The organism is Holdemania massiliensis (assembly GCF_022440805.1).
GTDB classification, from domain to species: Bacteria; Bacillota_I; Bacilli_A; order Erysipelotrichales; family Erysipelotrichaceae; genus Holdemania; species Holdemania massiliensis_A.
In genome coordinates, this window is sequence record NZ_JAKNTK010000001.1 from 1,383,223 (window position 1) to 1,440,893 (window position 57,671).

General features: G+C 47.7%; 44 protein-coding genes and 1 pseudogene (2 of these 45 only partly in view). 30 read left to right on the top strand and 15 right to left on the bottom strand.

Annotated elements, in window-relative coordinates; genetic code table 11:
- The 7 genes in view from MCG46_RS06165 to MCG46_RS06195 are tightly spaced (at most 34 nt apart) and all read left to right on the top strand, a layout consistent with a single transcriptional unit that may run on beyond the window.
- Positions 1–1,210: the 3' portion of a polysaccharide biosynthesis C-terminal domain-containing protein gene (locus MCG46_RS06165; protein WP_240278637.1), read on the top strand. The gene continues 245 nt to the left of window position 1, outside the view; the window shows 1,210 of its 1,455 coding nt (coding positions 246–1,455); the start codon falls outside the window, past its left edge; the stop codon is at positions 1,208–1,210.
- Entirely contained in the window at positions 1,203–2,180 is a 978-nt protein-coding gene (locus MCG46_RS06170) for a glycosyltransferase family 2 protein (RefSeq protein ID WP_020226294.1), read from the top strand. Before MCG46_RS06165 ends, MCG46_RS06170 begins: the two co-directional genes overlap by 8 nt.
- Positions 2,181–2,214: 34 nt before the next feature.
- Positions 2,215–3,237, top strand: coding sequence for a glycosyltransferase family 2 protein (locus MCG46_RS06175; protein WP_240278639.1), 1,023 nt, complete (start codon positions 2,215–2,217; stop codon positions 3,235–3,237).
- A gap of 4 nt (positions 3,238–3,241) precedes the next feature.
- The gene (locus tag MCG46_RS06180; protein ID WP_240278641.1) at positions 3,242–5,812 is read left to right on the top strand and encodes a YfhO family protein; all 2,571 of its coding nucleotides are present in this window, start codon (positions 3,242–3,244) and stop codon (positions 5,810–5,812) included.
- Positions 5,797–6,756 (top strand): glycosyltransferase family 2 protein, encoded by a 960-nt coding sequence (locus tag MCG46_RS06185; protein WP_240278643.1) that lies wholly within the window; start codon positions 5,797–5,799, stop codon positions 6,754–6,756. The genes MCG46_RS06180 and MCG46_RS06185 overlap by 16 nt, the downstream gene beginning before the upstream one ends.
- A gap of 14 nt (positions 6,757–6,770) precedes the next feature.
- Complete coding sequence (locus MCG46_RS06190) at positions 6,771–8,315, top strand: polysaccharide biosynthesis C-terminal domain-containing protein (RefSeq protein WP_240278645.1); 1,545 nt, start codon at positions 6,771–6,773, stop codon at positions 8,313–8,315.
- Entirely contained in the window at positions 8,312–10,408 is a 2,097-nt protein-coding gene (locus MCG46_RS06195; protein WP_240278646.1) for a LamG-like jellyroll fold domain-containing protein, read from the top strand. The genes MCG46_RS06190 and MCG46_RS06195 overlap by 4 nt, the downstream gene beginning before the upstream one ends.
- Before the next feature lie 91 nt (positions 10,409–10,499).
- Here MCG46_RS06195 and MCG46_RS06200 read toward each other — a convergent pair whose 3' ends face one another.
- Positions 10,500–12,020 (bottom strand): arylsulfotransferase family protein, encoded by a 1,521-nt coding sequence (locus tag MCG46_RS06200; protein ID WP_240278649.1) that lies wholly within the window; start codon positions 12,018–12,020, stop codon positions 10,500–10,502.
- Positions 12,021–12,178: 158 nt separating this feature from the next.
- Complete coding sequence (locus tag MCG46_RS06205) at positions 12,179–12,940, bottom strand: alpha/beta hydrolase (protein ID WP_240278652.1); 762 nt, start codon at positions 12,938–12,940, stop codon at positions 12,179–12,181.
- Between the two features lie 111 nt (positions 12,941–13,051).
- Between MCG46_RS06205 and MCG46_RS06210 the strand changes: the two genes are divergently transcribed.
- Together MCG46_RS06210 and MCG46_RS06215 are read left to right on the top strand one after the other, a co-directional pair.
- The gene (locus MCG46_RS06210; protein WP_240278654.1) at positions 13,052–14,434 is read left to right on the top strand and encodes an NAD(P)/FAD-dependent oxidoreductase; all 1,383 of its coding nucleotides are present in this window, start codon (positions 13,052–13,054) and stop codon (positions 14,432–14,434) included.
- Between the two features lie 66 nt (positions 14,435–14,500).
- A complete protein-coding gene (locus MCG46_RS06215; protein ID WP_020226285.1) occupies positions 14,501–15,076 on the top strand; it encodes a PduL/EutD family phosphate acyltransferase in 576 nt (191 codons plus the stop codon).
- A 109-nt stretch (positions 15,077–15,185) separates the two neighbouring features.
- On the opposite strand, the gene MCG46_RS06220 is transcribed toward MCG46_RS06215, so the two are convergent.
- From MCG46_RS06220 to MCG46_RS06230, 3 genes are all read right to left on the bottom strand, one after another.
- Positions 15,186–16,526, bottom strand: a complete 1,341-nt coding sequence (locus MCG46_RS06220) for a hypothetical protein (protein WP_240278656.1) — start codon at positions 16,524–16,526, stop codon at positions 15,186–15,188.
- A 13-nt stretch (positions 16,527–16,539) separates the two neighbouring features.
- Positions 16,540–17,544: a phosphodiester glycosidase family protein gene (locus MCG46_RS06225; RefSeq protein WP_020226283.1), complete on the bottom strand. Its 1,005-nt coding sequence runs from the start codon at positions 17,542–17,544 to the stop codon at positions 16,540–16,542.
- Between the two features lie 170 nt (positions 17,545–17,714).
- A complete protein-coding gene (locus MCG46_RS06230; protein ID WP_020226282.1) occupies positions 17,715–18,722 on the bottom strand; it encodes an acyltransferase family protein in 1,008 nt (335 codons plus the stop codon).
- Positions 18,723–18,916: 194 nt separating this feature from the next.
- On the opposite strand from MCG46_RS06230, the gene MCG46_RS06235 reads away from it, so the two are divergent.
- Together MCG46_RS06235 and MCG46_RS06240 are read left to right on the top strand one after the other, a co-directional pair.
- The gene (locus tag MCG46_RS06235; RefSeq protein ID WP_240278658.1) at positions 18,917–19,705 is read left to right on the top strand and encodes a ZIP family metal transporter; all 789 of its coding nucleotides are present in this window, start codon (positions 18,917–18,919) and stop codon (positions 19,703–19,705) included.
- A gap of 135 nt (positions 19,706–19,840) precedes the next feature.
- Positions 19,841–21,712 (top strand): serine hydrolase domain-containing protein, encoded by a 1,872-nt coding sequence (locus tag MCG46_RS06240; RefSeq protein WP_240278660.1) that lies wholly within the window; start codon positions 19,841–19,843, stop codon positions 21,710–21,712.
- Positions 21,713–22,005: 293 nt separating this feature from the next.
- Here MCG46_RS06240 and MCG46_RS06245 read toward each other — a convergent pair whose 3' ends face one another.
- Positions 22,006–23,607: a sensor domain-containing diguanylate cyclase gene (locus MCG46_RS06245; RefSeq protein WP_240278661.1), complete on the bottom strand. Its 1,602-nt coding sequence runs from the start codon at positions 23,605–23,607 to the stop codon at positions 22,006–22,008.
- A 329-nt stretch (positions 23,608–23,936) separates the two neighbouring features.
- On the opposite strand from MCG46_RS06245, the gene MCG46_RS06250 reads away from it, so the two are divergent.
- The 4 genes from MCG46_RS06250 to MCG46_RS06265 all read left to right on the top strand — a co-directional run bounded on the left by MCG46_RS06250 (position 23,937) and on the right by MCG46_RS06265 (position 28,432).
- Positions 23,937–25,616, top strand: coding sequence for an FMN-binding protein (locus MCG46_RS06250; protein ID WP_240278663.1), 1,680 nt, complete (start codon positions 23,937–23,939; stop codon positions 25,614–25,616).
- A 267-nt stretch (positions 25,617–25,883) separates the two neighbouring features.
- Entirely contained in the window at positions 25,884–26,756 is an 873-nt protein-coding gene (locus tag MCG46_RS06255) for a LytTR family transcriptional regulator DNA-binding domain-containing protein (protein ID WP_240278665.1), read from the top strand.
- A 111-nt stretch (positions 26,757–26,867) separates the two neighbouring features.
- Positions 26,868–27,707, top strand: a complete 840-nt coding sequence (locus MCG46_RS06260) for an ABC transporter ATP-binding protein (protein WP_240278667.1) — start codon at positions 26,868–26,870, stop codon at positions 27,705–27,707.
- Positions 27,704–28,432 (top strand): ABC transporter permease, encoded by a 729-nt coding sequence (locus tag MCG46_RS06265; protein ID WP_240278669.1) that lies wholly within the window; start codon positions 27,704–27,706, stop codon positions 28,430–28,432. The genes MCG46_RS06260 and MCG46_RS06265 overlap by 4 nt, the downstream gene beginning before the upstream one ends.
- 336 nt (positions 28,433–28,768) lie before the next feature.
- Here the strand turns inward: MCG46_RS06265 and MCG46_RS06270 are convergent.
- From MCG46_RS06270 to MCG46_RS06275, 3 genes and pseudogenes are all read right to left on the bottom strand, one after another.
- A pseudogene (locus MCG46_RS06270) lies at positions 28,769–29,737 on the bottom strand (IS91 family transposase); the annotation flags it as partial.
- A gap of 12 nt (positions 29,738–29,749) precedes the next feature.
- Complete coding sequence (locus MCG46_RS19620) at positions 29,750–29,872, bottom strand: transposase zinc-binding domain-containing protein (protein WP_430622671.1); 123 nt, start codon at positions 29,870–29,872, stop codon at positions 29,750–29,752.
- A 6-nt stretch (positions 29,873–29,878) separates the two neighbouring features.
- Positions 29,879–30,022, bottom strand: a complete 144-nt coding sequence (locus MCG46_RS06275) for a hypothetical protein (RefSeq protein WP_240278678.1) — start codon at positions 30,020–30,022, stop codon at positions 29,879–29,881.
- Positions 30,023–30,404: 382 nt separating this feature from the next.
- Between MCG46_RS06275 and MCG46_RS06280 the strand changes: the two genes are divergently transcribed.
- The gene (locus MCG46_RS06280) at positions 30,405–31,781 is read left to right on the top strand and encodes an IS200/IS605 family accessory protein TnpB-related protein (RefSeq protein WP_240278680.1); all 1,377 of its coding nucleotides are present in this window, start codon (positions 30,405–30,407) and stop codon (positions 31,779–31,781) included.
- Between the two features lie 259 nt (positions 31,782–32,040).
- On the opposite strand, the gene MCG46_RS06285 is transcribed toward MCG46_RS06280, so the two are convergent.
- Both MCG46_RS06285 and MCG46_RS06290 read right to left on the bottom strand, forming a co-directional pair.
- Positions 32,041–33,399, bottom strand: a complete 1,359-nt coding sequence (locus MCG46_RS06285; RefSeq protein ID WP_240278685.1) for a M14 family zinc carboxypeptidase — start codon at positions 33,397–33,399, stop codon at positions 32,041–32,043.
- 121 nt (positions 33,400–33,520) lie between these two features.
- On the bottom strand, positions 33,521–34,357 hold the full coding sequence (locus MCG46_RS06290) for a hypothetical protein (RefSeq protein WP_240278686.1): 837 nt from the start codon (positions 34,355–34,357) through the stop codon (positions 33,521–33,523).
- Positions 34,358–34,578: 221 nt separating this feature from the next.
- On the opposite strand from MCG46_RS06290, the gene MCG46_RS06295 reads away from it, so the two are divergent.
- From MCG46_RS06295 to MCG46_RS06355, 13 genes are all read left to right on the top strand, one after another.
- Positions 34,579–35,121: a hypothetical protein gene (locus MCG46_RS06295; protein WP_240278687.1), complete on the top strand. Its 543-nt coding sequence runs from the start codon at positions 34,579–34,581 to the stop codon at positions 35,119–35,121.
- Positions 35,099–37,039, top strand: a complete 1,941-nt coding sequence (locus tag MCG46_RS06300) for an InlB B-repeat-containing protein (protein WP_240278688.1) — start codon at positions 35,099–35,101, stop codon at positions 37,037–37,039. The genes MCG46_RS06295 and MCG46_RS06300 overlap by 23 nt, the downstream gene beginning before the upstream one ends.
- A 58-nt stretch (positions 37,040–37,097) precedes the next feature.
- Positions 37,098–40,922 carry an InlB B-repeat-containing protein gene (locus MCG46_RS06305; protein ID WP_345893096.1) on the top strand — a complete coding sequence of 1,275 codons (3,825 nt, stop codon included), beginning with the start codon at positions 37,098–37,100 and terminating at the stop codon, positions 40,920–40,922.
- Positions 40,923–41,220: 298 nt separating this feature from the next.
- Positions 41,221–42,366, top strand: coding sequence for an anaerobic ribonucleoside-triphosphate reductase activating protein (locus tag MCG46_RS06310; RefSeq protein ID WP_240278691.1), 1,146 nt, complete (start codon positions 41,221–41,223; stop codon positions 42,364–42,366).
- A 22-nt stretch (positions 42,367–42,388) separates the two neighbouring features.
- Positions 42,389–44,776, top strand: a complete 2,388-nt coding sequence (locus MCG46_RS06315; RefSeq protein WP_240278699.1) for a ribonucleoside triphosphate reductase — start codon at positions 42,389–42,391, stop codon at positions 44,774–44,776.
- Between the two features lie 148 nt (positions 44,777–44,924).
- Positions 44,925–45,632: a deoxyribose-phosphate aldolase gene (deoC, locus tag MCG46_RS06320; protein WP_240278700.1), complete on the top strand. Its 708-nt coding sequence runs from the start codon at positions 44,925–44,927 to the stop codon at positions 45,630–45,632.
- The gene (nagA, locus tag MCG46_RS06325; protein WP_240278701.1) at positions 45,629–46,795 is read left to right on the top strand and encodes an N-acetylglucosamine-6-phosphate deacetylase; all 1,167 of its coding nucleotides are present in this window, start codon (positions 45,629–45,631) and stop codon (positions 46,793–46,795) included. The genes deoC and nagA overlap by 4 nt, the downstream gene beginning before the upstream one ends.
- A 136-nt stretch (positions 46,796–46,931) precedes the next feature.
- Positions 46,932–47,474 (top strand): DUF3783 domain-containing protein, encoded by a 543-nt coding sequence (locus MCG46_RS06330; RefSeq protein WP_240278702.1) that lies wholly within the window; start codon positions 46,932–46,934, stop codon positions 47,472–47,474.
- A 117-nt stretch (positions 47,475–47,591) separates the two neighbouring features.
- Positions 47,592–48,767, top strand: a complete 1,176-nt coding sequence (locus MCG46_RS06335) for a MalY/PatB family protein (protein ID WP_154239130.1) — start codon at positions 47,592–47,594, stop codon at positions 48,765–48,767.
- 475 nt (positions 48,768–49,242) lie between these two features.
- On the top strand, positions 49,243–49,827 hold the full coding sequence (locus MCG46_RS06340) for an HD-GYP domain-containing protein (protein ID WP_240278703.1): 585 nt from the start codon (positions 49,243–49,245) through the stop codon (positions 49,825–49,827).
- A 90-nt stretch (positions 49,828–49,917) separates the two neighbouring features.
- The gene (locus MCG46_RS06345) at positions 49,918–51,873 is read left to right on the top strand and encodes a S9 family peptidase (protein WP_240278705.1); all 1,956 of its coding nucleotides are present in this window, start codon (positions 49,918–49,920) and stop codon (positions 51,871–51,873) included.
- A 526-nt stretch (positions 51,874–52,399) separates the two neighbouring features.
- The gene (locus MCG46_RS06350) at positions 52,400–52,663 is read left to right on the top strand and encodes a hypothetical protein (protein WP_020226261.1); all 264 of its coding nucleotides are present in this window, start codon (positions 52,400–52,402) and stop codon (positions 52,661–52,663) included.
- A 236-nt stretch (positions 52,664–52,899) separates the two neighbouring features.
- A complete protein-coding gene (locus MCG46_RS06355; protein ID WP_020226260.1) occupies positions 52,900–53,607 on the top strand; it encodes a hypothetical protein in 708 nt (235 codons plus the stop codon).
- A gap of 60 nt (positions 53,608–53,667) precedes the next feature.
- Here MCG46_RS06355 and MCG46_RS06360 read toward each other — a convergent pair whose 3' ends face one another.
- A complete protein-coding gene (locus MCG46_RS06360; RefSeq protein WP_240278707.1) occupies positions 53,668–54,354 on the bottom strand; it encodes a phosphatase PAP2 family protein in 687 nt (228 codons plus the stop codon).
- Between the two features lie 99 nt (positions 54,355–54,453).
- The gene (locus MCG46_RS06365) at positions 54,454–55,059 is read right to left on the bottom strand and encodes a helix-turn-helix domain-containing protein (protein WP_240278709.1); all 606 of its coding nucleotides are present in this window, start codon (positions 55,057–55,059) and stop codon (positions 54,454–54,456) included.
- 392 nt (positions 55,060–55,451) lie between these two features.
- On the opposite strand from MCG46_RS06365, the gene aroF reads away from it, so the two are divergent.
- Complete coding sequence (aroF, locus tag MCG46_RS06370; protein WP_240278710.1) at positions 55,452–56,468, top strand: 3-deoxy-7-phosphoheptulonate synthase; 1,017 nt, start codon at positions 55,452–55,454, stop codon at positions 56,466–56,468.
- Between the two features lie 67 nt (positions 56,469–56,535).
- Here aroF and MCG46_RS06375 read toward each other — a convergent pair whose 3' ends face one another.
- Positions 56,536–56,799, bottom strand: a complete 264-nt coding sequence (locus MCG46_RS06375) for a helix-turn-helix domain-containing protein (RefSeq protein WP_020226256.1) — start codon at positions 56,797–56,799, stop codon at positions 56,536–56,538.
- Positions 56,800–56,891: 92 nt separating this feature from the next.
- On the bottom strand, positions 56,892–57,671 hold the 3' portion of the coding sequence (locus MCG46_RS06380) for a carbohydrate kinase family protein (RefSeq protein WP_240278711.1). It continues 141 nt past the right edge of the window; only the last 780 of its 921 coding nucleotides appear in the window; its start codon lies off the right edge, out of view; it ends in the stop codon at positions 56,892–56,894.

Genomic DNA, 57,671 nt, shown 5'->3' on the forward strand with positions numbered 1-57,671 from the left:
CTTTGAAATCTTTACGATGCAGTTTTTAAGCATGTGCGCTTCGACGCTCGTCTATTTCCTCTACTTGTTTACCGTTGGCGATAACGTGCGGCTGTACGCCACAATTCAAACGATTTCACTGTTGTCAGTAGCGCTCGATATCACGTGGTTTTTCTATGGCGTGGAGGATTTTAAAACCGCTTCGATCCGCAACATGATCGTGAAGATCTTGGGTATCATTTTGATTTTTGCGTTTGTCAAAAAGCCTTCTGATCTCGGCTTGTTCATCATTATCAACGCCGGTTCCGGGGTCTTAGGCCAGCTGATCATGTGGACGCAGCTGAAACAATATGTCCGGTGGACGCCGATTCACTTCAAAGATGTCCTAAAGCATTTTAAACCCAATCTGATGCTGTTCATTCCGCAGATTGCGACCAGTGTATATACGATGCTGGACGTCTCCATGCTGGGATATCTGTATGCCGATGTCAGCCATGTCAGTTTTTACAACCAGGCCCAGCGGTTCATTAAAATGTTTCTGTTCTTTATCACGTCGATTGGCAGTGTGATGCTGCCGCGCATCGCCAACATTCATGCCAAAGGACAGGATGAGGAAGTGCTGCGGTTTCTGCGCACGACGCTACGCATGGCGCTGTATCTGGCGATTCCGATGATTGCTGGCATTATTTCGCTGATCCCGTATTTTATTGGATGGTTTTTGGATGAAACCTATCAGATCGTAACACCGTTGATCATCTTCACGACACCGATCATCCTGTTTATTTCCTTAAGCAATGTGTTTGGCACGCAGTATCTCTTGCCGGTGGGAAGAACGAAGGAATATACCCGTTCAGTCATCATCGGGGCCGTGACGAATTTCTGTCTGAACGCTCTGCTGATGCCAAAGCTCGGGGCGTTTGGCGCGATTACCGGTTCCGTCATCGCTGAGTTTATGGTGACGTTTACGCAATGGCTCTCGATTCGGGGACAGCTGAATCTCGGCTTCCGGATCCAGGAAGTGACAAAATATGTCATTGCGTCACTGGTCATGATGCTTCCTGTTCATTTTATCGGTGAGGCGATGGGGCCGCGATTTACGACCAACCTCATTCAGATCGCTGCCGGCGTAATCGTCTATTTTGGCCTGCTGACATTGATGAAGGACGATTTCCATATGAACTTGATCCGCAAAGTGCTAAATCATCGTAAAGGAGAAGCCGCTCATGAGTAAAGTCAGCGTTGTTGTACCCGTCTATAACGTCGAGGATTATCTTGAAAAATGTCTGGATTCCTTAATCCATCAGACCCTGCAGGATATTGAGATTCTATGCGTGGACGATGGCTCAACGGATCATTCCAACGAACTGCTTTACATTTATAAAAACCGGGATTCCCGCATTCAAGTGCTGGAAAAGACCAACGGCGGACTGTCAGATGCCCGCAACTACGGCATGAAGTTTGCCACGTCGCCTTATATCGTGTTTGTCGACTCAGACGATTTTCTTGAGCCGCAGGCACTGGAAAAAGCGTCCGCCAAGCTCGATGAAACGGGGGCGGATCTGGTCATTTTTGACGTCTATCAATACTTTATGAAAACCAAGACGAAAGAAGTCATCGCCAACCGCTACAGCGATGAGAAAACCTATACCCTAAAGGAAAATCCGGAGATGATCACCCGCATTCTCAATGCGGCCTGGAACAAGATGTACCGGCTTTCCCTGTTTCAGGAAAATAACATCACCTATCCAGTCGGTTATCTGTATGAGGATCTGGGAACGACGTACAAGCTGTTGCTGAAAGCCAAATCCATTGCCTTCGTCAATGAGCCGCTGTATGATTACTTGGCTGACCGGCCAGGCAATATCACTCAGTCGTTTAACAAGAAGGCCTATCATATTCTGAACATGGCTGAGGAAACGATGAACTATTATCGTGAAGAAGGGGTTTTTGATCAATATTATGAAGAACTCAAATACCTAGCCTGCGTCAACATTATTGAAAATCTAAAGAAAACCCGAACTGTGAAAGACCGAAAGCTGGTCGATGAATACATTGACGCCTGTTTTGCCTTCATTCATACCCAGTTCCCGGATTATCCGGAATGCCGGTATCCGATCAACCGCCAGAAAAATGACTGGATCTACATGCGTCCGCAGGCACTGAAAGCCTATCTGCGCACCCGCAGCCTGCTTCGTCGCTAAGCCCTTGAACCATGAAATAAAGGAGAAGCTGACTATGAGTAAAGTTACCATCATCGTACCCATTTATAATGTGGAGGAATATGTTGCCAAGTGTCTGGATTCCCTGCTGCGCCAGACCTATTCCGACTATGTCATCTACGCTGTTAACGACGGTTCGCCGAAAAACGAACAGCCGATCATTGATCGTTATGCCGCAGCCTATCCAGAGAAAGTCGTGGCGATCCGCAAGGAAAACGGTGGATACGGTTCAGTTCTGGAAATGGCGATTGCCCGATTGGATTCGGAGTATTTTCTGGTCTGTGATCCGGATGATTATCTTGCCGACAACGCGTTGGAAACGTTGGTTGGTCTGGCCGATGCCCATCAGGCCGATCTGGTGATCGGCAGTAAGAATTTTATTTATTCTGACAGTGATGAACAGACCTATGATCCAGCCTACAACACCAAGTTTACAACCCTGCAGTCCGGTCACAGTTATCGTAAGGGAACCGATGAATTTGAGAATCTCTTCTTTATTGATCCCTCGCCGCATGCCAAACTGTACCGCCGCAGCTTAGCTGAGAAGATTCAGTTTCCGCATAAAATCGGCTACACCGACAATCTGTTGTTTTATATCAGTCTGTTGAATGCTGAAAAAGTGGTGTATACAGATAAAGCGTTGGCATATTATCTGATCGACCGGGCCGGCAACACGATGACCGATCTGAAACCGCAGGTGATCGACGCGCACGCTCAGGTCTTTTCCACGATACTGGATCAGGCAAAAAACTGTTCGGAGGTGCCGAGTCTGTTTTATTATCGGATTTTCGAGGCTTATAAATTCTCCTTCTATCAGCTGCGCCGAATCAAGGGCACGACGGAAGAAAAACAGGCGCATGCGGAAGTTCTGTATGGCTTAGTGGAAAAACTGATGCCGCATCGCTCGGCTATTCTGCAGGGGATGGATCGCTTTGGCTACACCGGAGATCGGGAACGGCTGAAGGATAAACTTGTCTTGACCTCCTTCCTTTCGCATCCGGTTTATCGCAGCTGGGTGAAGTCCTTCGTCAAGGAGTAGCGGAATGCGCGGACTGAAAATAAGCCGCCGGCCGCTTCTCGCTTTTCTGGGTACGTTCGTCCTTCTGTGCGGGATTTTCGCCGTTCTGGGCTTTGTTCCTTTTGGCGGACGTTCCCTGCTGATCAATGATCTGAACATTCAGTATGTGGAATACTTCAAGTATCTGCATACCATTGTCACCGGACAAAACAGCCTGACTTATGCATCGGCTGCGGGGATGGGCAGCAGCTTCATTCCGATTTTTTCCTATTACTGTTCCAGTCCTCTGCAGCTGCTTTTTGCCCTGCTGCCTCAAGAGGCTATTCTGCTGTCCATCAGCGGGGTAACACTGATCAAACTGAGTTTGTGCTGCATGACTATGCTGATCTATCTCGATCAACGCTTTGGTCAGCGCCGCATTCACGGTCTGCTTGCGCTGGGTTATGCCTTCAGCGGGACGGCGATCGCCTATTCTCAATGCGTGATGTGGCTGGATGGTTTAGTTTGGCTGCCGGTCTTGCTATGGGGAGCTGAGCGGATTCTGCAGGGGAAATCGGCGAAGCTGTTTACCTTGGCGGTGGCGGTCAGCGTCTTTTCCAATTATTACACCGCGCTGATGGGACTGATGTTTGCCTGCCTGTTTGTTTTGGCGCGCTATTTCAGCGAGAAACCGACGATTCCCTTTTTAACCGTGCTGAAAAAAGGCATTTTGGGGATGGGAATCGGTTTAGCCTGCAATGGCTGGCTGTTAATTCCAAGCTTTCTCTCTGTGATCAATAACCGCCTTGTTCAGCCAGCGCAGGTTTTGCCTTCATTCAGTGTGGAGCGCTTGATTGGGCTGAACAATGCCTTTCCGTTTGTCCCGGCAGTTACGTTGGGGCAGGAAATCACGTTTGATTATGCCGGACTGCTTTGTCTGATTCTAGTGCTCTCTTCGTTTTTTCAACGATCCCGATCAAAGCGGAAAAAAGTTGTGGATGCCCTGATGCTGCTGTTGTTTGCCGCCTCAGTGCTGATTACACCGTTATATAAACTGTGGCATTTTCTTTCCATGCCCTATGGTTTTCCATCTCGATTCAGCTTTGTGATCGTCTTTTGGCTGATTGCAACAGCGGCACAGGTTTGGGAAAGCCGGGATCAGTGGTCGCTGCTTTGGGGCAGCGCGCTCAGTCTGATTCTGTTAGCCTGCAATACGACGATAACGCTGCCGGTGAAACTGGCCGTGGCAGGACTTCTTATGGTGATCACAGCACTGCTTGTTTATGGATTCCAGAAAGTTTTGGCGGTAGTTGTAGTCGGGGAATTGGCACTGTCCTGTACGGCGGCCTTCCGTTCTTTGGATCACGATAACGTCTATGATGGATATGCTTCAGCTCAGGAAGTTCTGGATTATCAGAGCGAGGTGCAGGAAGCTTTAGCTAGTTTTGAGCCTGTGTCCGGCTATCGCATCGAAAATCTGTCGATGCGCAACCAGAATGAAGGTTTGGGCTATAACTATCCGGGTATTTCTCACTATTCGTCGACCTATGATAAAAAAGTCAGCGATTTCCTTGAACACTACGGCGTCAGCCATCGGATGTTTGGCAGCACTTACCAGGGCACGACGCTGTTTCTCGACGCGTTTCTCGGCCTTCGTTATCTCTTGCGGGAAAAAGGCGAAATTCATGTTCAGACGCAGGCCGATCACTACTCGAAAATCGCTGAAACATCCACCTTTGAAATTCTCGAAAATCCGTATGCGCTGCCGCTGGGGTTTGTGATTGAAGATCATGGTGATGCCCTGATTCCGCAGACGACGACAATTTTAGCACAGAATGAACTGGCGCGGCTGTGCGGCGCAGAGCCGATCTTCACTCCGCTGAAGGATCCTGATTTGTTTGTCTGGGATGGCGATGAATTGAGCAGTTCGCCGTTAGTCGTGGCTCGGCGTCCTGATGCGGAAACTTCAATTGCGATTTACACACAGTCCCTGAACGGGGAAGATCCGCTCTACCTGCAGCTGCCCTATGAAACGGATGAAACGTGGTATCAGCTGTGGATCAATCAGAACTACGGGCGAGATGATCATACCGGCTACAATGCCGGTGCTCAGTACCTTGGCGCGTATGCTCCCGGTGAGGATATTCTCGTTCAGCTGGTCGTCCGCGATGAATTACTGCGGTTGAGCAAGGCTGAGGTATTCTCGCTCGATCTGTCGGCGCTGGCGAACTGGACGGCGCAGGTTCAGAAACAAGGCGCGAAAGCCATCGAGATCCGCGGTTCAACGATCACGATGCAGGTTGAGGCTGAAGCAGGGCAGAAGCTGCTGACAACGATCCCGTTTGTCAAAGGCTGGAAGGCTGAAATCGACGGCAAGTCAGTGCCGATCACAGTCTTTCAAAACACGTTTATTGCATTGCCGCTGACGGCGGGGACCCATGAAATCACCCTGCATTTCTGGCCGCGGGGGTTGACGCTGGGATTGGCAGTGAGCGCGGCAGGCGGTCTGATGGCTTTCGTCAGCTTGCTTCACATACGAAAAAAAACGAACTGCCGGGAGTGGTTTATGATATACTTATTGCATGAAACAGGAGGATCGCTGTGGAACCGAAAATAACTGTCATTGTTCCCGTTTACAACGTGGAAAAATATTTGCCGGAATGTCTGGATTCGCTGGCAGCCCAAACCTATCCGAATTTACAGGTTCTGGTGGTGAATGACGGCTCGACCGATACCTCACCCCAGATCATCGCCGACTATGTCCGGCGTTTTCCTGGCCTGTTTGCGCAGCTGAATAAGCCTAACGGCGGCCTGTCCGATGCCCGCAACTTTGCGATGGACAAAGCGGAAGGCGAGTGGATTGCTTTCTTAGACAGCGACGACTGGGCGGATCCGGATTATTATGCCCAAATGGCAGACGTGATGAAACAGGGCGCGGATGTAGTGGTCAGCGACATCGAATACTTTTATGAAAACGGACAGCCGTCCTGGATCATGCCAGGCCTGAATCCGCATGCCTTTGACAGTCCGATCAAACAAGCCTTTCTGTCGCCGATGTTTGCCTGGAACAAACTCTATCGCGCTGATTTCTTCACGAAGCAGCAGTTTCGCTATCCAATCGGGACCTGGTATGAGGATATCCCGGTGACGATGCCGATTTTCGCCCAATGTCAGAAGATTGGGATCCAACATGCCGCGCGGATTCATTACCGCCAGCGCGAAGGCTCAATTATGTCGGTGACCCAAAGTGAGCGGCTGAAGGAAATCTTTCCGGTGATGAAGCAGGTCCGTGATCAGTTCGCAGCGATGGGATGCAGCGAACAATATCACGATGAACTGGAATATTTACATATTGAGCATCTGCGGCTGTACGGCATGTTTCGCTTTCTGCGCTCGCCGTTAACCAAAGAACTGAAAACGATGAGCGACGCCGTCATGCATCAGTTTTATCCTGACTGGAAAAAGAATCCGTACATCCAAAATCTGGGATGGAAGGATCAGCTGTTTTTAAAAACCTTCGGCAGTCTGACGCTGCCGTTCTATAAGCGAGTGATTCATTAAGAAAGGAGGAGCTTATGCGCACAAAATATTCATTTTACAATTTCTTGGTGAGTCTGATCACCAGCGTGGCTCTTCCGATTTTCGGATTTATCAAGGTACGGATGTTCATCGATCTGTACGGCAGCGACCTCAACGGCCTGCAGCTGACGATCATGAATGTGATCACCTTTCTGAACGTCTTTGAGCTGAGCTATTCGCTGGCTTTCCGCCAGCTGTTGTTTAAGCCGCTGGCCGAAGATGACCGCGGCAAAGTGCTGTCGATTTATAACGGTGCGGTCAAGGTATTCCGCTTTACCGGCATGGCGGTGCTGATCGTCGGTGCGCTTACAGCGCTGTTATTCCCGATGTTTGCCCAGTCCCCGTTGGGCTATGGTGAAACGGTCACGATGTTTTTGATCCTTTGTGTTCCTTTTGGTCTGTCTTACTTTCTGATGGGACCAAATTTTGTCATCATCGCCGATCAAAAGGAGTACAAAATCAATATCTGGATTCAGACGATTGCGATTTTGCGGATGGTCTTGATGGTCGGGGTCATCCTGCTGAAGCTGCCGTATGTTTATATCTTCCTCATCGAAGGTCTGCAGGTGTTCATCGCCAATTTCATCGCCCGCCGGATCGCCTTGAAAAACTATCCGTGGCTGAAGGAAAACAAGCAGCTGGCCTATGATGATGCCTTTCAGAAGAACGCAAAATATACGATTATTCAGCGTTTATCGACGTTGGCTACCAACAATACCGATAATCTGGTCATCACCTTTTTCATGGGTTATACGATGACCAGCGTTTATGGTTCGTACAGTTATCTGACGGAATCGGTATCGAAGATTATCAATTCCGCGATCACTTCGCCGATCAACAGCTTCGGCAATCTGTTCAACGACTCCGGTGCAGATTCCTACAGCGTGTTTACTGAGTTTTTCAACTTTGCGGTTTACATCGCTTCGATCATCGGCGTCTGTATCTTTGTGGTGATCGGCCGATTCGTACTGATCTGGATGAAGATGCGGCCGGAATATTCGGTGACTCTCCTGATCGCCTTCTTATTTGCGATCAATATTTTCTACATGACGATGCGCGAGCCGATCATCATCTGCCGTGATGCCAACGGCCTGTTTAAGGATGCCAAAAACAACGCTTACCTGCTGGCAATTTCCAAGGTTGTGCTGTCGATCGCCTTGATTCAGCCTTTGGGGATTGCGGGGGTTTTGGCCGCGACGATGCTGACCAACTGGACCGTGGATTTCTTGTATAATCCGGTTTTGGTTTATAAAAAAGTATTCCGGTTAAATCCGCTGCGTTACTATAAGATGGTGTTCTCCCGCCTGGCAGTGGCGATCCTGATCGGAGCGGCAGCCTATGCTGGTTGGCAGACGCAGCAGGCGTTTGTCACCTCATCAACTCTGCATTTTCTGATCGGCTGCGTCGTTCTGGGTATGATTGTGTTTGTGGTGTTTACGATTGTTTACTGGTTCTCCTATGCTTCCTTCCGCAAGCTGATTCAGCGCGGATGGCGTTTAATCCGGCACAAGATGAATCAGAGTAAAGAGGTGCAGGCATGAAAAAAATCATTCAGTGGCTGTGCGGCTTTTGCCTGCTTGCGGGATTGTTATGCGGCTGCCGCACGACGTTGATTCAGGATCAAATGGAAACCTATGCCCCCAAGGATCCGGCTTTATTCAGTGAGGAAGGCATTGACGCTCAGGCCTATCGTCTTGACAAAGATACCGAACATCGCATGCAGTCCAAGATTCTGCGTAATTCCAAGAGCTTTACAATTTCTTTCTGGTTTAAACCGGAAGCCAATTTTGAATGGACCACCTTACTTTCGATGGGTCGGGACGACCGGCATGTGATGCAGCTGGCGACCTCCGGCAATCCCACCGGAGATCGCTGCGGACTGAACTATTCCATCCAATCCGGAAATCAAGCTTACCGTGTCATTTCAGATCAGGAAGCCACGGTAGAAACAGGAATTTATAATCACATCGTATTGACACAGGAAGGCAATATGGTGACCTTATATCTCAATGGGCAGCAAACCGCATCTGGCCATGTCGCCAAGCAGGTCAAACAGCTGCGCAGCGAGGAGCTGATCCTAGGCAAGAGTCTGATTTACAATGACCCGCAGGCGGAAGGGTCGTTCCAGGATTTTCAGATTATCAATCAAGCCTGGACGGCGGAGGAAGTGGCCACTGAATTTGACCGGTTCTATCCGAAAGCCGTACTGGATACCTTCCATTTCAGCAATATGGATGATTTAACAGGTAATCTCTGGTTTGGTGAAAATCCGTATCGGGATTTGTATTTCAGCTGGACCAGCGATAAGCCGGAATTTATTACGGATCAGGGCAAACTGACTCAACCGACAACGGCTCAGGGGGATCAGACGGTGACGATTACTGCCCGTGTGGAGCATCAGGGACAGACCTTTACCAAGGATTTTGTCTTTCAGGTACTCGCGGATTCCCCAAAAACGCGGTTAAAGCGTGATCAAATCGCGGTCAACAACGATTTTCAGACCTTGATGAATGAGCATGATGTGCTGCCTGTCACGGCGGCCAACGGATCTGAACTGGAATGGACGGTACTGAGCGGCGGAATCGAGCTGCAGGAGAATCGGATCATCAAAACAGAGGCAGCCGAGAAAGTAAAGGCAAGGCTGCGGGTAACCCTCCATCAGGAACAACTCAGCGCAACCATCGAACGCGACATTGTGGTGCTGGACGAGTTTACCGGCTATGTGCTTTCTTATTTTAACGGAGAGCTGGGTGAGGAGCGTGGCAAATTGGCTTACAGCCGTGATGGCCTGCATTGGACAGATCTCAATCAAGGTCAGCCGGTGCTGACGTCTGAATTGGGCAACGGCCGTATCCGCGATCCGTTTATCGGACGGGATAAATCCGGTGATTTTGTGGTACTGGCTACCGAAGGCTTTGACAATCCGGATATCTATCTCTGGCGCAGTACTGATCTGGTGACATTTACCGATCATCAGCTTGTTTCCGTTTCATTATGGGATCCATTCCTTAAGATGAGCGGAACCCGCGCCTGGGCGCCGGAAATGAGCTATGATCCCGAACAGGACTTATATTACATCTATTTTTCGGATCCGACGGAAAAGGATGAGAGTGCATTGTATTATGTTGCGACGCAGGATTTTGAGCATTACAGTTATCCGGGCAATTTCTTTAAGCCAGGCTATACGGTGATCGACGGAACTGTCCTGCAGGCGCAGGGAAAGTACTGGCTGTTTTACAAAGATGAACGCAAAGCCGCGCAGACCATTTATTACGCTTCCACAGATGTGTTATCCAACTTGTTCGGCGAAGCCTATGATCAAAAATTCCTGTTTCCGCTGCGGTTTATGGAAGGCCCGTTTGTGTTCCCGGTGAATGGAGAAGATTCCTTCTACCTGTATGAAGACTATTATCCTTATGGAACCTTCCACGTCGCTCAGTTTTCAACGCTGGGAGAAAACAGTGATCTGCGCTGGCTGGATGAATCGGAATATACTTTGCCCAATGAAGACGTCCGGCATGGTTCTGCCACCCCGCTGACAGAAAAGGAACTGCAGCGGCTGCTGGAAGCCTATCCGCCGGCTGAAGACGCTGTTTCTGAGCCTGAAGTAATCGAAGCTCCATCTCAAAATTAGATCATGATCACATCAAAAAGACGGGAATCAGTTCCGGAATCTCCTTCCGGCAACGCATTCCCGTCTTTTCTGTTTCGCTTATCTCAGTCCATTACTGGAACTTCACCACACGGTAGCTATATTGACCATAGGCCGGAATCATCTCCGCCACAACTTCGCGGGTGTCAAAGTCAATCTCACTCATCAGCGAATGTACGCTGCCCGTGCCCCAGCCGATGACGTAGGTGTTAGCTTCGGTTTTCATCACCGAGCCGGTCGCAAAGGAATATTTTCCATCGACCATCATTTCCTTCCATGTGATCACCGATTGATTTTTCTCGTTTAACTGAAATTCCAGAATCCGCGTCTGTTCCTGGGCATTGCCATTATCAAACAGAAGCAAAGTTCCCTCATCCGTCAGCTTGGCATAATGCTGACGGGAGAAAAGCTGCTCTTCCTCCAGCCCGAAATCATCCCCCAAACCGCCCAGTGTCCAGATAATTTCCCCGCTTTGCCGATCAATCTTTAAGACTGCATCCAGATTACGGAAGGAGGCGATCAGATTGCCGTCATTCGGATCTACGCACAGACTGTTGATATGCGCATAATCCGCAGCGTAATAGGTATCATTGGTATTGGTATAATCATTGTTTTCTACCGACTGTCTCAACAAGGCCGGATGATCGCTGCTGCACCATTCAAAGATGACCTCACCGTTTAGAATTTCCTGGATCAAGGCTGCTTTTACCCGAACATAACGCTGTTCACTGGAAACCCATAGGTTCTGATCGACAGAACCGGTAAGCAGATAATGGTTTTCACCGAGCATCAGAAACTCGTGGTTCTCACACATCCCGCCTGCGGGCAGATGTTCAGAAGGCAAGAGTTCTATCTGCTGAATCAGCTGATACTGATCATCGAGAAGATTGATGTGACCATACTGTACGCCCATATACAACAAATGATCGGAAATATCGGCCGAAGGTTCAAAGAAGGAATAAGTGACGACACCGTCTAATTCATGCTTTTGGAAATTCATTACCGAACCGCTCTTATTATAAAAACCGCGGTAGTAATACAACAGCTGTCCGTCGTTATCCATTTTAAAGATATAAGAATCCCCGTCATCATTCATCAGATCCCCATAATAATCACCGGCACTTGTGCTGTGACCCGTAAACTGCACTGTCGGGAAACTGTCTGGAAGCAGCTGCACGGTGACATTGCGCTGACAATTGCCTTTGCGGATCGTCAGAACGGAGGATTGCTGCGGACTGAGGGCTTCCACTTCAATCGCGGCGGGAGAGGTCAGCTTCTGACCATTCCAGCTGATCTGCAGATTTCTGTCACTGGAAGTCCAGGTCAGAATATTGGCTGTTTCCCGGCTCAAGGACAACGGTGCAACCAGCGGCGCCGTTTCGGAAAGGTCCATGGTCAGCGGCAAACCGTTGATCTGAATTTCCAAATCACTCGTTGTTAACAAATCTCCGATATGAGTGCCGTCGGCACTGATACTTACGGCACAGCCAGCTGCTTCTTCCGGGGAAAAACCCTGAACAGCCAAGAAAATCAAGGCCGCGCCAAACAGTCCCCAAGGCAGAATCCGCAGCCAAAAAGATCGATCAAATTTCATTTCCATTCACCTCATGGGAAGAAGTATAATTTAAATTTATGAAGATTGTGTGAAATTTGTCATTGAATTGTAATAATTTCGCAATAAATTAAAACAGAAAAAAATCTGATTTCAGCAAACGAAGACGACGCTCACGTTTGAATGATCAGATTTCAGGTTCATTCTGATTTTTCTTCTTGGGCTGGTTGTTCTTCCAAGACTTCCTCATTCCGGATGACGATCTGATCGTTCAGATACAATTGGATCAAAGCCAGAACTTCCGGACAGACACCTTCATCTTCAAACATGACGTGATGTCCGTTTTCAATCACAAACATCTGTTTTTGAGCGGAAGGCATGCGGGAGAAGGCAATCTTTGAGCTTTGCGGTGAAACGATGCCGTCTTGGGAACCATGAATCAAGAGCACGGGACAGGATAAGCGGGAAGCATAGGGCCGAAACTGTACGACAACGTCGATCAGCGTCTGAAAAAAGTTTGCCGGCAGACCATTAAAATTGGCGATTTCCTGCGGTGATTCCAGATGGGTGAAGTGAGTGATCAGCGAGGTCAGAATATTGCCGGTATTCTTCAGATTGATCAGATCGAAGGCCGGTGCGATCAGAATCAGCTTCTCCACCGGAAGCATCGACGCGATCCAGCTGGCGATGACACCGCCCATTGAGAACCCGCCCAGAATGACCCGGCGCTGTTTGAGCAATTCTTTTTCAACGACATGCAGGGCCCGGTTCGCCCATAAAATCCCATTGGAATCCTTCTGGTCCTCTGGATCAAAAAGCTCCGGCATGATGATCTCATAATCATTCTCAAACGCTTGTTGGAAAGCCTCCAGCTCACCTGTCCGTTTTCTACCAAAGCCATGCAGGAAGATGATCACCGGACGCTTAGCGCGTGTTCCTTTCAGCTGTTTTTCAAGAATCATTTTCTTTCCTCCAATTTTTCCTATTATATCATACAAACGTTGGGAATCCTGCTTTTTTGTGCTAAAATGGAGAGCGGGAAAAGGTCAATACAGAAAGGCAGGAATCAGGGTTTGAATTGTAACAACAAATATGATGTCGTGATCATCGGCGGCGGCATTGGCGGATTAATGTGCGCTTACCGCATTGCCGAACGGGATCCAAAAGCGTCGGTTCTGCTTCTGGAACGAGGACTGGATTTGGAACACCGCCAGTGTCCGATCATTTCAGGCAAGGCCGAAAAATGTTTGAAATGTGAGCCATGCGCAGTCATGGAGGGAATTGCCGGCGCGGGGGCATTCTCGGACGGCAAGTATATCATTTCCACCGAATACGGCGGATGGCTGCCGGAATTTATGGAACCCGCCAAAGTCATGGATTATATCGAACAGGCAGATCAGGTGCTGATGCACTTTGGGGCGCAAAAGGAACGTTTTGTGCCCAATGATGAGCTGAAACAGCTCTGCCTGCGCTACGATCTGCATATGCAGCAGGCACAGTTAAAGCATTTGGGAACAGACGCCAACTTAAAAACGATGCAGAATCTGGTCGATGACTTAAAGCAGCGCGTCCAGATTGAAACGCTGTGTACGGTCACGGATGTGAATAAGCAGACGCACGAAGTCTTTTTTACGCATCGCGGGCAACAGTACAGTGTCAAGGGAGAGAAAATCGTCTTTGCGGTCGGCCGCGCCGGCAGCCGGGTTTTTCTCGATTGGTGCAAGCGCAACGGCGTGGCCTGCGCCAATAATCAGGTCGATATCGGCGTGCGGGTTGAATTGCCGGCGATGGTATGGGAGCATTTCTCCAAGAAAATCTATGAGCCTAAAATTCTGTACCGGTCAAAAGCCTATGGGGATACGACGCGGATGTTCTGTTTTAACGAGCGCGGCCTAGTCGTGACTGAGAATACCGACGGAGTTTTGACGGTTAATGGCCACGCCTATAAGGAACTGGAACGCAAGACTGACAATTCCAACTTTGCGCTGCTCTGCACGATCCGCTTCACCGAACCGTTTAACGATCCGATTGATTATGCCCGTTACGTCGCTTCGCTGGCAAATAAGATTTCCGGCGGCAGCGTGCTTGTTCAGCGCTTAGGCGATCTGGAAAGCGGCCGGCGGACGGATGAAAAGCGGCTGAAGCAGTCGACGGTCCGTCCGACCCTCAACGCTGTGCCAGGTGATTTAAGCCTGTGCATGCCGAAGCGTCAGCTGGACAATATCATTGAAACGCTGCACGCTCTGGATAAGGTGGCGCCGGGGACCGCTAACTATGATACGCTGCTGTACGGCGTGGAATGCAAGTATTATTCCGCCCGCCCGGACTGTGTCAACTTTGAAATCAAAGACTGCCCGGGAATCTATGCTTTGGGCGATGGCGCAGGCTTTACCCGGTCGCTGTCCCAAGCGGCGGCCAATGGATTAATCATCGGCGAAATTTTGACCAAAAAATAATCAATTCCATTGCCGAAGCTTATGAAATTGACTATAATGAACATGAAAGAAAGAGGGAGTAAAATTATGTCAGAAGAAAAAGTATTAGTTGAAGTTTCTGCCCGTCACATCCATTTGAGCGATGCCGACGTTGAAGCTTTGTTCGGTCCAGGATACAAATTAACTGTAAAGAAAGAGCTGTCCCAGCCAGGTCAGTTCGCTTCGAATGAAAAGGTAACAATCAAGGGAGAACGCGGCGAAATGAAGCTGTCCGTTCTGGGACCAACCCGTCCTGAAACCCAGGTTGAGCTGTCTTTGACGGATGCCCGTACGGTGGGCGTAAAAGCCATGATCCGGGAGTCCGGCGATATTGAAGGAACACAGGGTGTAACGATCATCGGTCCAGCCGGTTCCATTGAAATCACGAAAGGTGTCATCGCTGCGAAACGGCATGTTCACATGACACCGGCGGATGCGGAAAAGTTTGGCGTCACAAACGGCCAGATTGTTTCTGTGAAGATTGATACGGATGGCCGCAGCCTGACCTTCGGCGATACGGTTGTCCGCGTTTCTGAGAAATATGCTTTAGCGATGCATATTGATACGGATGAAGCCAATGCCGCAGCCATCTCTGGTTCCGCAATGGGCGAAATCATTAAATAAGTTTAGTTCAACAAATTCAGTTGATAAGAAAGCGGCACTGTCCGCTTTTTTATTTTGCGTAAAAAAACCAAAAAGAAAACCGGGATTCCCCGGCTGACTTTTGTTGGGATTATTCCGTTTCCGCTTCGATCTCCTCAGTTACCGGCTGACTTTGGTTGGCAATCACCAGGTTGCTGCAAAGCCATTTGCCGCTGACGTTGAGGAAGGTCATCTGGTAGGTATTGGAATAGGTTTGGGATTTCTCACCTTCGATCGTCACGACATAATCAAACGAAATCGTTCCGGTAAAGCCGACTTCTTCCCCATAGCTGATCAAATCACTGATGTGCATGTTGTCAAAACGATAGGAATCATGCGTCGAGAAGTAGCGGTTCACAAAGCTGGAAATCGCTTTGTAATAATCCGTGCGGCGGTATAAATACTGCTGCAGGTCAGAGAAGCGCGTATCTTCTGAGATATATTTCGCATAGGTCATGGCCGTATCACGGATCCGCGTCCGCATGACCTCTTCCATGGCTCCGCCTGGCCGATCGGCAATATAGAAGCAGTCCTGCAGCGCATCCTTGACGACGCTGTACTGAGCGTCATCCTGCGTGGTGACCGTGGGAATTCCGACCAGATTGTCAATGTGATAACGGGTGACCAGCGGTGCCTGGTTCAGATCGAAGAGGTTGGAATACGCTTCCGAGCTGACATTGCGTTCGGTGATGTAGTTTTCATTCAGGCGGATTCCGTTGACATAGACCTGGGCATCGCCAAAGACTTCAATGTAGAAGTTGCGCGCATCCGTTACCGTCCGGACATTCCATTGTTTTTCATCTTCGTTGTAGATCAGTTCCAGCGTTGCGATTTTCTGCCGGTCCACCATCATGTCATAATATAAAAATGTATCGTTGGAATAAGCTTTTTTTGAGAACACCGCTTTTTTCAAATCGACGCCTTCGTAGATGGATTTCAGATATTCGATGTACGGTTCTTTTTCATTGAACTGAGTAAAGATAATCGTAGATTTCTCATAGATTTTATCGTAATTTTCCGCCTGAAGCAGATGCACGTAACTGCTCATCGCTCCGTTCGGTGTACTCTTCTCGTAATTTTCCAGCACTTTCCAGGTCAGAAACAGAACGGCGCTGCCCAAGATCATTAGGACTAGAAACAGTTTAAGCAAAAAATAGAGAAACTGCTGATTGGAAGAATTGATCTTCCTTCTCTCCCGCTCGGAAGCCTCGCGAATACGCTCGACGGATAGATGCCACAGATCGGTAGTTTCCTGTTTGCCGCCGGTATGTCCTTCCGGGCTGTGATGCAGCACCGCTTCCGTCTTTTTCTTCTTCTTTTTCACCGGCTGATCCGCTTTGGCAGTACGGGCAGGACGTTTGGAAGTCCCGCTGTCTGCCGGCTTCTGCTTTTTCGCCGCGGCCGGTTTTTTTTGTTCTTCGTTGTTGCTCATGCAGGCCCTCCTGTTATTTCACGATAAAGGCGGTCGGAACCTTGCGGTCGCCGTTCATGGAAACCACGTTGTTGATAATCTTGCCGTCATAGACCATGACCGACGAAGACCCGCCGTCAAGATTCGCGGCGTTCATCGCTCCGTATTGCGTCATGATGTCAATGCAGTCAGAATATGAAGCTCCCAGACTCGTTGTCTGCCGTCCGTCGATGACCAGCAGCAGCACAGCTCCGTCTTCCCGCTGGCCGATCACCGTGCGCGGATTGACCCCGCCGCCGGTGCCTGTGACTTCAACCGGAACATAGTTGACGATAAAGATCGGCTTGAACGTCACCGCATCGCGCAGGCCGTACTCGAGCGCCTGCCGTCCGGTCATGTTGCCGACGATCAGCTTATTCTGTTCATTAAATCCGATGACGGAATTGTAATCATCCAGTCCGCCGCTGACCAGCTCGCCATCCTGAATGACGATGCCGTAAGGAATTCCGCCGGTTCCCTGACCGTTGGGATCATCGAAGCCCCCGGCATTGATGCCGCCGATGGCATCGTTGGCCTTGACGTATTCTTCGACGAAGTAGCCTTCGTTGGCATTGCCCAAATCCGAATTGACGGCCAGATGGATGCGCGACGGATCGTAGACGATCATCAATTTTCCCTCATACGTCGGACCTTTGATATCAATAATCTCGATTTTATCTTTTTTGCTTTCGTCAATGACAAAATCCGTTTCGGAATCCGTGATTTCATCGGTATCACTGACAGAGTTGCGGTTCATGATCGTTTCCATTTCCTCTTCCGAAAAAAACAGCCGGGCAACACTTTTTAACGTCCGGGTCTCCATCATCGTGCTCGTAAGCAGGTTGCTGACGGTGACCGAAGGGCCTTTCAGCACGATCATCGCTGCACCGTAGACGGTCATCAGACCGACGAGAATGAAAACCGCGGCGATCATATAGGTTTTCTGTAAAATCGTAAAGGGTTTGATTTTCCGCGTGCGGTTTCGCTTGCGCTTTGCCACCCAATCCCACCTTTCTATCTGCTGGTATTTTAGATTAATTGATCTGAGGAAAGTTTATAATTTGGCTCAGATCAAGCTTTTTAATAGGTTCGTGTATCATTATAGTATAAAAGCGAGAAATTGTCATAGAAAAAAGTATCGATTCAACGAACACTTTTGTAAGGAACGGCTCATTTCAGAAAGGGCAGCCATTTGCGGATGATGACCGTCAGGATCATCGTCAGCGGAAAGACAAAGAAAAACCGTACGGCGCCGTTGTTTAAATACAAAGAACCCAGTAAGATTTCACCCAATTCCAAAAACATCGCATGACAGAAATAAATCACGGTGCTGGCTTCACGCAGCGCTTTGAAATTCAGCTTCCAGTTTAACTGCGTTTGCAGCAGTCCGGCAAACCAATACAAGATAAACGGAACCGTCATCAAGTACATGTTGTAATCCAAAGCCCAGTGAAAATGCCGGACAGTGAAGGCTTCTGCGACTAATAAAACGAAGGCTACAGCCGCTTTGATAAAGGGATGGCGAAGGGTCTTCGTCTGGTTCAGATCAGCCAGGGCCATGCCCATCGCGACAAACAGCACGCCGAAAAACAAACCGTTGCGGGTCGTAAACATCAGTAAAAAGTAGGTGTTGACCGACTGCAGCAGAATTTCGTTGGTGATTAAGCCATGATAGGTTTCAACCAATCCGATTAAAAATAAGAGACCGCCCAGGATCAACAAAGCCTTCATTGAAAATTTCTTTAAAAACAGATGACAGAAAACCATCGCAAAAATCAGCGCTGACATATACCACAGATGAAAGTAGGTTCCGATATTGAACAAAGCGATCGGCAAGGCTGCCAGCCACAAAGCTCCGCTGATTTCCATCATATTGCCCAGCTTGTGCATCCCAAACGGAATATAAATCACACTCCAGATCAGATACAGCTTGATCAGCCGCTTAATATAACTGCGGAAGTAATTTTCATCCTTATGACAGCGCCCGATCTGCATGAAATAACCGGCCGAGATAAAGAAAAACGGAATGACGATTCTTCCTAATATATTGCTTGTGACAAAACCTAAATCCGGCCAGACTTCATAAAAGGGGTAAGTGTGGACAACGATGACGAGAAAGGCGCAGACAAATTTCATCACATCCACAGCGTGATATTGTTGGGTTTTGGCAGAGGTCATGGTATCGCTCCTTTAGTTTACTCTGTTTTCAATAGGATACCACATTTAAGAATCACGTGGGAAGAAAACCCTTCGCTCTGAAAGAAAGATGAAAGAATTGAAGCCAAAAGAAGCGTCCAAATTGACTTTCATCGCTCCCTACTCTACAATAAGTTTATAAAGTTAAATGAAACTAACAATCAGGAGGATCACTTATGAACGCAGTAGCTTACGCGGCTTTGGGCACCGGCTTTACCTTTCTGTTAACTTCTGCCGGCGCAGCCGTCGTCTTCTTCTTTAAAAATGAAATCAAAGGGAATATCCAAAAAAGCTTTCTTGGCTTTGCCGCCGGGGTCATGGTGGCAGCTTCGGTTTGGTCGTTATTAATTCCGGCGATCAGCGAGGCGGAAGCGATGGGGTTGATCGGTTGGGTTCCGGCAGCGATCGGCTTTGTGGCCGGCGGCGTCTTTCTGTTTGCCCTGGATCATCTGCTTCCGCATCTGCATCTGGAACAGAAACAGCCGGAGGGCTTGAGCAGCAACTGGAAAAAGACAACGCTGCTGGTCTCGGCGGTGACGCTGCACAACATTCCCGAGGGCATGGCGGTCGGCCTGGCTTTTGCGATGGCCGCTCAGCATCAGGATCCAGCTTTGATGTCAGCGGCGATGGCGCTGGCGATTGGCATCGGGATTCAAAATTTTCCGGAAGGCGCAGCGATTTCCCTACCGCTCAGACAAGAGGGCTTCAGCCGGTTTAAAGCATTTCTGTACGGCAGTTTATCCGGAATCGTTGAACCGATCTTCGGAATTCTGACTGTTTTGGCAGCCTCGCAGATCGCCGGTTTAATGCCGTGGCTGCTTTCCTTTGCGGCCGGTGCGATGATCTTTGTCGTCGTGGAGGAACTGATTCCGGAAGCCCATCTGGGGGAACATACTCACATCGGCACGATCGGGTTTATGGTCGGCTTTCTGATCATGATGATTCTGGACATCGCCTTGGGGTAAGCGGAATCTGGATATCCGCGATCAAGCTCAATTATTTTTAGAATCCGGGACACAAGGAATCGCGGGAATCCGCCTTTCCCTGTGTTTTTTCTTTATGATGTGCGGTATAATGAACAAAAATAAGGAGTGGAAGATATGGATTGCGAATGGAGTAAGAGAACCTCAGACTTTTTAAAAATGACGCTGGCCAAGGATTATACGTCTGTGTCCTATGCCCTACAGGTAGATGGCGAACTGGTTGCGGCCGATGCATTAGGCTGGCAGGATCAGCCTCAACAAATCAAGGCGGATGAGCGTTGTACCTACAATGTGGCATCGGTTTCCAAAATCTATTGTACGGCGGCAGTGATGGTGCTGGTTCAGCGCGGATTGATCGACTTGGATACACCGGTCGTGGAGTACGTGCCGGAATTTACAATGCTGGATGAAGATTATAAAAAGATCACCGTGCGGCATCTGTTAAACCATGCCAGCGGTCTGCCGGGAACTCAGTGGAAAGGCTTTTCTGTAACGGCTTTAACGGAACGCGACTATGATGAAGAAGTGCTGAACTATCTGGCGAACAGTCATCTCAAAGCCAAACCGGGGGAATATTCGGTTTACTGCAACGACGGGTTCACCCTGGCTGAGATCGTCGTCGCCCGTGTCAGCGGACAGCGGTACAGTGATTTTCTGCGGGAAAACATCACCGGTCCGATTCAGGCGGATTCCACGCGGACGATTGAGGACCGCAATCCGGATTTTCCGTTAGTTCATGAAAAAGCCAAACCCGCTGAATTGTTATTGGTGGAAGGCGCTGGGGGATTGACGACATCGATGATCGACCTGTGCAAATTCGGCCAGCTGTTTTTATCCGAGAATCCGATTCTCTCCGAAGCCAGCAAGCAGGAAATGGCTAAGCCGCAGGGTGTTTCCTTCTTAGCCCAGGATCAGAAGAGTCCGGCCTATGGTTTAGGCTGGGATACGGTCTGCTTCAGTGATCCTGATTTTGATCTGGGGGAAGGCGTGCTGCGCAAGGGCGGCAACAGCTTCCAGTTTACGTCCCAGCTGATCGTCATTCCCCAATACAAAGCGGTGCTGGCGATCAGTGAAACGCATGACTGCAAGATCGATGTGACCCAGGCAGCGCTGCACATTCTGGCGCAATGGCTCTTACAGCATAAAGGGATTTCAATCTATAAGCGGGCGCAGCCAATTCCGGCGGAAGCAATGACAGCGTACAGCGGCGTCTATCTGATGCCCAGCGCGATTGCAACCGTGGCCATGCAGGGGGCGATTGCCCACTTCCAGGATACCCCGTTAAAAGGTCAGCCTTACCCATGGGAATCCTATCTGCGCTACGATGGCCAGTGCTGGATTGCCAATGAAAAGGTCAGTTATTTCTTTGCCGAAGCTCAAGGCGATGAATATTTGATGAGCGAGATGAACGGCGTATGCTATCCGGTGGCGATGAAGGCAAAAGCGTTTGCCCCGTTAAGTGAAACCTGGAAGCAGCGCTTAAATCATCGCTATGTTGTTGTGAATCCAACGCCGGAGGATTTAGTCATCGGAGAGATCATGACGGGTTTCAGTCTGGAAGCCTTGCCGGACTTTGAAGGCATTCTTGTCGCTTCGTTCAGCGGCCGTCAGGGCAGCGATGTGTACAGCGGCGGATTTGACGGCAGCTTTATTCCAGCTGGGGAAAATCGCGGGCGTGGTTTTCTGCGCACCCCCTGCAACGGCAGCCGTGATTTGATTGATCCTTACTTCTTTACACAGGGGGAGGCCGAGCTGTGCGAAGTGGCTTCCTATCGTTACCAGCGCACGGATACGCTGCCGGCTTACCAGGGGCAGGCTTTTGCGGATCAGCCGCAGACTTTCCGCTTGGATCAGCCGTTTGACGGGACATTGAGCGTTCCGGAAGGCCGGCGGATCATGCTTCTGGACAAGGATCTCAACGTTGTCGGGGATACGCTGACCGACGAACAACTCAAACCCGCAGAAAGCGGTTATCTGCTTTTGATCTAAAGCGGACAAGCGCAGCAGGGAAGGCTCTTCTTCTCTGCTCGCTTTTTTGTTGGAAACGCGGAAGCGGAAAGCGGCCAGAAAGAGAAACGGAGGAATCCTCAGAAGATAAAAATAAGGTTCAGCTTCTTCAATGAAAATGAAATATGATGCTGTCAAAACAGGTTTTGGAAAACGGGAACAGGAAGAAGGGGAGCGAAGGTCAGGCTGTTTAAAAAGTCAATGCGGCCGATCTGCGGAAAAAGAAAATACAGCCCGAAAATCGGGCTGCACTGTTCTAGGTCTGAGTGGTCAGATCAGGCGTGGGCAAAACCACCGTTATGCGTCGCTTTTGCTTCATATAACGCTTGATCAGCTTGTTTTGCCAGAAGGGGATAGCTGCTTTTGCATGTAGCGATGACCGCTCCGGCGGACAGGGTGATATTCGGCATATGCCGGCGCGCCGATTCGGCAAGCAAGGTTGTGTTGATATCCTCAACAATTTTTCGGGCTACCTGGTAATCCTGAGTGTTGGAAACAAAGATTGCGAATTCATCGCCATGCAGCCGCGATGCCAAGTCAATCGTACGGATACGTCCGATGATCATCTGGGAAGCCAGTTTGATAACCTCATCACCGACCTGATGTCCATAGGTATCATTGATCGTCTTGAAGTGATCGCCGTCCAGGAAAATTAAAATCCCATGATCGTTTTCCTGCATGTGCTGAATCTGTTCCGTAACATTTTGGCAAAAAGATTTGACGTTCATCATACCGGTTAAATCATCAATCGCCGCTGCTTTCTGGGCTGCTTTCAAGGCGATTTCCAACCGCTTTTGGGTTTGTCCCAATTCAATATAGGCCTGCCGCAGCTCGCGGGTATGCAGCTCCTTGCGGATCCGGCTTAAACCGTAGACCAAAATCAGTTCAATGCTCAGCAGCGGAAGCAGCCAGACCTGCACGCTTTGGGCAAGCAGGGAAGTGAGCGGAACCAAAAGCAGGACGTGATAGGACTCACCTGTCTGCATCGTTCCATAATAATGGCGTTGATCAATTTTGACAGGCAGCACCTGTGCCGGCTGATCCAAAAGCTGTTTGACGGCAGGGCTGTTGGTCTGAAGAAACTGCAGGAAGATCGCTGCTGCCTCCGCTTCTTCCTGGGCTTTCTGCTTTGCCTGCCCCTGCTCAGTGATTTTATCCCTGGCTTCTTCCGCCTGTCTCAGCGCTTTTTCAGCTGCCGCCGTCTCACCGCTTAAAACGCTGCCCAAATACGCTTCCTGGTCAGAACCGATAATCGTACCGTTGTTATCAAAAATCATCAGCTGTTCCTGATCAAACTGCCGCAGCTGATGAACTAATTGCTGGATATTGCCCATTTTGATGTCATAGGCAAAGACGGTTTCCTGATCTGGCTGCAGCTGTGAGATTGTTGACAGAATGTAATGATTGGCATAACTCATATAGGGCGGAGTGAAGACGACTGCTCCCTGTCCCTTCACCGCATTTTGATACCAAGGCCGCGCCTGCGGCTGATAGCCTGTACTTTCATATTCAGCATAAGGGGTATCCCAACTGTACAGATAACGATCCTGATATACCATATATACGCCGTCGAAGGTTTCCTGTTCGATTTGGGCTAACGTGGAATCCATTCCTTTTAATTCATTCCAGATTTCATCCGGATCGGGATGCGCCTGAATCAGCTGATCCAAAAGACATACAAACAGCTGGAAGGAATGGGTGTAGTCTGCCATAACCTCGTTAAGCTGGATTTCGGCGTGTTCGCCATGGTCCGATAAAGTATTTTCAATCCAGCGTACTTCCCGATGCCAGATCCAGGCTCCCCCTAACCCATTGATCAATAAAAAGATTGCCGCGAGCAGCAAAGTTGTGCGTGAAAGCTGAAGTTGTTTCTTCAATTTCATTTCCCCCTTTTAAACAGACTGTTATAAATGGCCGAGAGCTTCTGAACTAATCATAAAACAATGTCGGAAGAAAAGCGAATTGAATCGACGGTTCTTTGTCTTTGTTCGCATCTTTATCAAAAATGCCAGGCTCTGCTTCCTTTTTTACTTCAATCTTTCCAGCTTGACATTTGAAAACGCTTTCTCCGTAAGAAAATGTATAAAGCAGAAGAAACTAGTGTTTATCGATAATGATTCTGCCCTAATCCATACTCGGTGAAGCAAAGGACTGTCCGGAAGCGGGGACGGGTGGTATGCTGAAATCATCATAGGGAGGAAAATTTATGAAAAAGTTGACGATGGTTCTGATCGCTGCTCTGCTGATGCTTTCCGCAGCGGCCTGCAGCAGTTCTGAAACGAAAACGGAAACACTGGAAGGGAAAGGCAATGGCTTCGGCGGATTGATAACAGTAACGCTGACCCGCAAAGACGGCAAGATCACAGAGGTCAAAGCCGTTGGCGATGAAGAAACCCAGGGCATCGGCTCCAAAGCGATTGAACAGCTTCCAGCTGCCATTGTCAAAGCCAATTCCGCAGACGTGGATAATGTCAGCGGGGCGACTTTTACCAGTCAGGGAATTAAGGATGCGGTCAACAATGCACTGGATCCGCAGGCTTATCCTTATTTAGAAAAGGCTGAAAAGGAAGAGCCGAAGAAGGACATCGCCGCGGCGGATCTCTATCAGGGGCTGGCGATGGTTTCCAATGGCCGCTTAGGGCCGGGCAAAGACGATCAGGAAGTGCCGGTTTACAGCTTTAATGAAGTCGTGCTGAGCGCACTGTTTGATCAGAAGGGTCAAATTCTGGATTTGAATTTTGATGAATTGGAAGTGGCGACGCCGAATTATGACGGAGCGGATATGCCGCAGTTCTCGGGGTTCCCAGGCCAAGGTGGATATAATAATGATGAGAACCACGATGGCAAAATTGAAGGCAAAACGGCTGACAGTGAAGATCAGTATCTGGCCGAATTTGAGACCTGGAAAACAAAACGGGAACGCGGCGACAGCTATAAGCTCAACAGCGGCACCTGGGCCAGTGAGATGAATGTTTTTGAACAGCTGTTTACAGGCAAAACCGTCGCTGAAGTCAAAGACTGGTTCGCTAAATATACCGACGCCAATGGCCGGCCATTGCAGGCAGAAGCCAAGAGCGATGAAGACAAGGCCAAGTTTAATGCCTTAAATGAGGAAGAAAAGCAGATGCTGGAAGATGTCCGCACCGGAGCTACGATTTCTCTGAAAGATCCGCACGGCGATTTCATCGCAGCGCTGGAAAAAGCTTATGCAATGCGTCAGCCGCTGGAAGTCAAAGAAGCCGCGGCAGAAGGGTTGGGATTGGCTTCCAACGGCCGCGTCGGACCGGGCAAGGATGATCAGGAAGTGCCGGTTTACAGCTTCAATACTGTAGTAGCCAGCGCACTGTTTGATGGCGAAGGACGGATCACAGCATTAAGACTGGATGAACTGGAAGTCGCAACGCCGAACTACGATGGCGCGGATATGCCGCAGTTCTCGGGGTTCCCGGGCCAGGGCGGCTATAACAACGATGAAAATCATGACGGCAAAATTGAAGGCAAAACCGTCGACAGTGAAGATCAGTATTTAGCTGAATTTGAAACCTGGAAAACAAAGCGGGAACGCGGCGACAGCTATAAGCTTAACAGCGGGACCTGGGCGAGTGAAGCCGATGTCTTTGAACAGCTGTTTGTCGGCAAGACGATTGCGGAAGTTGAGGACTGGTTTGCCAAGTATACCGATGCCAACGGCCGTCCGCTGCAGGCAGAAGCCAAGAGTGAGGAAGACAAGGCCAAGTTTAAGGCTTTGACGGATGAGGAAAAGCAGATGCTGGAAGATGTCCGTACAGGAGCTACGATTTCCCTGAAGGATCCACACGGTGATTTCATTCAGGCAATAAAAAACGCTTATGAAAACCGCCGTCCGATAACGCTGAAAAGCGAATAAAGTAGGACAGACAGCGAAAGGGAATGAACACTTTTCCTCTGCGCTGTTGTGAACGATGAAAGACAGAACTGACGAACTCATTCAACGTTCGTCTTTTCTTTTGGGTTAAGCAGCACAGGGGAGATAGACAGTCCGTAAGTCTGCCGCCGGATACTTCTTCAATGAAGAAGGGCCTCTCCCATTTTCAGGTCACGATTTAAGAAAGATTTCATTTTTGCCAGGCTGAATGTGATGTAAAATAAGACAATCAGAAAGGCGGGAAAACGGATGAACGAAGCGTGGAAACAGCGGCTGCTTGAAAGCGGGGAGCACTTAATTCATATCGAATGCGACAATCAAGGCAGCGATCAGATTCGGGATTGTCTGCTTGCGGTGAGTCCGTTAGGCATCGTGCGGCGTCAGGAGGCCTTTTATGAGGACATGAAGACAGCGGAATATCTGCGCTTTTTTGCCAGCCTGTTCCGATCGGCGTTGCCGATTCAATCCGTGATGGAAACGATGCGGCTGTCAGCCCTGGCACGGACGCCGATTGAAAAACTAGACTATTCCCAACGCCGCCGTTTAGCCATCGCCCGGGAGATTCTGCATCAGGCGCCGGTTCTCTGGATCGAAGAACCACTTTTAAACCTAGACGAAAGCAGCCGCGCGGTGATTTTAGCCTGGCTGGAACAAGCTGTTTCAACCAAGATTATCACGACCACCGTTTCATTGAAGCTGCTGTATCTGCTTCCTGGCGTCGGCTACACGCTGGATCAAGGCAGTCTGGTTAAACTGGAGAATGAAGCCGATGCGTTTCAGCCGCATGCCTGCGGTAAAATTCCCGTAAAGCTGGAAGATAAAATTCTTGTTTTTGACCCTCAGGAGATCGATTACGCGGAAAGCGTCGGAGGCAAATGCCGAATCGTTGTCCACGGCAGCGAATTTATCACGCCCTCAACCATGGAAGAGCTGGAGGACCGGCTCGCGGCCTATGGTTTTTTCCGTTGTCATCGTTCGTATTTAGTCAATATGGAAAAGGTGAAGGAATTGATCCGCTGGACGCGCAATTCCTACGGCTTAAAGCTGAAGACGCAACCGGATGTTGACATTCCGTTAAGCAAAGGACGTGTCGATGATTTGAAGCGGCTGTGGAATCTTTAACCGCTTCAGGACTCCATTGAACATTCTCAGTGCTCCGCTGGTCGATATTTCATTGTCAGACGCTGTTGTTGCCGATATAATCAAAGCCGATATTTAAAGGAGGAACCTACGATGGACGAATGTATTCGCATCGCCAATCTGACCAAAACCTTTCAAGGCAAGACGGCGCTGAATCAATTGAACTGCGTCGTGCAGCAAGGAGAAATTTATGGCTTTCTCGGACCTTCCGGGGCCGGCAAAACGACGACGATCAAACTGCTGACCGGACAGCTCAAGCCGCAGTCAGGTGAATTAACTGTTTTAGGCAAGCCGGTGGTCCCCGGACGTAATGATCTGTATTCCCAGATTGGCGTCTTGACGGACAACAGCGGATTTTATGAAAAGATGACAGTGAGAGAAAACTTAAAGCTGTTTGCCCGGATTTCCCAAACAACCGATACTCGGATTCAGCAGGTGCTTGAACAGCTGGGCTTGGCCGAACACCAGAATAAGAAGGCGGAGAAGCTTTCCCGCGGCATGAAGCAGCGGCTGATGTTTGCGCGGGCAATCCTGCACCAGCCCAAGCTGTTGTTTTTGGATGAGCCGACAGCGAACCTGGATCCCTCGACCAGCGAGGATGTGCATGCGCTGATCCGGCAGATGAACAGCCAGGGAACAACGATTTTTCTGACGACACACAATATGGAAGAAGCTCAGGAATTATGCGATCACGTCGCTTTCTTAAATGAAGGGCATATCGTAGAAGAAGGCACGCCTTCCGCTTTGCGGTTAAAATATGCCGAAGATGCGGTGGAACTGCGCTACAAGGACGGAACCTGTGTGCGCGTGCGCAAGGACGCGGAAGCGCTGCGTGAAGCCTTAAAACAAGAAGGTCAGCTGTTAACGATCCATTCGCAGGAGCCGGATCTCAAGACAATCTTTTTGCAGCTGACGGGGAGGGATTTACGATGAAGCTCAGAAGTCATGTCATGACTGCCTTATTGCGCAAGGATCTGAAAATGACGCTGATCAATAAGAATACACTGATCATGCTGATCTTACCGGTTGTGTTTGCCGTCATGTATGGTTATATTCTTCCCATGACTAAAGATCGTGAGGCAACTGTATACTTCATCGTGATCTGTCAGATCATGAACCTGGCAATGACCCCAATCAGTCTGTTAAGCATGATGGTCGCGGAAGAAAAAGAAAAGAACACGCTGCGCACTTTAATGCTTTCGGATGTGTCGGCCGAAGAATTTCTGTTAAGCAAATCGCTGATTGCCTTATTTTTAATGACGATTGTCGCAATTGTAGATTTCTTCCTTTTAAAAGGATCCATGGATTTCTTTGCGGTGTATCTGATTGGCGGGACCCTGGCTTCGCTCAGTCTGTTGTTTATGGGAGCCATGATCGGCCTGCTGTGCAAAGACCAAATGTCAACCGGAACCTTGTCTGCACCATTTATGATTCTGGTTATGCTGCCGGCAATCTTCTCAACGATGAACTCGACGATTCATGCCATCGCTCAGTTTTTGCCGACAACCGCATTTATCGATCTGGTTATGCGCCAGGCATCAGGTTTGCCGTTAGTCAGTCTGGAAGGGGCCATGAGCCTGGCTGTGATGATCGTCTGGGTCGGACTCTGTGCCTTGGCGTTCAATCTCGTCTATCGCCGCAAAGGAATTGACGAATAAAACTAAAAATAGATATAAGAAAAGGAAAATCCGGCGATTTTCCTTTTTTCATCTATTAGGAAATTGCATCAAAATGGGCGGTAGGTTCAAATGAGTTAAATAACTCAAACGAATCTTATGAAAAAGAAAAATGACCTAAAAGGTCGCAACGAAAAGAGAAATGGGATAGGAGTGGAAGGATAGATTATTCCTGAGCGAATTGGCCTAAGACATCGACAGGGATCATGACAGAATCACATTGGATACAGTAGGCGCGGAAGTATTGAATACCCCGATAAGAAATAAGATCACAAACTTCTTCAGCGATCGATTTCCATCGGATCCAGAAAACCACACTTAGTACCCTTGAAGGGGATCGAGTTCACGGTGCAGTTGCCAGGTTTCATTGATTTTCGCCTCCAATCCAGCCGGAAAAAAGGATTCAACCAATTCCATAATGTGTCCGCAGGAACAAAGGAAAGGATCAATGCCTGTGGACTCCTTACGGAATTCACGATAAGAAGAAAGCTTCTTACGAATCCAAGCTCGAGGCTTACGTAACATTTTTTGAATACAGCGATAAAGTTTCTTTTTTCGGGAAGTATAGGCGCCTAAGTAACGAACCATTTTGAAATGATCATCAGGAATATGAAGAATGAGCTTTTTCATGAAAACGAGAGTGGAATCAAACACATCTACACGTTCATGGGTTTGATGGTCGATATAGTGCCACCAGACAAAGTCAAGGTCAACATCATAGTCTTCAATCCGACTTTGAGCCATGACAGGACGACCAACATAACGAACGATATAATCTACACAATCTTGAGTGGATTTGTGAGTGGAAGGTGGAGAGTAAACATAGAAGCCATCAGGATAATCTCGATAACATTGCTTTTTTACGATTTTAAAATCGGGGGAATTCAATTTGGCTTCCATGCGGTCAAGCAACTGCTTTTGAAAAGAAAACCGCAGAAAATCGTAGTGGATATGTTTTAAAGGTTGAAACGAACCGCTTTTACGAACACCGCCTTCGGCGAGAAGAACGTGAATATGTGGGATCCAATTCAAAGGCCTGCCAAAAGTATGAAGGGTTAATACGGCACAAGGAATCAATTCTTCGTTTTTTCTTCCGGCTTTGCGAATGACATAATGAAGAGTCTCTTCCACGGCTTTGAAGAGTTCGTCCAGTAAAGAACGATCTTTTTGAAAATAAGGACGAAGGGGTTCAGGAACCGTGAAAACGCCATGACGATGGGGACAATCAAAAACTTTAGATAGAATCGAGTCTGAAAGCAGGCGAGCATATTTTATACCCCACTGATTACAAAAACGAGATTAACAAGTATGCCAAACAAAAGTGAAGTTTTCACAATGAGGACATTCGTAAAGAGAGTGGCCGAGATCATGATATTCACAGAGAATAATCGAGTTAACTGCTTTCATGATTGCGGGACGGATCCCTTTTCAATAAAGTTCATAATCAACAAGCAGCCGCCATCGATTTTCAGCAAAGATTTTAGCGATGGAAATGGGATTGGGACCTGGAAAGTAAGTGTCACAATGACCAAGAGCTAAGATTGTTTCCTTCTTGGATAGTGTGGATTTCATGGTACTCCCCACCTCTATCTTATCAGATTTCTATTTTATGACGCCACTCTTTCTTTTGCCTTTTTGAGTTCTATTCTATTAGAGATTTGCATGAGAAAGGACCGCAATTGAATAGTTTAACTCGGATGAAATTTTGGACGCGAAGAAACTTAGCGGATAGGTTTTAAAGGTTGAAACGAACCGCGTTTGTAAACAAGGGAAAAGAGATCTGAATTCAATTAAACTGTTCGATCATTTCTTTTTCCCAAGAGCCATATAGAGAAGAATGAAAAGGATGAAACAAACTCAAACGCGTTGTATAGCTTTGAGGAATGTTGTATAATAACTCAGAAGAAGTAGTGATTCCATTTTCTGATTTTCTATGAAAGTGAGGTTCTCTTGGATGAAGACAATCACCTGTTCGGATCGTGTTTATTATTCTGAATTATCCTTGGAAGAAGCAAACGCTCTGCACCAGGATATCCAGCTTTATCATGCCATGATGCACACTGCCTATCATTTGTTATGTCTGAAATCACAGGGGATTCCCTTTTCCTTTGATGATAGTCTGGGAAAAGAAATGAAACGCCGCTTTCATACGAATGACTATTTTCCACTCTCTGCGATTCAAGAAGCACAACAACATTTAAGCAACGATTTTGCCAACCATGAAAATCAGAAGAAGGTGCTGAAGGCTCAATGTAAGGTCATCGAGAAAAAAATAAAAGAAGTCGAAATCAACATTCGGAAAATTGACCAACAATTAAAAGAATTATTCAGAAAGACAAAACAAGGGAAACAAACGGAAGCGGATTACTTGCTTGAAGTGCAACAGCTGCGTCCTGAGCGGAAACGATTAAAGAATCGACGTTCTCATCTGATGTATGGCTTGAATCGGAGAAAGCAGAAGTTAGAAGCTCTTCAACGAAGAATGAAGTTTACTTGTTTTGGTGGGAAGAAGTTAGCTAGGGCAAGAACGACAGTGTATGCAGGGCAACATGAAACTTGGCTGAAAGCATATCAATCAGCCCGCAATCGAACGATGATGATACGGGGAAGAAGGCAAGGAAAATTCTCAAATAACTTATTCCAATATCATATCGAAGAGGGAGTTTTGATTTACCGCTGCAGCAGTGAGAAACGAGAGATCCCGCTTAAGATTGAGTTTCATCAACACAAAGAAGAGTTGGAAAGAGTGGTAAGATTGCCGCATAATACACCTGGAAAAGCAGTGGCTTATGTGTTGGAAGATCATGGCGCTTATTTTATTATCAAAGCGATCGTGGAGATGGAAGAGAAAGCAAAGAGCGAAGACACAGAACAAGGGGTCATTGGCATAGACATCAATGTCAATCATATCGCGGTAAGTGAAACGGATGGTTGTGGAAACTGTGTTTTATTGAAAACGGTGAAAATGCCGTTGGATGGGAAAACCAGTGAACAAAGGAAACATCAGATTGGTCAGACAGCCAAGGAAGTAGTCTTGGAATGTGTGCGGAGTCATAAACCGTTAGTGATGGAAGATTTGGATTTTCAGAAGACAAAAAATAAGATGCGGTATGGAAATCGAAGACAAAATAAAATATTATCCGACTTTGCGACAAGCAAGATCGAAGAAGCGATTGTGCGGCGATGCTGGAAAGAGGGATATGGAGTAAAGAAGGTGAATCCTGCGAATACAAGCAAGATCGGGAAAGAAAAATACAGCCCAAGAATGGGCTGTACAGTGCATATGGCAGCCGCGTATGTGATAGCGCGGCGAGGGATGGGAATGGAATAGAAGCGACAGATTTCTGTTTCTTAATCTGTGCAAAGAAGGCAGGGACAAGAAGATCGCTGACTTTCGCGCCGGAATGAAATTAGGAAACAGAAAGAGAACGAAGACGCCTGTAGGGAAGAACCTTCGACACAGCCTTCCTCTTGTGAAGCAAGAGAGAGGAGGAAGGAACAGATCTGCAGGAATACTCTCCTGGCAAGAAACAGAGAGGGGCTCTGAAAGATTAGACTTTCAGAGTGATGCTTGCATCACTTTCTTGATCTTATTTAGAACGGATGAGATCGGCGACGATCATGCCGCTTTCCAACTGCACGCCGATCAGACTGCGAATCGGAACAACGGAATAGTCGATGTCGTTTTCCAGCGCGGCAGCCAAGCGGTCAAACCCTGCCTGAGCCTTGTCCAAAGCCGTCTTTGCCAGCTGCGGATCAATATCGGTATGTTCCATCGCATAATGGATTGCCCGTACACTTAACCCCCAGCTTAACAAGGTGTAGAAACGGGTGATATCCAGACAGTCAAAGGCTTCCGATTCCTTGCAGGGCTGCTGGTAGGCTTCCGTATTTTTATAATAATCAATCTGAGCCTGAGTGGAAGCCTCGTTTTTATCCACAGACAGCAGAACGATTTTCGGGAATGGATTATCCTCGGTAAACCAAGGCTTAACTGGCTCTAAAATCTTGCCGATCTCTTCAATCTGATCATGGTTGACCTGTTCACCCTGAATCGCAGCTTCCGCCCGGGTAAACGGCATGATTTTATCGGAAACAATTTTGCGTGAGAAGAAATAGGGCAGCTCGGCAACCAATGTGTAAGTCCCATATTGGGAAGCATAATCATCGGAGCTGGTGCCGCAGCTCATCATCGCTTCTGGATGTTCCATGCTTTTCTCATAATAGTCGTAAGAATCCTTGGAGCCTGTCATTTTGTAGCAGGCCGGGGCATACTGCGTGACATAAACCATTTCCGGTTCACCCAAATTCAGCGGAACATTCTGTTTTTCCGCCGCTTTGTAGAAGCGATCCCACATGCTTGGCTCATTTCCGGAAACGTACCAATACGCACCGCCGAAGCCGGCATTGTGCAGGGAATACATGAATTCCGGTTTGACCCGATCGATGATATTCATTAATACCTGAGTTTCCGGGATTGGCGTTGTCCAGCTGTAATTTTTGTAAACAAACGGGAATGTCCATTCTGCCTGTTCAGAGCCGACTGGACGGAAGAAGTTTTTGGCGTAATTGGTGATCGTAAACGGTCCTTTGAACCAGCCTTCATTTAATTTGGTTCCGTCAACGTCAATGCTTTTGATCAGATACCACGTATAACCTAATTCTTTACGCAGCGCTTCATCCTCACATAAGCGGCGTGAGAAATATTCCAGCATCATCGCGCCCATCGGTTCATTTGGATGCGGACAGCCGAACATAAAGGCATTTTTCGGACCATCGCCAATCTTCAGACAATAGATCGGATGACCGCCCCGAGAGGTTCCCTCCTGCGTCACCGTCACTAAATCTGGATATTCTTCTGCCAGTTTCAAGGTGCTGGCATCCATTTCATCCACGGTCATGAAATGATCATAGGCCGGGATTTCGTCGATTAACTGCTTAAAATCCATTTGTTCATTCTCCTTTCAAACAAGTAGTTTCATTCTAACATGAGAGAACTCCTTTGCGCGAAGTTTCAGAAAAAAGAAAGACGAAAAAGCAAAAATTCCGCTCTTTCGTCTGTAACAATTTTCAATCTTTACGATCCAAGCCTTCACTGACCAGGATGGCTCCCAAGGCAGCGGCATAGGGGGCATTGGGAGGAATGAGAAAATCAACAGCATACAGCTGACTCATCCGTTCAAATACAGATCGGGCCTGAGGTAATTTTGTCAGCATGCCGGTCAGAACGATCGTTTTTGTATTTTCCAAACGCAGTGCCAGAATCGCCATCACACCAATTGTTTCGAGAATCATATTGATCACACCCGCGGCCTGATCTGCCGGACTGCCCCAAATGTTTAACTGCCCGAAATTCGCTGCCGTCAGGTCTGAGGGCAGTGTTTTTATTTCTTTTTGAGTCAGATCCCCGACTTTCAGATCAACATTTTCCAGTTTGCCGTGCAAAGCCAGCTGGGCAAAGGCATCGATTTCTGTTGTTTTTGTTAACCGCAGCGCCAAACCGGCCAGTGTTCCTCCACCTACGCCGGTGCCGCCAATGTGACAGATCCGATGGTTATCTGCGCGGACAAAGGCAGTTCCGGTCCCCATACTGACCGCAAGGATATCCTGTTTTTGTGAAAGTTTCTGCGCCCCGATTCCGATGGCTTGGATCTCGTCGATAAACTTGGGCGTCTTCCCTAAAATTGCAGCGTGGATAAAGGAACTTCCAACCCCAGTCAGGGCAATTCTTTCAATGTCCTCAGCGGCAATGTCTGCCTGCTTTAGAAAAGCTGTAATCACCTCGGTTAGTTCGTGTTCCGTGCGGATTGCCTTTGACCGGGTCTGTGTCTGCAGCGTTCCATCATTACGCTGAAAGATCAGCTTGATCGCAGAACCTCCCAAATCAGCTCCCAGCATTCCCTTCATTGTGTCACCTTCTTTTCTTTTTTTATTTATAACGTAGTTATACCGTGCAAAAAGAGCTTCCGCAACCCTTTTTGTTTGTGCTTTTTTACGCCAGCCTTTTTTAGAAACAAAAAAGCGATCCAACTTTAAAAAATATTGAAACTTTCCCCGTCAAAACCTGGAAATCTAACCGATTTATAACCACTGATTGATAGGATAAGGGTGTCTTGGAGGTAATGTATATGCGGAAATGGTTAATTTTCAGTTTTATAACAGCCATGCTGCTCCTGTGTCCGACCGGAGTTTTGGCGGATTCGCCCACACCCGAACCGGAAACAGAACAAATTGAAGATGAGTCCACGCCGCAGGCTGCCCGCAGAAATCAGGATTCTGTGATGCTCTTTGCTTTCTTAGCTGCCGGTGTTGTCGTGATTGCAGCGGCTGTGATGTCTAAGAACCAAAATCTCAGCTTGTTTGTCAACCATGTTGATTACAACGGCGATGGCAGTTACACCATTACCTGGGGTTATAAAAACCCCAAGCATTCCAAGATCAAATACAACAAGGATGAAGCTGGCTTAAAAGTAAAAAAGGGAACTGCGATTGTCCTGAAGAAAGCAGAGCCTACTGAATTTGAGCCGGGAATCCACAAAGACGCTATCATTACGGTCATTAACGACGAAACTGAAATCGAATGGATTGCAGGAAATCAGAAGGTCGGCGTTAATGGAAAAATGATCAAAATAGAGAGGAGGAACGAGGATGAAGATTACAAGCAGGTTTGACAAAGTTTTAAAATGGCTGACCGTCTTAGCGATGACGATGTCCTGTTTTACGGATATGCCGATTCGCGTTGTAGCGGAAAGCTTTGATGTCGATTCTGTAGTCAGTATTGAATCAAGCACCAACGGGGCTGATGCGAGTGATAGCGTAAATTTAACTGTAAGCGTTACTGTCAATGGTCAGACAGTATCCGCAGCCAAATCAGTCGCACCAGGAACCCTGACCGTCAGAGCCAACGATGGTTATGAAATTGATTCAATGGATCTGGATGGAACCGCGTTTAACGACACGATTGAAGTTCAGGAAACAAGTCAATCTTTAAACATTTCGGCTCACCCAACCACAACGCAGGTCAATGAGCCTGAAGAGACAGAAAAAACTCCGGAGCCCACAGTGACTCCAGAAACTACACCAGAGGTTAGTGAGGAACCTGAGGTTACGGAAACACCGGAAGTCACGGAACCAACTGAGACTCCAACGGTGACACCAGAAGTCACTCAAACCCCGGAAACCGCATATGAATTAAGTATTGAACACTATTTAGAATATGAAGGTGTTCAGTACAGCGATCAAACGGGAATTGTTGAATTATCGAGCGATTCTTTTGTAGAAGGTCGTTATGATTATTCTTCAGCTGCTATCCAAAAAGAAGGATTGAACGTCATCTCTCAGAAAATGATTATCAATCAGGATAGCTTTGAGGAAGGAAAAGCCACGGTTACTATCGAATACGCGATTGCCGAAGGTTATGAAATTCAAAAATTTGAAAATGAAATTGCAACTTTTGCGTTAGTTGATGCAACTCGAATTTCTGATTTGAATATCATGCCCATAAACACAACAAGCGATGGAAAAAACTTAAATGTTGAGCGAGTTGATGAAAATGGGAATTCCTTGGGCACTGAGAATATCAGTATTCCGAATACTTGGACTTTAATAACTGACTTAGCACCGAGTAATCAAACCTTGATCTATGAAGGGAAAACATATCAATATGTTGAAATTCAGAATCAAGGATATAGTGGTGATTATAGTTACATTAAATCCCGAAACAAATCCCCAAAAATTCAAGTTTCTAAAAATTGGATAGGTAAAGATTCCACTTCAGATCAGAGTATCGTTAATAACGCGATTAAAAACCTTAAATTTGTATATCAGAGTGTCGTTGAAGCAACGGATATAGAAATTACTGGTGACGATGTTGTGAACGTAGGTAAACAGATTAAACTAAATGCTGTTTTAACACCTGCGGAAGCTGAAAATTCGATAACCTGGTCAACTGGCAATAGTTACATTGCTAGTGTGAACAATGGAGTTGTAACTGGCTGGACGCCAGGTAAAGTTATTATCACCGCAAAATCAAGTAACGGTCTTACAGCTACCAAAGAAATAACGGTAACCAATAATGTTACTATTAATTTCGATCTTAATGGTGGAACAGGGACAAAACCTTCAAACATTTCTGCCAATAGTGGAAGTATTGTAACATTGCCTGATGGAAGTGGGATTACACGAACGAATTATATTTTGTTAGGTTGGTCTACTTCTAGAGATGCGAGTTCTGTATATGAAAAAACAGATGTTCCGATTGCACCAACTTATCCATTAAATGATAGTTACGAAGTGCCTGAAAAAAATACTACATTATATGCTGTATGGGCACAGATTAGTGGATCTGTTTGGGGAAATATTAAGATTGCAATTAGGAAAGATGGTATTGTACCTGCGGAACCATCAATACAGTATGCAAATTATATTTATCTTGCTGATAATAAAGATCTAGCTAATGTCAATTTGTTGGATTATTTTAATCCAGCTCATACTGTAGCGGGTGTTGAAAACGTAGCGAATGCTTTGCAGGAAGGCTTTTACACCTATGTAAACCGAAAAAAACGCCTCAAATCAATACTGGAATTCTAAGACTCAGTATGTAGAATGGTATGTCATTAAGCAACAAAATAATGATGGTTATTGGCATATAGACGGCGTTGTTCGCGATAGACAATCTGTATTCCTTAACTATGAACCTAATGGTTATACTAGTGGTTTGTGGCCAGATAGTCAGGAAACTACAGTTGGTGGTACTTTAGAAGTTCAGGACAAAGGAACCTTGGCGAGATCCGGATATGATTTTATAGGATGGAATACAAGATCAGATGGTAAAGGAACAATGTATCAACCGGGTAATTCCATTACCTTAAATACAAGTGTTACTTTATATGCAACGTGGCAGTTAAAAGATTCAGTAATTTTAACCTATGCTTCCTCTGATGAAGCGATGGGAGCAGTTACTTGGAATAAGGATGTAATTAATCCTGAAACAGGTATTCCTAAAGGGTCTTCTGCTTCAGCTAATCCAGGCTATAAATTTGTCAACTGGACATGTAACGGAACAGAAGTAAGTACGAATGAAACTTTAACAAAAGATGTAATCGATCAATTTGCTAAAGTGGATAATCGGTATATTGCTAGAACCTTTGTAGCAAACTTTGTAAAAGATGAAGATCAATGGGTCACTGTAAACTTCTTACCAGGTGAACACGGAACACTGGAAGGCACAACGAGCTATACAGATATTCTGACTGGTACGACATGGGAAGACGCAGGCATTACCGTTCCGACAATCAATGCCAACCACGGTTGGACAGCGAATGGATGGGACGCAGCGTTTGCGGAAACAATCGAAAGTAATCTGACTTATACAGCACAGTATGAGAAAGATGCAGCGGATTGGGTTACTGTAACATTCTTGCCAGGTGAACACGGAACACTGGAAGGCACAACGAGCTATACAGATATTCTGACTGGTACGACATGGGAAGACGCAGGCATTACCGTTCCAACAATCAATGCCAACCACGGTTGGACAGCGAATGGATGGGACGCAGCGTTTGCGGAAACAATCGAAAGTAATCTGACTTATACAGCACAGTATGAGAAGGATGCAGCGGATTGGGTCACTGTAAGCTTCTTACCAGGTGAACACGGAACACTGGAAGGCACAACGAGCTATGCAGATATTCTGACTGGTACGACATGGGAAGACGCAGGCATTACCGCTCCGACAATCAATGCCAACCACGGTTGGACAGCGAATGGATGGGACGCAGCGTTTGCGGAAACAATCGAAAGTAATCTGACTTATACAGCACAGTATGAGAAAGATGCAGCGGATTGGGTTACTGTAACATTCTTGCCAGGTGAACACGGAACACTGGAAGGCACAACGAGCTATACAGATATTCTGACTGGTACGACATGGGAAGACGCAGGCATTACCGTTCCAACAATCAATGCCAACCACGGTTGGACAGCGAATGGATGGGACGCAGCGTTTGCGGAAACAATCGAAAGTAATCTGACTTATACAGCACAGTATGAGAAGGATGCAGCGGATTGGGTCACTGTAAGCTTCTTACCAGGTGAACACGGAACACTGGAAGGCACAACGAGCTATGCAGATATTCTGACTGGTACGACATGGGAAGACGCAGGCATTACCGCTCCGACAATCAATGCCAACCACGGTTGGACAGCGAATGGATGGGACGCAGCGTTTGCGGAAACAATCGAAAGTAATCTGACTTATACAGCACAGTATGAGAAGGATGCAGCGGATTGGGTCACTGTAACATTCTTGCCAGGCACTAACGGAACACTGGAAGGCACAACGAGCTATACAGATATTCTGACTGGTACGACATGGGCAGACGCAGGCATTACCGCTCCGACAATCAATGCCAACCACGGTTGGACAGCGAATGGATGGGACGCAGCGTTTGCGGAAACAATCGAAAGTAATCTGACTTATACAGCACAGTATGAGAAGGATGCAGCGGATTGGGTCACTGTAAACTTCTTACCAGGCACTAACGGAACACTGGAAGGCACAACGAGCTATACAGATATTCTGACTGGTACGACATGGGAAGACGCAGGCATTACCGTTCCGACAATCAATGCCAACCACGGTTGGACAGCGAATGGATGGGACGCAGCGTTTGCGGAAACAATCGAAAGTAATCTGACTTATACAGCACAGTATGAGAAGGATGCAGCGGATTGGGTCACTGTAAGCTTCTTACCAGGTGAACACGGAACACTGGAAGGCACAACGAGCTATACAGATATTCTGACTGGTACGACATGGGAAGACGCAGGCATTACCGTTCCGACAATCAATGCCAACCACGGTTGGACAGCGAATGGATGGGACGCAGCGTTTGCGGAAACAATCGAAAGTAATCTGACTTATACAGCACAGTATGAGAAGGATGCAGCGGATTGGGTCACTGTAACATTCTTGCCAGGCACTAACGGAACACTGGAAGGCACAACGAGCTATACAGATATTCTGACTGGTACGACATGGGCAGACGCAGGCATTACCGCTCCGACAATCAATGCCAACCACGGTTGGACAGCGAATGGATGGGACGCAGCGTTTGCGGAAACAATCGAAAGTAATCTGACTTATACAGCACAGTATGAGAAGGATGCAGCGGATTGGGTCACTGTAAACTTCTTACCAGGCACTAACGGAACACTGGAAGGCACAACGAGCTATACAGATATTCTGACTGGTACGACATGGGAAGACGCAGGCATTACCGTTCCGACAATCAATGCCAACCACGGTTGGACAGCGAATGGATGGGACGCAGCGTTTGCGGAAACAATCGAAAGTAATCTGACTTACACCGCACAGTATGAGAAGGATGCAGCGGATTGGGTTACTGTAACATTCTTACCAGGCACTAACGGAACCCTGGATGGCAAAACAAGCTATACAGATATTCTGACTGGTACGACATGGGAAGACGCAGGCATTACCGCTCCAACAATCAATGCCAACCACGGTTGGACAGCGAATGGATGGGACGCAGCGTTTGCGGAAACAATCGAAAGTAATCTGACTTACACCGCACAGTATGAGAAGAATGAAGCCGATTGGGCAACAATTATCTTCCGAGCAGGAGCTAACGGATCTCTGAATACAGGTGATATCACGATTGAAGACGTTTTAATCGGCACACACTTCGGTGATGCTGTGAAAGCAATTCCAACACCTGTAGCAAACGATGGCTATCATTTCACAGCTTGGAATAATCCAATTCCTGCAAATGATGTTGAGGTCATTGGTAATATGGAATTTGTAGCGAACTTCACTGCTAACCCTACTGATCCAGATCCGGATGAACCGAATCCAGGCTGTCCGGAAGGAACGACATGGGATGAAGCAGCTCAGGCTTGCTTAGCTCCATTTGTTCCAGGTCCAGGTCCAGAAGTTCCAGGTCCAGGCCCAGTGAATCCGGGTCCAGGTGCTGAAGAAGAAGTCATTGTTGAACCGGAAACACCTGAACAGGGTGGAACTGTGACACCAACCCCAACACCGGAAATTGAAGAGATCGAAGAACCAGAACAGCCGGAAGTCGGCCATAAGGGTTCTTGGGCTCTGATCAACTTGATCGCTAGTTTGCTCGGTTTGTTAGCAGCACTGTTCTTGATTTTCGCGAAGCATCAGAAAGATGACGACGAGGAAGATCAGAATCAGAGCGCGGCGATGAATGAAGAAGATCCGGAACAACTGAAGCGCAAGAGAATCTACAAGTGGATCTCTGGCTTAACGGCTGTCATCTCGGTTATCGTCTTCGTTCTGACCGAAAACATGCGGCTGCCAATGATCTTAGTTGACAAGTGGACGCTGTTGATGGTTGTCTTCTTCCTGATCAATGCCGTAACGCTGTACTTAGGCAGAAGATTGCATGAGAATGAGGAGGACGAGGAACAGACCCAGGCGTAATTCTCAAATACGATCAAACAAGAAAGGCTGAGTGAATGCTCAGCTTTTTTTGCCTTTGAAATAACCGTCATTGTGAAAGAAGACCAGAATTGGAAAAAGGACTTGGCAAGAAAAAAATGAAAATAATTTCAACTTAGCAGGGGCTAACCAATGGAAATGGCTTGAATAAAGGACTTAGTTCCCTTGAGTTGACTCAGTGGAATATTGGATAAAAAATTCATGGTTACAGGGCTTGATGGTGCTGGTTAGAAGTGCTATCATCTTAATAGTTGAGTTTCCAACTAATCGAGGTGAAGTTATGGGGAAGACAGGACGTCTGCTTACAGATTCGTCCATTTTATATCGGTGTTCGCAAAAATATTATGATAAAGTGCTGGATGCTTATCATTTGGGATCCGGTCAGCTTCCGTTTTTAATCTTCATCTATGAAAACGAAGGAATTACGATGAATGGCCTGGCTCAGCTGGGCTGCTATGACAAAGGAACGGTGACCAAGGGGGTTCAACGCTTAGAAGAAGTCGGGTATGTGACGATTGAAGTCAATCCCAATGATAAGCGGGTGCGGACGCTGCGAACAACGGCCAAAGCAAAACAGATCATTGCGCAGATCTATCTGATCCGTCAGCAATGGTGGGATCAAATCACGAAAAACATGAGCGAGAAAGAAGCGGCACTGTTTGAAAGCCTGCAGAGTAAAGCCGTAGCCAATGCACTGGAATTTTTGGCGGAAGAGGAACAGGCGTCTGAACGTGTCGGAATTTTTGGAATTCAGAAGATGACGCTGCTTGATTATCCGGGAAAGATTGCCAGCACGCTGTTTACTGGCGGATGTAATTTCCGCTGTCCGTTCTGTCAGAATTCGGATCTCGTATTCCTGGCAGAAAACATGGCGCAGATACCCAAAGAAGAACTGTTTGATTTTTTACAGCGCCGGCAGGGAACGCTTGAGGGAATTTGTATCAGCGGCGGCGAACCGCTGCTTCAGCCTGGGATCGAAGACTTTTTAAGAAAGATCAAGGAATTGGGCTATCCGGTAAAGCTGGATACGAACGGCAGTTTTCCAGAACAGCTTCAACATTTGATTGATGTTGGGCTGATCGACTATGTGGCGATGGATTTGAAAAACTGCCGCGAACGTTACGCGGAAACGGTCGGCTTGGTGAAACTGGATCTGGGGGCGATTGAAAAAAGCGTTGCCCTGCTGTTGCAGGATCGAATTCCTTATGAATTCAGAACAACCGTGGTCAAGGAACTGCATACGGAGGATGACATGCGGCGGCTGGGCGAATGGATTCAGGGCGCGCGCAGGCTTGTCCTGCAGCAGTTTGTCGACAGTGAGCGGGTGATTCAGCAAGGTCTGCATGCCTGCACAAAAGAAGAAATGGAAGCGTTCCGCGAGATTCTGCTTCCGTGGGTGCCGGACACCGAGCTCCGGGGATTGTAGTTGGAAGAAAGGGTAGAGAAGTATGTATAAAGTAGTAAAACGCGACGGAATGATAACGGAATTTGACATCAGCAAGATTTCAGTGGCGATCACCAAAGCTTTTGAGGCCCAGCAGAAACAGTACCATCCCAGTGTCATCGACATGCTGGCGCTGCGGGTAACCGCAGATTTTGAAGGCAAAATCAAAAATGATTTGATTCAGGTAGAAGATATTCAGGACAGCGTAGAATCCATTCTGATTCAGTCCGGGTATTCCGATGTCGCTAAAGCGTACATTCTGTATCGGAAGCAGCGGGAAAAAATCCGCAATATGAAATCAACAATCCTCGATTATAAAGATCTGGTCGACAGCTATGTGAAAGCCACAGACTGGCGCGTGAAGGAAAATTCAACGGTGACCTATTCGGTCGGCGGACTGATTTTGAACAACAGCGGTGCGATCACCGCCAACTACTGGCTTTCGGAAATCTATGATGAGGAAATTGCCAATGCCCACCGCAGCGGGGATATTCATCTGCATGATCTGTCCATGTTAACCGGCTACTGTGCCGGCTGGTCGCTGAAGCAGCTGATTCTGGAAGGCTTAGGCGGGGTACCGGGCAAGATCACCTCCAAACCAGCTAAGCATCTGGCGTCGCTGTGCAACCAGATGGTCAACTTTTTGGGCATCATGCAGAACGAATGGGCCGGTGCGCAGGCTTTCTCTTCTTTTGATACGTATCTCGCACCGTTTGTCAAAGTTGATCAACTGAGCTATGATGAAGTGAAAAAGTGTGTGGAATCGTTTGTCTATGGCGTGAATACACCGAGCCGCTGGGGTACGCAGGCGCCGTTTTCCAACATTACCCTGGATTGGGTTGTGCCTTCGGATTTAGCGCATCAGCCGGCGATTATCGGCGGTCAGCCGCAGGATTTCACCTATGGTGACTGTCAGAAAGAAATGGATATGGTCAATAAGGCGTTCATCGAAGTCATGATTGAAGGCGATGCCAATGGCCGCGGCTTCCAATATCCGATTCCAACATATTCCATTACCAAGGACTTTGACTGGTCCGATACAGAAAACAATCAGCTTTTGTTTGAGATGACCTCAAAATATGGAACGCCGTATTTCTCCAACTATGTCAACAGCGACATGCAGCCCAGCGATGTCCGCAGCATGTGCTGCCGGCTGCGGTTAGATCTGCGTGAACTACGGCGCAAGTCCGGTGGATTCTTCGGCAGCGGGGAAAGTACCGGCTCGGTCGGCGTCGTAACGATCAATCTGCCGCGGATTGCCTATCTGGCAAAAGATCAGGACGATTTCTATGCCCGCCTGGATCGCTTAATGGATATTTCTGCCCGTTCGTTAAAAGTCAAGCGGCAGATCATCACGAAGTTGCTGAACGAAGGCCTGTATCCGTATACCCGCCGTTACCTCGGCTCCTTCGATAATCATTTCTCGACGATTGGTCTGATCGGCATGAATGAAGTCGGACTGAATGCTGCTTGGCTCAAGGCGGATCTGACGCATCCGGAAACCCAGGCCTTTGCTCAGGAGGTCCTGAATCACATGCGTCAGCGGTTAGTGGTTTACCAAGAAGAATATGGCGATCTGTATAACCTGGAAGCGACGCCGGCGGAATCGACAACCTACCGCTTAGCGAAGCATGACAAGGAGCTGTATCCGGATATCATTACCGCAACGGAAGAAGGCAATACGCCGTATTATACCAACAGTTCGCATTTGCCGGTCGGCTACACCGAAGATATCTTTGAAGCGTTGGATGTTCAGGATGAACTGCAGACGCTGTATACTTCCGGTACGGTCTTCCACGCTTTCCTGGGTGAAAAACTGCCGGATTGGAAAGCCGCAGCTTCCCTGGTCCGCAAAATTTCCCAGAATTATAAGCTGCCGTATTATACCTTATCGCCAACCTATTCGATCTGCAAAGACCATGGCTATCTTGCCGGAGAACAATATACCTGCCCGATCTGCGGCCGGACGACAGAAGTTTACAGCCGGATTACCGGTTATTACCGACCAGTGCAGAACTGGAACGCCGGCAAGACGCAGGAATACAAGGAACGCAAGGTTTATGACATGGGGCACTCGGTTTTAAAAGGCCGTCAGGCGCTGAAGGAAGCACCGGCACAATCGGAAAACCGGGAAGTGAAGGCGATGCCGTCAGCCTCGGCGGAAGGCCGGGTACTGTTGTTTACGACCAAGACCTGCCCGAACTGCAAAATGGCAGGCCGGATGCTGGAAAAAGCCGGGATTGCCTACGAGCTGATCGACGCTCAGGAACAGGCGCAGCTCAGCGAACAGTTTGCGATCATGCAGGCACCGACACTGGTCGTGGTGGACCAGGATCTCAACTGCCTCTTTAGAACCAATAACGTTCAGGAGTATATTACTCAGAAACATTAATCCAAGATCCCGTTTTCCAAGGTTGGAAGATGGGATTTTTTATTCTTAAATTTGGCAGAATCGATGAATAATACTGGCATTCATGAAAGCGCTTCGCTATAATGAAGACAGAAAGAAAACGCAACAAGAGGAAGCGAGGAACAAGAAAATGGAAGAAAAGTTGGAAGTGCAGCTGCGCGAATTAGCGGGAATGATTGATCATACGATTCTCAAACCGGATGCGACAAAGCAGAAGGTGCTGGAGGTCTGTCAGGAATGCATGGATTATCACTTCAAGATGATCGCGGTCAATTCTTGTCAGGTTACGCTGTGTCATCATGCTTTAAAGGGCAGCGGCGTGCATGTTGGGGCAGCGGTCAGCTTTCCGTTAGGCCAGACTGAGCTGAACGTCAAGCTGCTGGAAACGGAACATGCAATCCGTCAGGGTGCGGATGAGATTGATTATGTCGTCAATCTGACGGAATTAAAAAGCGGCAACTGGGATCTGGTGCGCAAGGAAATGGATCGGATCACTCGCTTATGTCATCAATATGAGAAGATCTGCAAGGTCATCTTTGAAACCTGTTATCTGACCGAAGAAGAAATCATGCGTTTGGCGCGGATCGCCCGTGAGGTGAAACCGGATTTCATCAAGACTTCGACCGGTTTCGGCCCAGCTGGCGCGACGGCTAAGGATGTCTTTATTATGAAGCATGAAGCGGGAGAGGGCGTGCAGGTCAAAGCGGCCGGCGGCATTCGCTCGTTGGAAACGCTGCTGGAAATGAAAAAAGCCGGAGCTACGCGTTTTGGTACTTCTTCCTCAATTAAGATCATGGAAGAAGCCCGGAAGTTTCTGGAAGAAGGCGGATCGTTGTGAAAACGCTGATTCATGATGCGCATGTGATTGCGGATGGCTGCCGTGAAATTGCCTGCGGCGGCGTGCTGGTGGAAAACGGTCAGATTATCGCGTTATTTGAGGAATCGGAATGTTCAGCGATGATGCAGGAAGACTGCGAGGTGATCGATGCTCAGGGCGGGATGCTGACACCCGGATGGATCGATATTCATATTCATGGGGCAGCGGGTGAAGATCTGATCAGCGGGAAAGCGGAAGCCGCCGAAGCCGTCAGCCGCAATGTTGCAGAAGACGGATGCACAGCGTTTATGGCGTCGCTGACAGTGGTTTCCCATGCCCAGCTGCTGGAAATTCTGTCCGGCTTGGCGCAGGTGAAGTCACTGCCGGGCGCGGCGATGCTGGGCATCCATTCGGAGGGTCCATATTTAAGTCCGGATTATAAAGCTTTGATGGATGAGCGCTATCTGCGCGATCCATCGCTGAAGGAGCTGCAGGAAATGCTGCAAGCCGCAGCGGGCCGGTTAAAGATCATGACGGTGGCCCCGGAACGGCAGGGCATGGAGTCCTTTATCCAGGCCGCTGTCAGATCAGGCATGACGGTGATGGTCGGACATACCGCCGCCACAAGCCATGATGTGCACCGGGCGAGTCTGGCCGGGGCGGCCGGATTTACGCATCTATACAATGCGATGAGCCAGCATCTGCACCGCGATCCGGGAACGGTGACCGGTGCCTTTCTGGAAGAAGGAATGAAGGCCGAGCTGATTGCGGATGGATTTCATGTCGATCCGGAAGTTGTCCGAATGACGTGGAAGCACATGGGCGCTCAACGGCTCGTGCTGATTACTGATGCCATGCTGGGCAAGGGCATGCCGGACGGGGATTTCCAGTTCAGCGGACTGCATTGCCGCAAGCAGGGGCAGCATGTCAGGGTTGTGGAAACCGGAAGACGTGCGGGTTCGGCGATCGGCATGAACGACGCGGTGCGGATGATGGAACAGATGTGCGGCTGTACGCCGTGCGAGCTGGTGCAGATGGCCTGCGTCAATCCGGCAGCGCTGGCGCAGGTCAGTGATCATAAAGGACGGTTGGCGGCAGGTATGGATGCCGATCTGGCGTTGTTTGATAAGAACTGGCAATGTCAGCGGACGATGGTTGAAGGAAACTGGGTCTTTCAGCGCTGAATTCTGTCGGCGGAAAGGATGCGCGGAGAGTGGGAAACGAAAGTGCTTTCTTTGGTAAAAAATTAAAATTTCGGGTTTGGGATTGGATATTCTTTCCAGCTTCGGGTATAATACAAACCACTGGAGGCATGAAGATATGAAAAAAGCGATATATTGTTATAACATCGACGATGTTGATCAGCATATTTTGGAAACGATTACGGCGGCCATGGATGTAGAGCTGGGTTTACTGGATGACGGCATGCTGAAAATGACCGTTGACGAAATCCTGATGCAGCAGCCATCCAGCAATCAGGACTGCACGCGTTTCGCGTTGTCATTTATGCTGATGAATGAGCTGAGCGATGAGGAAATGAAGCAGCTTTTAAAGGCGGGTGAAGAAGCGCACTGGCATTTTGATCCGATCAAGATGTTTGTGACGGAACACAACCGGCAATGGACGCTGGAAACACTGTTTTGTGAAGTGAGAAAGGAACATCAGTTATTCGCCAAAGCGGAAAAGCTGGCCGAAGTGCTGCGCAGGGCGAATCAGTTGGATTTGAAAAGTTTCTCAGACGAGCAGGCAGAACAAATGAATATTGCATTGATGAAAGGCTACATGTTGTTAAAAAGTGGTCAGTTTGAGGAAGCTCAGTTGGATCAGACGCTGAATGAGCTGACTAGCCTGATGGGAGAATGAGGTGCATTCTCCTTTTTCTTTGACAAGGGTGCTGAGGCATTGATGACTTAAAAACTCACTTACAATCTATGAATATTGAATAAATTATGCTAAACTGATGAAGTAGAGGTGAAAAAAATGAAATATAATTTTGATCAGGTGACCGACCGCAGCCATACCGATGCAACGAAATGGTATGTTGTTCAGGAAACGTTGGATATACCGGATGTCACGCCGCTGTGGATTGCGGATATGGATTTTGCGGTTTCCGATCCGATTCAGCAGGCTTTGAAAAAACGGATGGAATGTCCGGCCTATGGATATACGGAACGTGGTCCGATCTATGCGCAGGTCATGGCGGACTGGTTTAACCGCCGCTATCAATACGGAGCAGATCCAGCAATGATGATGATGTCGACCGGTGTCATGTATTCTGTGTCCGCGGCGATCCGGCTATTCAGTCAGGAAGGCGATAAGATCCTGATTCCAACCCCGGCTTATGAGCCGTTTGTCGATAAGACGCTGTCCAACCGGCGGATTCCCATTCTGTGTCCGATGCACGAAGAAGCTGGATATTATACCCTGGATTTTGAGGATATGGAAAAACGCATCGATGAGAAGACGAAAATCTTCATCCTATGCAATCCGCAGAATCCAACCGGCCGGGTGTATACAAAGGCGGAATTGGAGCAGGTTGCTGCCTTCTGTGAAAAGCATCAGCTGAAAATCATTTCCGATGAAATTCATGCCGATTTTGTGTTTGACGGTCAGTTTATGCCGATCATCAACATCAATGAATACACTCGTCAGAATACGATTGCCTGTGTTTCCTGCACCAAGTCGTTCAATCTGGCCGGCTTGAAAATTTCCGGCGTGATTATTAAAAATCCGGAGCTGTTTAAGGAATTCAAGGCGGAAGCGGCCAATGTCGGCATCGCCAGCATCAATATCTTTGCCCTGGAAGCAATGAAAGCTGCGTATCAATTTTCGGAGGACTGGATGGATCAATTATTGGCCTACATCAAGGCGAACCGGGATTATGCCGATGAATTCTTCCGTACACGGCTGCCGATGATCAAGACCCGGAAACCGGAAGGAACGTATTTCTTCTGGCTTGATATGCGTGACTGCGGCATCGAATGGGAAAAACTGAATCAGACCTGCATTGAGGAAGGGCACGTTTATTTGTCGGAAGGCAAATTCTTCGGTGAGAACTACTTGGGCTTTGAGCGCTTAAATCTGGCCAGTCCGCGTGCTCAGCTGCAGACCGGTTTGGAAAAACTGGAAAAAATGGTTCTGGCTCATCAGAAATAACTGACTGAACTGAAATTGAGAATCGAAAAAGCGGCGGCGGCCGCTTTTTGTTATATCAGCAAGGTTGTTTTCCATGGGACAAACAGGCCGCAGCCGAATCTGACATAGCGTGGCAAGGATAGGTTGTTGAGCGATCAATGCACGTCCTTTAGGGAAATGACTTGGAAGTGGAGGGATTAGATCAGCAAAATACCGGTTTCCATGCGCTTTTTTCCTTTTCATTCAGGAAAAACATTGCCTCGAAAACAAAGGAACGTGTGGTAAAATAAAGATGTCATCTTGAAGATATGCAGTCAGATCTACCTCCCTTTCTCTGGCGCGTATCTTTTTTTGTTTTGATCGTGAAGGAGAATCAGATCCCGGTCCTAATCCCAAGCAGGGGAAAGAAAGGATGATATTGCCTGAGCCTGCGTTTTTTCTTGTTTAGGGTGGAATGACTCTGTCCATACTGCAAAGAAAGAAGGGAGGAGATCGGATGAAGAATGATCCATCGCAGCGGGAAGCCGTCATCACAGCCTATCTGTCAGCCTTGCGCGCTCGCGACAAAGAAACCAGCTCTCACAGTCTGCGGGTGAGCCGGCTAGCCTGTGAAATGGCAGCTGAATTAGCCTGGTCTGAAGCTCGTTGTCAGAAGCTGAAGGAAGGCGCATTGATGCATGATTTAGGCAAACTGGCGATTTCCGATGCCGTTTTGCTGAAGCCGGGACGCCTGGACGATTGGCAGTGGCAGCAAATGCGGAAGCATCCTGCCGAAGGAGCACGCCTGATTCGCCAGACCCCCATCCTCAATGATCTGGCTCCCATGGTTCTGCAGCACCATGAACGCTGGGACGGAAAAGGCTATCCCTACGGTTTAAAAGCAGCGGAGATCTGTGAGGAAGCGCGGGTGCTGGCTTTGGCTGATGCCTATGATGCGATGATCTGCCGACGTCCTTATCACGCGCCTATGCCGCTGTCGGAAGTGCTGTCACAAATTGAACAGGGCCGCGGGAACCAATTTGATCCTGAACTGACGGATTGTTTTTTAAGACTGCATCCTCCGATTCATCCTCCTTTTTGAAAATTGAATGAATAAAAATGAAAGTCGCCTGATAAGATTTGACATCGCTTTCATCCCATTGTAAACTGAGGATCAGAAGGAGATACACAAATGGAAAAATTTGAATTGAACGACTTTAGAAAACTCCGCGGCTTAAGCGATGTGACATTTTCTCCGGACGGACAGCACATTGCCGTCGTCGTCAAATCCTGCAATGATCAGGATGGCTATGATTTTACGATCTGGGCTCGCTCTCAGGGCGGGGAATTCCGGCAGCTGACCAGTTTCGGTAAGGAAAGCAGCTATTTATGGGATGATGAAGAAACTCTGATGTTCTTATCCTTGCGGGATCCTTCAGACCAGAAGCGGGCTGAGGCTGGGGAAGAATTGACCGGAGCCTATCGTCTGAGTCTGAACGGCGGCGAAGCGGTCAAAGCCTTTACACTGCCGATTCAAGCTGGCAAGCTGGAAAAACTGGATGAAGGTTTATATCTGGTTACCGCCCGCTGCGATGCGACACTGCCGGACTATTATAAAATGAATGCCGAGGAACGCAAACAGGTCACTGAGGATAAGAAAAAGAATGCAGAATTTCATGTGCTCGATGAAACGCCGTTCTGGTCTAATGGAACTCCGGGTTTTACCAGTAAGCTGCGCACCCGTTTATTTGTTTACGACGAGAAGAAAGACGAGCTGACCCCGTGCAGTGCCCCGCTGTTTCAGGTGGAAGCCAGCGCTGTGATCGGCCGGAAAATCTATTACTCCGGCTGTGAATATACATTGCGCACAAAATTGCAGAAGGATGTCTGGTGCTACGATCTTGATTCCGGCGAAAACCGTCAGGTCTACGCCAATGAAGGCTTTGGCAACCGCTCTCAGAATGTGGCGACGGACGGCAGCCGCGTGTTCTTCTGCGCCGCTAAGGGTGAAACCTGGGGACAGAACGAACATCCAAACTTCTATCAGCTGGATCCGCAGACTGGCAGCTTGGCGCTGCTGGCTGAGGCAGATCTGTCCTATTATACGTCCAAGCCAAAAGAAGGCGCGCTGTGGATCAACGGCAGTGACCGGATTTCCAATAATCTGTTCTGCTTTACCGCGGAAAATGAACTGAAAAAAATGACGGACTGGATCGGCGATATCGGCAGCTTCGATATCTTTGGCGATCAGGCCGTCATCAGCGGCAAGCAGGGACTTGATTTTGACGAAGTCTGGACGTTTGATTTAAAAACTGGGCAAGCCTCTTGCATCAGTGATTTCAACCGTAGTTTCCTGAAGGAAAAAGCGGTCAGCGAATGCGAACCGCTGACAATTGCCAGTCACGATTGGGAAGTTGACGGCTGGATCATGAAGCCGGCTGATTTTGATCCCAATAAAACCTATCCGGCAATTCTGACGATTCACGGCGGACCGAAGGGGGCGTATCATGGAACCTTCGGCATCGATATGCAGACCTGGGCCTCGGCAGGATATTTCGTCTTCTTCTGCAATCCGATCGGTTCTGACGGCCGCGGCAACGAATTTGCAGAAATCCGTGAAAAGCACGGTACAGTCGATTACGAGGACATCATGAACTTTACCGATGAAGTGCTTAAGCGCTATCCGCAAATCGATCCGCAGCGAATGGGTGTGACGGGAATTTCCTACGGCGGGTATATGACCAACTGGATCATCGGGCATACGGACCGGTTTAAAGCAGCATCCAGCCAATGCTCTGTGGTGAACTGGGTGTCGATGTATGGCGTGTCCGATATCAGTATGGAATTTGTTCCCGATCAGATGGGCGGCTCGATCTTTGAAAAGACGCAGACCTATTGGGATCGCTCTCCGCTTAAATACGCCTGCAATGCTGTAACACCGACCCTGTTTATTCAGCCGCTGGCCGATTTCCGCTGCCATCTCTCAGATGGCTTACAGATGGTGACGGCCTTAATGGATAAGGGTGTTGAAACCCGTGTCGTCTGCTTTGACGGCGATCACCATGGTCTGAATCATTTCGGCAAGCCTTCGCATCGCGAACGTTCGTATTCTGAAACGCTGAACTGGATGGACAGCCATCTGAAATAAGTCTGCCTGAACCGCACATCTTTCGTGTGCGGTTTTTTCGTTAGCTATCTTTTTCAGGACTTGAAAAAGAAAGAAAGGCAAAAGAAGAAATGACTCTTTTCTGTTTAATCCATAGATCAGCGAAAAACGAAAAGATCAAAACCCATTTGGAAACGTTGTGCAAGCTGCAGAAACCGCGTATAATTACGCAAATGAAAGAATGATTATTTCTGTGACGCAGGGAAGCGCTGCTTTTTCATTCAGTCTGTCAAACTTAAGCTGAGAGCCGTTCAGCGATTGGCGTGCCGCGGCATCGCAGCCTACTGAATTAAAAGATCTGAATAAATGTCGGTCTGATAAGAAGTCATCTCGGTTATCGGACGTGAGTACACCTCTGCTGGACCTGGACGCAAGAATCATCCGGCATCATTTTCTTGGTAAAAATACAAAATTTTAAACTTTTTTAACCATTTTGAGAGGAACTTTGTAATTTTCCGCAATATTAATAATAGGAAGATAAAATTCCAAAGAAAGGTAGGGTTTACAAATGCACAAGAAAAACATCACAGAGAAAGACTGGACGATCAAACTGCTGGAGGAGGTCATGCGTCAGACTGGTATGGATGAAGCTGAGCTGTGCTGCAAGGCTCGGCAGTCTTCTGATTGGCTGACACGGCTGAAAAGCAGGGAGGAGGAAGCGACACTGCAGGATTGCTTTGCGCTGGCGAGCGCTTTGGGACTGTCTTTACATGAATTTTTTATTCGGTTTGATGAAGATGAAAGGAATAAAACAAGTCAGACGACAAAATAGTATTTATTTCTGAAAGCTTAAAGGATTAAAAACCGTTGGATTCTTCGATAAAACCGGATTTGGATTTGGCCTAAGGTTTTTGAAGCGGGCATCAGAAACTAAAAAAGTGACGACTGTCACTTTTTTAGTCTTTTCTCTATGTAAAAAAATAACAATTATTGTAATTTGTTATTTCCAATTAATTCGGTAACTGATATAATTTATCTGGCGTTAATTATAATTAAAGGAGTAATGGAATGGGAGCTAAAATTGCAGATTACAAATCGCTGATTGACAACCTGAAAACGGAAGCGGTTCAGGCCGGTGATGCTTATTTGGAATGCTCAGCAAAAGAATTGATGGGTAAGCTAAATGAAGGCAATGCGACGCTGATTACCTGCTGCAGCGCAATGCGTCAGTGCATGCTCAGCGGAGACGAGATGATCGTTGCGCCGACCGGGAAGAAAAACGTCAGTACCAAGATGAAGATTCGTTATTACCTGAATGACCTTGAAACACGCGAAAGTGCCTATGTCCCGAAAAAGCGCGGCCGTAAAACGGGTTCTACGTTAAAGAAAACCCCAGGTCTTAAGCGCAATCCGAAGACAGGAAAGATGGAGGCCAAGTTTAACAAAGCGTACATGACGCAGTCCCTGCAGAATTGGCTGGATAAGAAAAAGCTGACTTATGAAGAACTGGAAGACGCTTATCTTGTCGATACACCGGAAGGAAAATGGCTGATTGAAGTGGATTATGAAAAGCGCGGAAAGAAGCAGACATTTAATTCCAAAATGTATTCGCTGATTAAACGAATGGATCCCGATATTGCTAAGTATTCAATTCTGATGGAATCCAAGATCTCTTCCAAACAGGAATGGAAACAACTGAGCGACTATATGAAAAGCCGGCTTCATATTTCCCTGATTTTTGTAAATCATCAGGGGAAAGTAAAAGAATACCGCTGACAGAACTGATCTTAAAACTAACGGAGAACCTACATTCTCCGTTTTATAATATCATGGATATCACTGTTTATCGTTTTGATGGGCTTTGCTGTTTATCCATTGGTCTGCCGAATAGTACAGCATCACTAAGGTGATACTCAACAAGATTCCGCCTAGAATGTCAGTGATCCAATGCACACCCGATAAAATTCGTCCGATGACCATTAATCCTGCATAGATACCACACAAAACATTGATTATGGATCTTAAATTTTTATGTGAAATCAAGCGCTGAAACTGTAGAATCGCCGTAGGGATAATGCACATCATCAACATTGTCGTCGAGGATGGATAAGAGGCTTCTAAAACACCTTCGATTAAAACAGGTCTATAATTGACAACGAAAAACTCAAAAAAGAGATATACTGAAAATACAAGAACATAAAACCCGCCTAAGATCAGAATGCTGCTGTCTACACGCCGCAGACTTTTTATTTTTAGAAGCTGGACGAGTCCTGTAATGGCAAAGCCCGGCACAATAAGCAGGACAGGGATACTCAGCCAGTCGGTTATATCATACAAGCCCATATTCGTACCCAACAGCGTATGGAAATATTGATTCATTCCTGCAAAACCGACAACTGAACCTTGCGGTCCGATGGGACGCACATCGATCAACATGATCGACAGGGTGTAGACGAGGGATAAAACCAGCAGACCTAAAGTGATGCTAAAATAAGTTTGAATTTTTTTCTTTTCTTCTTTCATTTTTTGCTCCTTTGTATTTGGCTTTCGCCTGATCACACTCTAGCTTTAGAGGACAGAAAATGAAAGAACTTGAACGTCACCTCGCTGACACGTTTCGTGTCATGGACGTTTTAATAGTAAAATCTCCTTGATGACCAGCTGAACAAAGGTAAAAAAGGCGGCATAAGGTTCAAGGGTTGCAATAAAGATAACAACACTCAGGGAAGTCAAGATCATCGATAAGCTTGTCTTTGCTTTTGTCCAAAGAGGAAAGGAGCAGTTTTGTAAGGCTAATTCGGCAATGCCGCAGGCAACGATAAAAAAAATAATTGCAAGGAATGCAGTTTTGATAAACAATGGGGTGTCCTGCAAGGATAACAAAGACACCTGTCGAATTATATCGCCGTCCTGCTGTCCAAACAGCGGAATAAAAAGCAACATGCCCGCCGAACAATCGATCAACCCCAACATTAAATCACGCATATGCTGCGTTTTTTGATGACTGTCTTTCTCCGCAATAGAAATCAGTTCCCGATTGGAAAGCAGCTCATCGATCGTGATACCGAAAAATTCAGCTATCGCTTTTAATGATTCAATGCTTGGATAGCCGCGTCCTGATTCCCATTTTGAAATCGCTGTCCGCGAAACAAACAGGATTTCAGAGAGTTCTTCCTGCGTTAAATTTTTTTGTTTTCTAAGCTCCTGCAGCTTTTGGTAAAATTCCATGAGCGATGATCCTCTCTTCAATATGTTTTCATTTTACCAAAAGGATCGAGATTTTTATAGTCAGTCTTTCAAATTGCAGAGTGGGTCAGATCATGGGGGCGCCTGATGCCCAGGAGAACTGAATCCTGCTGAAAAAGCTTTGCGTCAGTTTGATGTAAATCTTTTGAAAATATGAGTGAAAGGTATTGCTTTCAGTCTGAAAGTCATGTAAACTAATTGCGAGGAGTGATATTCCATGTTAAAGATCAAATTGAACCACTCTTATTATTATTATTATCGATAGACCAATGTAACCAAAGATTCTTTGGAATTTTCGCGTTATATTGGTTCAACAAAACATCAAAGTGAGTTTGATGTTTTTTATTTTTTAACGGAAGAAGAGGAGAAAACGTATGATTTTAACCGTAAAAAAAGACTGTGACCGCAACGAACTGCAGCGGCTGATGAATCAGCTGGAGAAAAAAGGCCTGGAACTCAATTTCAGCGAAGGAGCGAATTATATCGTCTTAGGCTTGGTCGGCGATACGACGGCACTGGACGTCGACTGGCTGAAAAGCTTTACCTGTGTAAAAGAAGTAACGCGGGTTCAGGCGCCATATAAGAAAGCCAATCGTTTGTTTCACCCGGAAGATTCCATCATCGACGTCAGCGGCATAAAGGTCGGCGGTCATGAAAAAATCGTGGTCATCGGCGGCCCCTGTTCGGTTGAGGGTGAACAGATCATCTGTGATATCGCTCAAGAGGTCAAAGCTGCCGGCGGCGTGATGCTGCGGGGTGGGGCATACAAGCCGAGAACCTCGCCATATGCGTTTCAGGGGATGGGGACTGAAGGTATTCTGGCGATGGTCAAAGCCCGGGAAAAGACCGGTCTGCCGATTGTCAGCGAATTGATGAGTGCGGATAAGATTGATGAATTTGTCGAGCATGTCGATCTGATTCAGGTTGGGGCGCGCAACATGCAGAACTTCGATCTGTTAAAAGCACTGGGAAAAGTCGATAAGCCGGTGCTGTTAAAGCGCGGGTTGGCGAACACGATTGAGGAATGGATCATGGCGGCGGAATACATCATGGCCGGCGGCAATAAGAACGTGATCCTGTGCGAACGCGGGATCCGGACCTTTGAGAAATACACCCGCAACACGTTGGATCTGAGCGTTGTACCGATCATCAAGGAACGGACGCATCTGCCGATTATCATCGACCCTTCGCATGCGACTGGAGACTGGAAGCTAGTCGAAGCGATGTCGCTGGCAGCCATCGCGGCGGGCGCGGATGGTCTGATCATCGAAGTCCATTCCTGCCCGGAATGCGCGTGGAGCGATGGGGCACAGTCATTGAAGCCGGCGAAGTTTGCTTCGCTGATTGAAAAAGGTCGCGCGATTGCCCAGGTTATCGGCCGCGAGCTGTAAGCAAAGAGCGTCAAAACCAAATAAAAAGCTGTTTCCATCCGAATGAGGAAGCAGCTTTTTTCATTCTTTATTTCTTTTCCTTTGGCGTTGGTTTAGTCTTCAAGCCGGTAAAATCATCGGTATCGAAAAACTCTGCCAAGGTGATGCCCAATCCATCACACAGCCGCTTAATCGTGGCAATCGTCGGAGAACTCGTCTCCCGATTCATCAGATTATTGACTGTCGACTGTGTCATCCCGCTGATTTGGGACAGCTGGTATAAGGACATTCCCCGTTCTTTGGCCAGCGCCTGAATTCTGAGCTTAATCGTATGGGAAAGCTCGTTGCTCATCTTCATCTCTCCTTTTTCCTATCAATCAATTCTTCCGTTTTTATTTTACCAGAAAAGCCGTTCAGTGGACAGTATTTCATGCGAAAAAGTGATTAACAGGCTGACTTTGCGGAATCAGCCAGCTGCAGGATTTCCTTTAAGCCTCCCTCAGCATGCGGTCCCAGCGTCATCGCGGTCAGCGCGCCGCAGGCTGAAGCGATCTGCATGCACTCATCCAATGGTTTTCCCTGCAGCACGGAAGCGGCATAACCCGCAAAAAAAGCATCGCCGGCGCCGTTGGAATCGGCCAGCTGAATTGGCAACGCGGGAAAATGAGCCGTCCTGTGCGGAGTGATCAGCTGAGCACCCTTCGCACCACAGGTCACGACAATAGCCTGGCAGCGGTCCTGGAAATAAGCACTCAGCGGTTTGCCCAGCGTCTGTTTGAGCAGCTCCTGTTCTTCTTGATTCACTTTCAGATGCGTGCACAGCCGCATTGCTTTTTCAAGCAGCTGCGGATCGATCTGATCGCACAACGGCCCCGGATCGAAGAATAACTCTCGGCCCTGCCGGCAGAACTGCTGCAGGTAGGCAAGTGCATTTTCACTGTCAGAACCATAGATCAAATACAAGCCGGTCAGGCAGCACGCCGAATATGCCAGATCAGGCACTCGGTCGGCCCTGAATGTTCCTTCACAGCCGCGATAAGTCATGAACGTCCGTTCCTTCTGATCATCCAGCAGGATCATGCAGAATCCGGTCTTCTGATCTTCAATGACAAACAACCCCTCGCTCTGCAATGCGTTGCGCTGAAAAAAGGCGCGGACCTTTTCAATGGATTCAGCCCCGACCGCTGAATATAAAATCGGATCCAGTCCGAATTTTTTTAACGT

What these genes read in the sequence shown, in the direction of transcription:
- aroF (WP_240278710.1), top strand. Translation starts at nt 55,452, where the DNA reads ATGATTTTAACCGTAAAAAAAGACTGTGACCGCAACGAACTGCAGCGG.
- MCG46_RS06375 (WP_020226256.1), bottom strand. Translation starts at nt 56,799, where the DNA reads ATGAGCAACGAGCTTTCCCATACGATTAAGCTCAGAATTCAGGCGCTG.
- MCG46_RS06280 (WP_240278680.1), top strand. Translation starts at nt 30,405, where the DNA reads ATGAAGACAATCACCTGTTCGGATCGTGTTTATTATTCTGAATTATCC.
- MCG46_RS06290 (WP_240278686.1), bottom strand. Translation starts at nt 34,357, where the DNA reads ATGAAGGGAATGCTGGGAGCTGATTTGGGAGGTTCTGCGATCAAGCTG.
- MCG46_RS06250 (WP_240278663.1), top strand. Translation starts at nt 23,937, where the DNA reads ATGAAAAAGTTGACGATGGTTCTGATCGCTGCTCTGCTGATGCTTTCC.
- MCG46_RS06315 (WP_240278699.1), top strand. Translation starts at nt 42,389, where the DNA reads ATGTATAAAGTAGTAAAACGCGACGGAATGATAACGGAATTTGACATC.
- MCG46_RS06285 (WP_240278685.1), bottom strand. Translation starts at nt 33,399, where the DNA reads ATGGATTTTAAGCAGTTAATCGACGAAATCCCGGCCTATGATCATTTC.
- MCG46_RS06220 (WP_240278656.1), bottom strand. Translation starts at nt 16,526, where the DNA reads ATGAGCAACAACGAAGAACAAAAAAAACCGGCCGCGGCGAAAAAGCAG.
- MCG46_RS06295 (WP_240278687.1), top strand. Translation starts at nt 34,579, where the DNA reads ATGCGGAAATGGTTAATTTTCAGTTTTATAACAGCCATGCTGCTCCTG.
- MCG46_RS06180 (WP_240278641.1), top strand. Translation starts at nt 3,242, where the DNA reads ATGCGCGGACTGAAAATAAGCCGCCGGCCGCTTCTCGCTTTTCTGGGT.
- MCG46_RS06215 (WP_020226285.1), top strand. Translation starts at nt 14,501, where the DNA reads ATGTCAGAAGAAAAAGTATTAGTTGAAGTTTCTGCCCGTCACATCCAT.
- MCG46_RS06190 (WP_240278645.1), top strand. Translation starts at nt 6,771, where the DNA reads ATGCGCACAAAATATTCATTTTACAATTTCTTGGTGAGTCTGATCACC.
- MCG46_RS06330 (WP_240278702.1), top strand. Translation starts at nt 46,932, where the DNA reads ATGAAAAAAGCGATATATTGTTATAACATCGACGATGTTGATCAGCAT.
- MCG46_RS06365 (WP_240278709.1), bottom strand. Translation starts at nt 55,059, where the DNA reads ATGGAATTTTACCAAAAGCTGCAGGAGCTTAGAAAACAAAAAAATTTA.
- MCG46_RS06260 (WP_240278667.1), top strand. Translation starts at nt 26,868, where the DNA reads ATGGACGAATGTATTCGCATCGCCAATCTGACCAAAACCTTTCAAGGC.
- MCG46_RS06275 (WP_240278678.1), bottom strand. Translation starts at nt 30,022, where the DNA reads ATGAAATCCACACTATCCAAGAAGGAAACAATCTTAGCTCTTGGTCAT.
- MCG46_RS06240 (WP_240278660.1), top strand. Translation starts at nt 19,841, where the DNA reads ATGGATTGCGAATGGAGTAAGAGAACCTCAGACTTTTTAAAAATGACG.
- MCG46_RS06310 (WP_240278691.1), top strand. Translation starts at nt 41,221, where the DNA reads ATGGGGAAGACAGGACGTCTGCTTACAGATTCGTCCATTTTATATCGG.
- MCG46_RS06360 (WP_240278707.1), bottom strand. Translation starts at nt 54,354, where the DNA reads ATGAAAGAAGAAAAGAAAAAAATTCAAACTTATTTTAGCATCACTTTA.
- MCG46_RS06255 (WP_240278665.1), top strand. Translation starts at nt 25,884, where the DNA reads ATGAACGAAGCGTGGAAACAGCGGCTGCTTGAAAGCGGGGAGCACTTA.
- deoC (WP_240278700.1), top strand. Translation starts at nt 44,925, where the DNA reads ATGGAAGAAAAGTTGGAAGTGCAGCTGCGCGAATTAGCGGGAATGATT.
- MCG46_RS06170 (WP_020226294.1), top strand. Translation starts at nt 1,203, where the DNA reads ATGAGTAAAGTCAGCGTTGTTGTACCCGTCTATAACGTCGAGGATTAT.
- MCG46_RS06235 (WP_240278658.1), top strand. Translation starts at nt 18,917, where the DNA reads ATGAACGCAGTAGCTTACGCGGCTTTGGGCACCGGCTTTACCTTTCTG.
- MCG46_RS06335 (WP_154239130.1), top strand. Translation starts at nt 47,592, where the DNA reads ATGAAATATAATTTTGATCAGGTGACCGACCGCAGCCATACCGATGCA.
- MCG46_RS06345 (WP_240278705.1), top strand. Translation starts at nt 49,918, where the DNA reads ATGGAAAAATTTGAATTGAACGACTTTAGAAAACTCCGCGGCTTAAGC.
- MCG46_RS06340 (WP_240278703.1), top strand. Translation starts at nt 49,243, where the DNA reads ATGAAGAATGATCCATCGCAGCGGGAAGCCGTCATCACAGCCTATCTG.
- MCG46_RS06300 (WP_240278688.1), top strand. Translation starts at nt 35,099, where the DNA reads ATGAAGATTACAAGCAGGTTTGACAAAGTTTTAAAATGGCTGACCGTC.
- MCG46_RS06350 (WP_020226261.1), top strand. Translation starts at nt 52,400, where the DNA reads ATGCACAAGAAAAACATCACAGAGAAAGACTGGACGATCAAACTGCTG.
- MCG46_RS06205 (WP_240278652.1), bottom strand. Translation starts at nt 12,940, where the DNA reads ATGATTCTTGAAAAACAGCTGAAAGGAACACGCGCTAAGCGTCCGGTG.
- MCG46_RS06265 (WP_240278669.1), top strand. Translation starts at nt 27,704, where the DNA reads ATGAAGCTCAGAAGTCATGTCATGACTGCCTTATTGCGCAAGGATCTG.
- MCG46_RS06355 (WP_020226260.1), top strand. Translation starts at nt 52,900, where the DNA reads ATGGGAGCTAAAATTGCAGATTACAAATCGCTGATTGACAACCTGAAA.
- MCG46_RS06195 (WP_240278646.1), top strand. Translation starts at nt 8,312, where the DNA reads ATGAAAAAAATCATTCAGTGGCTGTGCGGCTTTTGCCTGCTTGCGGGA.
- MCG46_RS06230 (WP_020226282.1), bottom strand. Translation starts at nt 18,722, where the DNA reads ATGACCTCTGCCAAAACCCAACAATATCACGCTGTGGATGTGATGAAA.
- MCG46_RS06200 (WP_240278649.1), bottom strand. Translation starts at nt 12,020, where the DNA reads ATGAAATTTGATCGATCTTTTTGGCTGCGGATTCTGCCTTGGGGACTG.
- MCG46_RS06175 (WP_240278639.1), top strand. Translation starts at nt 2,215, where the DNA reads ATGAGTAAAGTTACCATCATCGTACCCATTTATAATGTGGAGGAATAT.